Genomic DNA, 57,671 nt, shown 5'->3' with positions numbered 1-57,671 from the left:
CGAGGAGGTGTTTTTCGTTCAAGCTTTATTTGTTTTGGTCCACATGCGCGCTTTTTTTGATGACGGCCAGGTCTTTGTTCATTTTGGAGACCGGCGTGCCCGCCCGCATGGCGGTTTTCACGCGATGGATCGCCTGGATGGCTTTCGGGTCGTGTACCGTGTAGATCTTTACCTTTTTGCCGTATACGCCGGCCACTTCGGCACGGATCACGTTAAGATTGTGTTTCGTGTTGTCGCGTTGGCCGATGGTGTAGCCGTAGCCGCCTTTTTGGCTCATGTATCCTTTGCCGGACGACCCTTCGTTCGGGCTGAGCACTTTATGCGGCTGCGGTTCGGAGTTGCGGATATGGGTGTGGCCGTCCGGATCGCCGATGTAGACCGAGTCTCCGAGGGTCAGCACGCTGATCCCGGTGATGCCGGCCGATTCCAGGCGGTCTTCGAGCGTTTTGGATTCCGGCGTATTATGCAGGCTGGAGGTGCCGATGCGGCTGTAGACCCCCGAGCCCATTCCGCTGTAGGTCGTGCCGTTTTCGTTGGTCGTGCGCACCTTTTCGCCGTTGAACTTCGGAATCACTTTGATGCTGTTGAGATGCGGATGCCCTTCGGTATTCGTGCCGCCCCGAAGCCCGTCATTCGTCAACCGGTCCGACGCGTAGTTTTGGTTCGCGTTCGATTGAATCCGGACGGGGTTCGTCTGCGCATTTTGTTTGACGTTGCCGTTACAGCCGCTCAATGCCACGGCGGCGCAAATGGCCGGAACGGCTATTTTGGCGATGGGTCCTTTCATGGATGATCCCTCCCTGGATATGTTGAGCATATGAGTATGATTATCTTTCGGAGGATGTATTATTTGTGGGATATTTCGACAAAATAACAAAAAACTGATGCTGCCCCAAATTCATGGGCGTGCATCCACACAGTTGGAGGTTGACTTTTATGGCAAACGAAACTGAAGACAAAGAGTTGAAGGACCATAGAGAACCGGATCAGTCGCGCCGGAATTTCTTGAAAAATTCGGGTTATGCCGTCGGGGGCCTGATCGTCGGCGGCGTGGTCGGCAGCCTGCTGCGGACCCCGAAAAAAGCAACGACCAACAACAACGCCAATACCGGCAATGGAAACAACGGCGGGGCTCCCGCGGCCGAACCCGTCAATTTCAACCAAGCGCTGATGTATTTCACGCAGGAACAATTCCTGATTACGGAAGCCGCCACGGAGCGCCTTTTTCCTGCGGACGATAACGGACCCGGAGCCAAAGAGCTTGGCGTCGCTTATTACATCGACCACCAGCTTGCGGGCGAATGGGGGAACAACGGCAGGGAATACATGCAGGGTCCCTTTTATAAAGGGGAAACGACGCAGGGCTACCAGGGCCGCCTGAAACGCCGGGAAATTTTCGATATCGGCCTTCAGGAAATCCAGAACTACAGCAATAAAAAATATCAGAAAAAGTTCAAGGACCTGGCGCCGGAAGAGCAGGATGCCGTCCTTAAGGCTTTCGAAACCGACGAGGTGAAGCTGACGACCATTTCCGCAAGCGGATTTTTCAAGACGCTGTTCAGCGCAACGATGGAAGGCGTGTACGCCGACCCGCTCTACGGCGGCAACAACAACATGAACGGCTGGAAGCTGAAAAATTACCCCGGCAACCAAATGTCCTACGCGAAAATCATCGAGCAGGACCAATTTGCCAAAATGCCGCCGGTCAGCTTGAAAGAACATCTGCCACATTCCTAAAAACTAAACGAGAGGTGATTGATTCATGGCTACGAAACTGCCTAAAACGGATGTCGTCATCGTCGGCGTCGGCTGGGGCGGCGGCATCATTGCGTCGGAACTGACCAAGCAGGGGCTGTCCGTTGTCGGCCTTGAACGCGGCAAGGAAAGAAAAACCGAAGATTATTACATGGTTCACGACGAATTGCGTTACGCGTTGCGGTACGAGATGTTCCAGGATTTGTCCCGGGAGACGATCACGTTCCGCGGCAACGAAAAAATCCGAGCGCTGCCGATGCGCTCCTACGGTTCCTTTTTGCTCGGCGACGGGCTGGGAGGCTCCGGCGTCCACTGGAACGGGCAAACTTTCCGTTTCCTGCCGTACGATTTTGAAATCCGATCCAAAACGATCGAACGTTACGGGAAAAACAAAATTCCTGACGGGATGACGATCCAGGACTGGGGCATTACATATGAACAGCTGGAGCCGTATTTCGACAAATTCGAAAAAGTTGCCGGCATTTCCGGGGAAGAAAACCCGAAAGGCGGCAAACGTTCCGACAAATATCCGACGGGTCCGATGAAAACGACGCCGGGAATGAAATTGTTCGCCGACGCCTGCAAAGGGTTGAACTACCATCCGTACCACATGCCTTCCGCAAACCTGTCGGACCAATACACGAACCCGGACGGCATCGCCCGCGCGGCCTGCCAGTATTGCGGCTTCTGCGAACGCTTCGGATGCGAATACGGCGCGAAAGCCGATCCGGTCGTGACGGTCATCCCGGTGGCGAAAAACACGGGAAAATTCGAGCTGCGCACGCATTCCAACGTCAGACGGGTGCTGCACAAAGGCGGCAAAGCGACCGGCGTGCTGTACGTCGATACGACCACCGGGGAAGAATACGAACAGCCGGCCGACATCGTCGTCCTGACGAGTTACGTCTTCAACAACGTGCGCCTGCTGCTCATGTCCAACATCGGCAAGCCGTACGATCCGAAAACCGGAACGGGCGTCATCGGGAAAAACTATGCATACCAAGTGCTGAAAGGGGCCGCCGTCGGTTTTTACGAGGACAAGGAATTCAACCTTTTTGCGGGCGCGGGGGCGCTCGGCATGTGCATCGACGATTTCAACGGCGACAACTTCGATCATAAAGATTTGAATTTCATCCACGGGGCCAACATTTCCTACAGCCAAACCGGGGCGCGGCCGATCCAAAACAACGTGGTTCCGCCGGGAACGCCGACTTGGGGCAAGGATTTCAAGGCGGCGTCCATTAAATACGCGAACCGCCATCTCAACGTCGGCGCCCAAGGTTCCTGCATGCCGTTCCGCCATCACTACCTGGACCTGGATCCGACGTACAAGGACGAATTCGGCGATCCGCTCATGCGGATTACGTTCGACTTCGAAGACCAGGACCGGGAGCTGGTCAAATTCATGGGGGCCAAATGCGGCGAAATCCTGAAGGAAATGGGCGCGGACAAGGTCGTGGCCAACACGAAGCTGGCGCCGTACGAAATTACGACGTACCAATCGACGCACAACACCGGAGGCGTCATCATGGGAAGCAGTCCCGACACCTCCGCCGTCAACAATTACCTGCAGATGTGGGACGTCGACAACCTGTTCGTCATCGGCGCGTCCGCTTTCCCGCATAACAGCGGCTACAACCCTACGGGCACCGTGGGCGCGCTGGCGTACCGGGCCGCCGAAGGGATTATCAAATACCACAAAAAGCCGGGAAGTCTTGTATAACACCTTCAACAGCCGCCCCAGGGGATCATCCGGATCCGGGGGCGGTTTTTGTGTGCAAGGAACGCTTGTTTTTGGCCGAACGACCGCGCAATGGCCGATGTCAGGCAGCCCCCGCGGCTTGAAAATCTTTGCCGGAAACCGGCTGAAAATGATACAATGTTTTCATATTGGATTTGCAAAAGTCCTATAAAATGTTAGAGAAGAGGCGAATTAAATGGCAGACCAACAGCGCATGCTCGTATTCGTAGGTTCTTATGCCGAAGAATCTGCGGACGGCGTATATGTATATGCATTCGACGAAACGAGCGGAGAACTTACCCGGCTCGATCAGTTATCCGGCTTCAAAAACCCGACGTTCCTGAATGTGGACACGCCCCGGCGGCTTTTGTACGCGATCAGCGAAACGGCCGCGGCGGACGGGTCGAAGCTGAGCGACGCGGTGTCGTTTCAGATCGACGCGGAAGCAGGCAAGCTGAAGGAAACCAGCCGCGCCAATGCCTTGAACGGACCGTCCTGCCACATCCAGCGCAGCGCGGATAACCGCTATTTGACCTTGGCAAGCTATCATAAAGGCTCGATCAGCCTGGTTGAATTGAAGGAAGACGGCACCGTCGGCCAAGTGCTTGATATCCGCAACCATGAAGGGAGCAAGCCGGAGCAAAAATCACACGTCCACTCCTCCTTCTACAGCCCGGACCAGCGTTTCCTGTTCGTATGCGATTTGGGACTGGACACGATTTTTACATACCAAATCGACCGGGAGCAAGGGAAGCTTGTTCCGACGAGCGAAGCAAAAGTGAAGGAAGGCGCCGGTCCGCGTCACCTCGTGTTCCATCCGAACGGAAAATTCGCTTACGTCATCAACGAGCTGCAGTCGACGGTGACGGCATTCCGGTATAACGCGGATCAAGGAACGCTGACGGAAATCGAAACGGTATCGACGCTGCCGGAAGGCGTCAACGTCGAGAACGGCTGCGCGGAGATCACGATTTCGGAAGACGGACGTCACCTGTATGGCTCCAACCGCGGGCATGACAGCATCGTCGTGTACGCGGTGGACGCGGAAAACGGCAGATTGCAGGCGGTTCAGCATGCAGCGGCCGAAGGCAAGCATCCGCGCCATTTTTCGATCGTTCCCGGCGGACGTTACGTGCTTGTCGCGAACCGGGATACGAACAACCTGGCCGTCTTCACGCGCGACGAAACCAGCGGGAAGCTGGCTTTCACGGGTAAATCCGTTGAAATTTCGAAGCCGGTATGCGTTTGGGCCGACCGGTTTTAACACGGGCTTAAGGTTTGATCGAAGGATTGGACTTTGCCGAAAAACATCATATGATGAGCAAGAGCCCCGGGGGATCCGGGGCTTTTTTATAATATCAGAATGGACATTGCAAGAAAAACTTCATCTTAACGCGGTCTGTCTATTAAGAAAGTACGTCGATAGACGTTTTTTTATAAAGCGGGGGGAAAGGACCGCCGCCCGTCCGCGTTTTATGCACCGTATTGAAAAAGGAAGGCCGATTCGATAAGATCTAGACACAGAATCGCAGACGGATAAGGAGGTTATGGAAATGCGTTTTACGGACATCACGTTTAAGACCGCTGAAATGGGTGCGATAAAACATTTTTACAAAGACGTTTTAGGAGTGCCGGTCATCGCACAAGGGAGCGGCTTCGTCACGTTTGGCATCGGCGAAACGAAGCTGACCTTCGAGGAGACGGCGGAGGGGCGGCCGTTTTATCACTTTGCTTTCAACATCCCCGAAAATCAGTTCAAGGAGGCGAAGGCCTGGATTTCCGGAAAAACGGCGCTGAACCGGGAAAACGGCGAAGACGAAACGTATTCGGTCGATTGGGACGCCCACTCGTTGTATTTTGAGGACCCCGCCGGCAATATCGTGGAACTGATCGCAAGGCATAGCCTGAACGACGCATCCGACCGGCCTTTTGGAGCAGAAAGCCTGCTTTGCGTCAGCGAAATCGGCATCGTCAAGGAGGACGTGCCGCCGTTTGTGGATGAGCTTGTCGGCCGGGGGTTTCCGAAGTATCGGGAAGGCAGCGACCAATTCGCCCCGGTCGGAGATGAGCACGGGCTGCTGATCGTCGCAAAAAAGGGCCGGCGCTGGTTTTTTGCCGAAAAAAACGCCGATATCTTTCCGATCAGGGCGCATGTCCAAGGGGGCGGCGCCTTGGAATTTAGCTGATCAAGAGGAGGCCCGCTGCAGGCAGAACGTATGCAGCGGGCTTTTTGACCCCAAGAAGCGAATATAAGCCGGCAAATTTATACGGCGGAGGGCTGATTTTTAACGAGCTCCATCCACCGGCGGTATAACGCCCACGGCCTGCCGGATTCGAGCAGCGCTTTGCAGGCATAGATCCCTTCTTCAATGGAGTCCGCCCGTTCCGCCAGATGAAGCCGAACCGCGCCGTTCAGCAGCACCTGATGGATGAAGGCGATATGGCCCGCATTTTGCAGCGCCTGTTCGGTCGCGGCCGCCTGCTCGGCGGCGGTCCAGCTTCTTTCGGGCAGCGGGGTATCCAAGCCGTACGTTTCCGGGTCGATCATTTGGAGGCAGGTTTCGCCGTTTTCGATTCTGCAGATGCGCGTAGGGCGGTGAATGTACAGGTCATCCGAACCTTCGCTGCCCTGCACGACCATCCCTTTCCGGTAACCGAGCCTTGAGGTCAGGCGGCCGATGCGGTCAAACATCGTGCTGTGAAAAACGCCGAAAGTCAGGTAGGCGGAGCAGCCGTAATCGGCGAACTTCTCCGCCGTGTTCAGCACGGTTCGCATGCCCAGCTCCTCCCGGATCGGGCGGAGGCTCTTCAGCGGCGGACACCAGTCTTCGGCGTGGACGACCAACACGCCCGTTTCCCGCGCCGCGGCAATGCAGCGGCTCTTGGCGAGCGAAGCCCGCGGGATGCCCGCCGCGGCCAGCACGTCCGGCAGCGTGACGCCCCATTTGGGAGGCAGCGGATCCGCGCCGTGAAGCGTCGCCGGAAGGCCGGCTGCAGCGAGCACAAACGCGACGGCCAGACCGGACATAAACGATGTCCGGCGGCCGTCATACGGGGCGGCGCAGTCGATGCCCTGCTGCAGCGGCGCCCGTGCCGCATGCTTGCGGCACGCCTCGACGAAAGCCGCAAGCTCCTCCACGCTTTCCTCCTTGACCCGCTGGGCGATCAGGAAAGCGCCGATTTGCGCCGGGGTTGCTTTCATTTCTAAAATGGCTTCCGCGGCCTGCAGCGCTTCTTCATAGGCCAAATCCCGGGCTCCCCTTTTGCCGCGGGCGACTTCCTTTAACCATCGATTCATCATGTGTTGATCCCTCCGGAGTCGGATGGGCGAAGCAAAGGGTGAAGACGGACGATGGAAGTTGCCACGTCGACCATTCGTTTCCGCTCGTTCATGGCCTGCTTCCGCAGCAGGTCATATGCTTCGGCCTCCGATATGTTTTTCAGCTCGCATAAAATGCCTTTCGCTTTGTCGATCCATTTCCGTTCCTCGATCCGTGCCAGAAGCTGCTGCTTTTCGCTTTTCCATTGCTGCCTTTCGCTAAAATGCCTGAAGCTCAGGAAAAGCGTCCAGTGCAGCTCATGCGCCATCATGTCCAGAAACAGGATTCCGTCAATAATGACATCTTCCTTACATAAGTTGAGAGATTGGGCGGAAACGTCATCATTGCACCACCAGAGAATCGGCGCCGGCTTCCGCTGTTCCGGTCTGCAGCTCCACGACGGGATGTCGCCGATCGGCAAATGGAGCACCGTCCCGTCCGCCTCGGCGATTCCATTTACGGCCTGTTCCGGGTTTTTCGCAAGGCAGACTTGGTAGCCGCAGGAGCGAAGCAAGGATTCCGGTCGATGCGTTCCGATGGAATCGGATGCGTTTCGCTCCAAATCAGCGGACGGTTGATGGATCACGAGCAACGAACGCATGTATGGCACGCTCCCTTCTGAATTGCTAAATGCATATCTTGATGTTAATTTATATAACACAAAAACCTTGTAAATGTCGACTTTTTAATTATAAATGATGATTTTATGTTAAATATGTTGACAAGGGACGCTGGCATACGGTATATTTTTGCTCAAGAACAAATGGGAAGGATACAATGGCGTATCCTGAATGCGGCAATGGAGCCTGCTTTCGTAACCCGGATCGTGAAAGTGCGTTTGCGCTTTTTACCCGGATAACGAAAAGCAGGCTTTTTATGGTTTTATGGGCCGCAACATCTGGCTTCAAATAGAGAAAGGAGCGGGATATATGGATAGGAAGAAGCTTGTGCTGGTTGGCAATGGCATGGCAGGCATCCGGACGATCGAGCATGTGCTGAAGCTTGCGCCGGAGGCCTATGAGATTACGATTTTCGGGTCCGAGCCCCATCCGAACTACAACCGCATCATGTTGTCGTCCGTTCTCGCGGGCGGGTCCGACATGAGCGAAGTCATCCTGAACGATTGGAGCTGGTACGAGGAACATCGGATCCGTCTGCACGCGGGGCACACGGTCACGCAGATCGATCCGCTGGCGCGGAAAGTGTATTCGGACAAGGGGGCAGCCGCCGATTACGACGTGTTGATTCTGGCGACGGGTTCCGATCCGTTCATGCTTCCGCTGCCGGGTGCGGACAAGGAAGGAGTGATCGGTTTCCGCGATATCAAAGACTGCGAAACGATGCTCGAAGCGTCGCGGAAATACAAAAAAGCAGCGGTGATCGGCGGAGGCCTGCTCGGGCTGGAAGCGGCAAGGGGCCTGCTTCACCTGGGGATGGACGTCACGGTCGTGCACATCCATCCTTATCTCATGGAACGCCAGCTGGATGAAACGGCGTCAAAAATGCTGCAGAAGGAGCTGGAAGCGCAAGGAATGAAGTTTCTGTTCCGCAAGCATTCCGAGGAAATCGCAGGCCGGAAGAGGGCGAGGGAGCTTGTGTTTAGCGACCGTACCCGCCTGGAAGCGGATTTGATCGTCATGGCCGTCGGGATCAAGCCGAACGTGAAGCTTGCGCGCCAAGCCGGCATCGCCGTCAACCGCGGGATCGTGGTCAACGACCTGATGCAGACGAATATTCCGGGCATATACGCGGTCGGCGAATGCGCCGAACACCGGGGAATCACGTACGGGCTCGTTGCCCCGCTGTATGAACAGGGGGCCGTGCTGGCGAAACATTTGGCGGGCGCGGAGACGGAAGGTTATGCAGGTTCGGTCACGTCCACGAAATTGAAGGTGTCCGGCGTGGACGTCTTTTCCGCGGGACATTTTGCCGAAACGGAGGGCGCAAGATCGCTGCGCTACCAGGACGAAGTCGATCAAGTATACAAAAAAATCGTCATTTCCGGAGACCGCCTGATCGGCGCGGTGCTTTTCGGCGATACCAGCGACGGCTCGAAGCTGTTTTCGCTGATGAAAAAAGGGGAGTCCGTCAAAGGCAGGGAGAAGGAGCTGCTGCTGGGATTTTCGGCGCAAGGTTCGGGAACCGAAACGGCGGAGCAGCGCCTGGCGGCCATGGCCGACGATGAAATCATTTGCGGCTGCAACGGAGTGACCAAAGAAACGATCAAGGATGCCGTTTTGACGAAAAACTGCACGACCGTCGCCTCTGTGAAGGCCTGCACGAAAGCATCGGGCTCCTGCGGCGGCTGCAAACCGCTAGTTCAGGGTCTGGTTCAGCTCTATGCGGGCGATGCGGCAGGGGAACCGGCCAAAGAAGGCATATGCGGCTGCACGACGCTGACCCGCGACGAAATCGTGGCCGAAATGTCGCGGATGAAGCTGCAATCGGTTCAGGAAACGATGCATGTGCTCGGCTGGAACAACCCGGAGGGATGCTCCAAATGCCGGCCGTCGCTCAATTATTATTTGGGCATGCTGTTCCCGGAATCGTACGCGGATGAGAAGGAATCCCGATTCACGAACGAACGGTACCACGCCAATATCCAGAAGGACGGCACCTATTCGGTCGTCCCGCGGATTTACGGCGGCGTGACGTCCCCGTCCGAACTGAAAAAAATCGCCGAGGTGGCGGAAAAATACGACGTGCCGATGGTCAAAATTACGGGCGGGCAGCGGATCGACCTGCTGGGAGTCAAAAAAGAGGATCTTCCGAACATGTGGGCGGAACTCGACATGCCTTCGGGGTATGCGTACGGCAAAGCGCTCCGGACCGTCAAAACCTGCGTCGGCTCCACCTTCTGCCGTTTCGGCACGCAGGATTCCATCGGGATGGGGGTCCGGCTTGAAAAAGAATTCGAGCGCCTGAATACGCCGGCCAAAGTAAAACTTGCGGTGTCGGGATGTCCCCGCAACTGCGCGGAAGCGACGATCAAGGATTTTGGCGTCGTCGCCATCGACGGCGGCTGGGAGCTGCATGTCGGCGGCAACGGCGGCGTGCATGTCCGGGCCACGGAGCTGCTTTGCGTGGTCAAGACGGAAGACGAGGTCGTCGAATGGGCAGGCGCATTTTTGCAATACTACCGGGAAAATGCCCAATGGAACGAGCGTACCTCGGTATGGATCGAGCGGGTTGGGTTGGAGTCGGTCAAAAAGGCGCTGGAGAACAAGGAAGACCGGATAGCCCTCTTCGCGCGGGTGAAGCAGGCGCTCGGCAGGCTGAACGACCCGTGGAAGGAGATCGTGGCGGACGGCGCCCTGCGCAAAAACTTCGAGCCGCTTCCGGAAGCGGCATCGGCAAGAAACTAGGGAGGATCTGCTCATGGCCAAAATTCATATAGGCAACGTATCGGACATCGACCGCAAAGGGGCGCGGACCTTCCTGTTCGAAGGCACCGAGATCGCGCTGTTCCGTTTGGCGGACGGGAGCGTGCTGGCGGTGGAAAACAAATGTCCGCATAAAGGCGGCAAACTTTCCGAAGGAATGGTTTGCGGCCGCGCTGTCCATTGTCCGCTGCATGATTGGAAGATCGATCTTTCGAGCGGACGGGTATGCGAGCCGGATACCGGCAGCGTGGCCACGTACGCCGTGGAAGTGGATCCGATCAGCGGCGCGATGTATTTATGCGGACGGTCCGGACGCGGGGAAACCGCGCCTCCGGATCAGGCGGCGGGGTAAGGGCCCCCGTCCTTCGTCCCTTTACGAGTAACCCTTATTATTTCTCGGGGAGTGATGTCCATGGATTACGTGAAACCGGATCAGGTGCTTCACGACATGATCGAGGCCGGTGCCGGAAAAACGCGGCTAAGCCGGACGCAAATGCTCATTCGCGGCATGCTGTCGGGAGCGATATTGGCATGCGCCACGACGCTGGCATTCACCGCCACCGCGCAGACGAACGTCGGCATGGCGGGCGCGCTTGTATTTCCGGCGGGATTCGTGATCATCGTGCTGCTGGGGCTGGAGCTCGTCACGGGAAGTTTTGCGCTCTTTCCGCTGGCCGTGGCGCAAAGGAAAACCTCCGCCGCCGCGATGGCGAAAAACTTCGGATGGGTCATTTTCGGGCACGTGATCGGCTGTTTGGTTTATGCGGGATTGTATGCCTTGACCGCCTCCAAAATGGGGACGGATATGGGAAGCCCCCTCGTGCAGACGATCGTCAAAACCAGCGAAGCCAAGACGCTTGCTTACAAGGAGCTCGGCGCTGAAGGGCTCCTGCTTGTCGTGATCAAGGCCGCGCTGTGCAACTGGATGGTAACGCTTGGCGCCGTCATGGCGTTTACGTCTCATTCGACCATCGGAAAGGTGCTGGCGATGTGGCTGCCGATTCTGATCTTCTTCGGGCAAGGTTTCGAACACGCCGTCGTCAATATGTTCGTCATTCCGGCGGGCATGATGCTCGGGGCAAACGTGAGTTTGGCCGATTGGTGGCTGTGGAACCAAATCCCGGTGCTGATCGGCAATTTCTTGGGGGGCGCCTTGTTTACCGGGGCTATGGTTTATGGGTCCCAGCGCGGCTTCGGACGAAACAAGGGGCATCGTCAAGCGCGGCACGGCGCGCAGGATGCCGGCAAGCCGGGGACGGCCGTTCCCGCGGAGCGCAGCCTATGAAGCCGGGCAGCGTATCGATTGTCGGCGCAGGCCCCGGCGATCCCGAACTGATCACGCTGAAAGCGCTGCGGCGGATTCAGGAAGCGGACGTCATTTTATACGACCGATTGGCGAACAAAGAACTGCTGAAATATGCCAAAGAAGGGGCCATGCTTACGTATTGCGGCAAGGCCCCGGGCCGGCATGCGGTACCGCAGGAGCAAATCCATGAACTGCTCGCAGCGTATGCGAGGAAAGGGCTGCGCGTCGTGCGGCTCAAGGGCGGGGATCCGCTGGTGTTCGGGCGCGGCGGGGAAGAGGCGCAAGCGATGGCGGCCCTTGCCGTCCCCTGCGAAATCGTGCCGGGATTAACCTCGGCGCTCGGGGCCGCGGCTTCGGCAGGCATTCCATTGACCCATAGGGGCCTCAGCTCCTCGGTTGCTTTCGTCAGCGGTACCGGCGTTTCGGGCGAGGCGAGCGGGGTTCGCTGGGATTTGCTGGCGCGGGGCGTCGATACGCTTGTCGTATACATGGGCGTCGGCAGGATGGAGGAAATTTGCCGGGAGCTCATCGTGCACGGCAAGCCCGAATTCGCCCCGGCGGCGGTCATCGAACAAGGCACGTGCGCGGCGGAACGCATTTTTACGGGGACGGTCGGCACCATGTTTAACATCTGCCAACGGATGCAGGCCCGAAATCCGGCGCTGCTTATCGTCGGCGATGTCGTCCGCGTACGGGAGCAGCTGCTCCGGCTGGCCGAAGAAGCCCGGGAGCGGATCGGCTGATATAAGCGGCCTTGCCGTAAAACGGCCGGTAGCGTACGGCTGGAGATCGCAAAAAAGGTCCTGCCCAAAGCGCTGCATTCATGATAGAATAGGCTTTGATTTAAAGCGATAAAGCAAACAGGAGGAAGATTCATGGTTTCGTTGGCTACGTTGGGCGCTTTTGCAGTGATCGTCATCGGTCTTTTTGTTATCCCGGGCCCGGCGGTTCTCCTTGTCGGTTCCCGTGCGGTCCAGGGCGGCCGCAAAGCCGGCATGATCGCCGGCCTGGGCATTGCGGCGGGCGATTTGGTTCATACGTTGTTTGCGAGCATCGGGCTTTCGGCCATTTTAATGACATCTTCGATCGCGTTTAACGCCGTCAAATTCGCCGGAGCCGCCTACCTGCTCTATTTGGGCGTTCGCGCCATCATGGAAAAACCGTCGGACCCGCAGCTCCCGCAGGTCGCGCCGCAGACTTCCGCCAAGATTTTCGGCCAAGCCGTCGTCATCGAAGTGTTGAATCCGAAAACATCCCTGTTCTTTTTATCGTTTTTGCCGCAATTCGTCCATCCGGAGCAAGGTTCGACCCTGATCCAATTTTTGATCCTCGGCCTCGTCTTCGTCATGTTAAGCGTGATTTATACGTCGACCCTTGCCGCGGGCATACAGGCGATCGGGAGGGCGGCCAAGCGAATCTCCTGGTTGGGCCGCTGGAGCGGAAAAATCGTTGGGACGATTTACATCGCGCTGGGATTGAAAGTAGCTTTCCAGAACAAATAAGCCATCGTTTTGCAGCCGTCCGGGTGACACCGTTCGGCTTTTTTTCTTTTTTATCGCTGCTTATGTTGACGATGGCGTGCAAAAGGAAGCTCCGCATGCGGAACCCGTTTTTTCGCGCCGTACAGGCACAGATGGGTCATCGCCCACATAGAATGAACAGACCGCACTTGTGAGCCGCCGTGGTATTTTGACGAAGTCGCGGTGTCCTAAGCCATTCAGCAGGAGGTGTCATCTGTGCCCGGATTATTCAGCTTTATTGCCCTGTTTATCAAAGAACTGACGCTGCTGGTATCGTATGTCAAAAATAACGCTTTTCCTCAGCCCCTGACGGAAAAAGAGGAGAGCAAATACCTTCAATTGATGTCCGAAGGGGATGCTCATGCCCGCAACATGCTGATCGAACATAACTTGCGGCTGGTGGCTCATATCGTCAAAAAATTCGACAACACCGGCGAGGACTTGGAAGATTTGATCTCGATCGGCACGATCGGGCTGATCAAAGCGATCGAAAGCTTTCAGACGGGAAAAGGCACGAAACTCGCCACGTTTGCCGCGCGCTGCATCGAAAACGAAATACTTATGCATTTAAGATCCCTTAAAAAGACACGAAAAGACGTTTCCCTCCACGATCCGATCGGAACCGACAAAGAGGGAAATGAAATCACGCTTATCGATATCCTCGGCAGCGAAGCCGACGACGTCGCCGATACGGTGCAGCTGAAAATCGAAAAAAGCAAAATTTACCGCAACCTCGACATCCTGGACGAACGCGAGCAGGAAGTCATCAAGGGGCGCTTCGGGCTGGAGTTCGGAGGCGAGGAGCGGACCCAGCGGGAGATCGCCAAGGAGCTTGGCATCAGCCGCAGCTACGTGTCGCGGATCGAAAAAAGGGCGCTCATGAAGCTGTACCACGAGTTTTACAAGCAGAAACAATAAGAAGTGGCCGGGAGCTCGGCGAGCAGCCCGGCTTTTTTTGCGTTCGGATACAGGGGCAATCCTAGCTGGACTTCGATCATATTTAGGGTGAAATACATATATTTTGACAGGTATAAATCATCTGCGGCACCCGATAAGATTATCTTGAATTGATCTATTGTGCTAAGTGTGCTGAGGCCAAAATGCGCTTTAGCCGGGAATAAAGATGGCGAGAGGTGTGTAAGAATGGCGAATCAAGCCAGGAGTGCCATTATCGAGGTTTTAAAGAAAAGCAAAAAAGTTCTGTTTCTCATTTTATTTTTCAATATATCCGCTTCACTCGTTTCCATCCTGCAACCCGTCATTTTCAAAGAGTTGTTCGATGAGCTTTTGCCCAGAAAGGAAATCAATACCGCCATTTTTTATATTTTGCTCATCGTGCTCATTCCGGTTCTATTTGCCGCGCTCAATAGTTTTACCGCATATTACAATAATGAGCTGGGAAATAAACTTTCAAAAAACTTAAGAATGCGATTATTTTCGCATGTACTTCAAATTAGACCTAAACATATGGATCAGGTTGGACGAGGAGAAATGATGAACCGGCTAACTTCCCAAGTCGGGATGTTATGCGAGGTATTCGTTGTAGAGACCGTGATGTCGGTCGTCTCTAATCTCATTTTATTGTTTGCCACTTTGTGGATCATGTTTTCAATGAGCATCGAGCTTACGTCGGTTGCAATCGTTTCGTTTCCGGTCTTTATGTACATTTTCAAACGATTTAGAAAAAAAACCGAAACTCTCGACGAAAATTATTATTCGATCCTGGAAAAGGGCATGAGTTATTTAAATGATTTCTTTTCCAATCTTAAATCGGTTCAAATATTCAATGGACAAGAGGTGGAAAAAAAGAGATGGAATGATTGGAATGATCAAGCCTGGAACGTATCCAAAAAATCCTATGTTTTTCATCATATGGTCGTCAACTTGATCGCGGATACGGTGATCTCCTTAATTACGGGCATCATCTACGGCTACAGCCTCTATTTAATAGTATCTGGAAAAATCTCGCCGGGCACGTTACTTGCGTTTATTATATTGCTCCCGAGACTCTACAGTATTTTTAAGTCGTTGTTTACAGTCAATATCGATTTGACCAGAATGAAGGTCATTATGGGGAATATAAATGAAATTTTTCAATTGGATAAGTTGCCATATGGTAGTCTCACCCCTGATTTCAATAGAATCCCCAGGCTGGAATTGAAAAATGTCTCATACAGCCATGCAGGTGAAAACTCCCCCGGAATTTCAAATTTTGACCTCGATGTAGCACCAGGGAGTTTTGTCGGCATTGTAGGTTTAAGCGGCTCGGGAAAATCCACCTTGTTCGAATTAGTTCACCGGCATATTGAACCGGAGTCTGGAGAAATATTGCTTGACGGAATCCGCATTTCCGAATTCAACATCCATCAGTTCAGAAAGTATGTGGGCTATAACCCGCAAAAACCGATCCTTTGGAACCACAGCATTCTTGAGAATATTATTTATCCCATCCAAAAGGAAGAGCTGAATGAAGCATTACTCCAAAGGTTTGATCATGTGGTTGAACTTGCGCATGTGAAAGATTTTGTCGAGATTATGCCGAACAAATATGATACAAAGGTGGAGAGCAACGGAGAAAATTTATCGGGCGGGGAAATTCAAAGGATTTTATTGGCCAGAACTTTCATGCATGATCCCAAAATTCTCATGTTGGATGAATATACTTCGGCTTTAGATGCCATCACGGAAAGTCATTTAAATGATACGTTGTTAAAATTGAAAGGCCGTCAAACCATTTTGGTGATTGCGCATCGACTGTCGACGGTTAAAAATGCCGACTACATCATCGTGGTCGATCACGGCAAGATTGCGGAGAAAGGCAGCCCGGATGAATTGTTGTCCCAAAAAGGCATTTTTTACTCGATGCATGAAAAACAGAGGATATAAGTGTGATCTAAGCTGGCTTCCGATACGTTGACTTCGACTTGCGAAGTCTTTTTTTGCATTATTCTCCAAAATTAAAATATTGCTTTGTAAGACAAAGACGAAACCAAGGGAGTGAATCAACATTGATCAAAAAAGTCGGGAAATGAGTCTGAGCTATTGCCCGGATTCTCCTCGTTCCCGAACTTTTTTATAATATTGACTGGGCGAAAGTCCCTCATACTTCTTAAATACCTTGCTAAAGTAATACGGATCGTCCAGCCCGGACAAATAGCCAATTTCATTAAAGCTTAAATGGGTCGCTTCGATTAATTCCTTCGCATGATCGATTCGAATCCGGTTTACATAACGCATAATGCTCCGGCCAGTCCATTTGGTGAATACCCGGTTGATGTAATCATAATTGCATTCAAATTCTTGCTCGATGTCCGTGCTGGTTATTTTTTCGGTATAGTGCTCATGGATGTAGTCAAGCAAGGCGTGGACTTTAATGAACGATTTGGTATTGCCTCCCTCATGCGTTTGAAGCGTATCGATAAAGTATTTCCTGGAGACCTTGATCAGCCATTCGGTAAATTTTAGAGCGGTCAATCCGCGGTTGAAATATTTGCGCCTGTACAGCCCCAGTATTTCATTCATCGCAAGAAAGGAAAAAGACAGGTCTTTTTTCGACAAAGAATAGTTTTTTGGGAAATGACAAATAGAATTGTCCTGGCCGGCCTGATAGGCTTCTTCTTCCAGAATGACGTGTCTGGCTAAGGGAAGGATATCTTTCACCTCCACCGCTTTCATGTCCGAATGCTCAAAATGAACATAGTAATAGTCGCAAACGTGCTTATCTATGCCTTCGTGCTCCAAATTTGGCTCCAGGACAAGGAGATCCCCCTTCTTCAGGATATAGTCGACACCGTTTTCCCGGAGATGAAGCTCACCGCATTTGATGAAATAGAGAACCCATTCGTGCGTCGTTCTCTTAAAGTGAATCCAAGGCTGTTTATAGGAAACGAACCCCATCAATTTGATCTTCGGCATTACTTCCACATTAATAGCAAGCATGATTATCCTCCCAGATCAATTTATAAAAGTCGCTTTTGTACAAAAAGGGTATCTTTCCGCCATTTCCGTCCATTCTATCACACTCTATACTGGGGTTGTGATTAAAACGATGTTAACAGGGATGGGGCGATGAAATGGAAAAGCTGAAAATCGGTGTGATCGGCTTGGGCGGTATCGCGGACATGCATATTGGGGGCATATTGTCCAGCGAGGATGCCGACGTATGGTCGATTTGCGATTGCAATGAAGAAGCGCTGGCAAGAAGGGGCGAAGAACTCGGCATCCCGGAAACGCGAAGATATCTGAGTGTTACGGAATTGCTGGAGAATCCCGAACTCGACGCAGTGACGATCGGTACGCCAAATCACAATCATTATGCGATCGCCTGTGAGGCGATAAAGCGGCGTAAGCCTTTTGCCCTTGAAAAGCCGGTGTCGCTGGATACGCGGGAGGCGCGTATGCTGAGGGATATGCTGGCGAACGATTACCTGCCGCATATGGTTTGCTTCAGTTACCGTTACAAAGCGGCGGTGAGATATGCAAAATGGATGATTGACCAGGGCAAATTAGGCGATATTAAACACGTGTACAGCCAATACCTGCAAAGCTGGGGACTGGACGAAAGCATTCCGCTGGTCTGGAGATTCCGCAAAGAGCTGTCGGGATCGGGGGCGCTGGGAGACTTGGGCTCGCATATTCTCGATCTTCAGCGTTTTCTCATCGGCGATGCAGAACGGGTGATTGCCGATGCGGATACGATTATCAAGGAACGCGGCCTCATTTCCGGAGACGGTAAGGGGGAGGTCGACGTCGACGACTTCTGTCATGTGCTGATGCGCCTTAAGGGAGGTGCTTCGGGAGCCATGTCCATTTCAAGATTCGCTTACGGGCGGGGGAACTACCAACAGCTGGAGATTTACGGTACCCGCGGAGCACTTGTGTACAATCTCGAAGAGGAAGACACTCTTTACGTCCATTTTTCCGAAGAGGGAGACCGCGGATTCCGGAAAGCGGAAATTCCTGAATCCTTCCGAACTGATCAGATGCAGTCTTTTATCAACCTTGTCCAAGGAAAAGGGGATGGGTGTGACGCCGATATGGAAGACGGTTATATGAATCAGCTTACCCTTGACTCTATTATCGAATCATTTACGGAACAACGATGGATTCATATCAAACAGGAGGTGTTTCATCATGTCTAACATCAATGTAACCGTATGGAACGAATACCGACATGAAAAACAAAGTGAACAAGTGAAAGCGATTTATCCGGAGGGCATTCATAGGGCCATTGCGAACTATCTGAACGGCCAGGACGGATTGGAGGCAGGAACCGCCGTGCTCGATGAGCCGGAACACGGACTGACCGATGAGGTGTTGGATAGAACCGACGTGCTGATTTGGTGGGGGCATTTGGCTCACGACGAGGTGAGCGATGAGATCGTAGAAAAAGTGCGCCAACGAGTGCTGTGCGGAATGGGTCTGATCGTCCTTCACTCGGGACACGGTTCAAAAATATTCCAAGCTCTTATGGGCACGAACACGGGAGCGCTGAAATGGCGGGATGACGGAGAAAAGGAAAGAATCTGGATTATCGAGCCCGGCCATCCAATCGCGAAGGGCCTTGGCGAGTATATCGAAATTCCGAAGGAAGAAATGTACGGGGAACGTTTTGAGATCCCGGCCCCGGACGAATTGATCTTTATTTCGTGGTTCGAAGGCGGTGAAGTGTTCCGCAGCGGTTGTTGTTACAAAAGAGGGCAGGGTCATATTTTCTACTTCAGGCCGGGACATGAAACATTCCCCGTATACCACCACCCCGAGGTGCTTCAGGTGATTGCCAACAGCGTGCGCTGGGCGGCGAAGAGTGAACTTGCCAAATTCTCTTACGGGCGCGTGGCGCCTCTGGAGACAGTTCGTTAATTTAAAGGCAGTTATCACAGGAGGGCGAATATGTCAACGCTCTCCTTTTTGATGTTTTGGAGATTATAGAATGTTGTACATGAAAGAGAGATTTTTTAAGATGAATTTGAAACGTTTATTTATATGCGGTATTGGGAGGAATTTAGGTGAAAATGGGCGCTTTTTGGCAAGAAGAAGTCGTTTATCAGATTTATCCCCGTAGCTTCATGGACAGCAACGGAGACGGGATCGGAGATTTGCGGGGGATCATCAGCAAATTAGATTATTTGAAGGAGCTCGGAGTAGGCATCGTGTGGTTGAGTCCGGTCTATAAATCTCCGAACGACGATAATGGATACGACATCAGCGATTATCAGGATATTATGGATGAATTCGGCACAATGGACGATTGGGAGGAGCTGCTCCACGGCCTTCATGAACGCGGTATTCGGTTGATTATGGACCTCGTAGTCAATCATTCCTCTGACGAGCATTCCTGGTTTCAGGAATCCAAAAAATCCAAAGATAATCCTTACCGTGATTTTTATATTTGGAAACCCGGGAAAGGGGACGGTTCCGAACCGAACAATTGGGTATCTTTCTTCGGCGGCTCAGCATGGCAATATGACGAGGTGACGGATGAATACTACCTGCATCTGTTTTCGAAGAAGCAGCCGGATTTGAATTGGGAAAATCCAAGGCTTCGGCGTGCGGTATACGATATGATGACTTTCTGGTTAGAGAAGGGGATCGACGGATTCCGCATGGACGTGATCAATTGTATTTCAAAAGCGGAAGGTCTGCCGAGCGCTGGGGATGACAAATATGCTTGGGGAGGCGAGTTTTTCCTCTGCGGGCCGAGGTTGGAGCAATATCTGAAAGAAATGAACGAAGAGGTATTGTCCAAATACGACGTCATGACCGTCGGGGAGATGCCGGGAGTGACGCCGGAGCTGGCTGCGCGCTATACGGATCCGGCTAACAAGGAATTAAACATGGTATTTCATTTCGAGACGATGGATATCGACGCCGGGGAAGGCGGGAAGTGGAACTTCACCAAGTGGAAGCTGGCCGACTTGAAAGCCGTTACGAACAAATGGCAGTACGGACTGAACGGCAGAGGCTGGAACAGCCTTTATCTGAACAACCACGACCAACCTCGTATGGTGTCCCGTTTTGGCGACGACACGGTATACCGGAAAGAGTCGGCCAAGCTTCTGGCCACGTTCCTTCACACCCTTCAGGGCACGCCTTACATTTTTCAGGGCGAGGAAATTGGCATGACGAACGTGAAATTCGATAATATCGACCAATACCGGGATATCGAGACGCTAAATTTCTTTAAAGAGGCGGTTCATGACGGGGGCATGCCGGTGGAGCAAGCGATGGCCGCGATCTATGCAAAATCCCGGGATAACGCAAGAACTCCGATGCAATGGAACGAAAGCAAACACGCCGGATTCACGACAGGAGAGCCTTGGATCGGAGTAAATCCCAACTTTAAGGAGATTAATGTCGAGGATGCGCTTCGGGATAAGGATTCCATTTTTCATTACTACAAAAAATTGATCCAATTGCGCAAGCAGCATCCGATTATGATCTATGGCGATTATGACATCGTGGCTGAAGAGCATGAGCAAATTTATGCTTATACCCGAACTTGGCGAAACGAAAAATGGATCGTGATTCTCAATTTCTCTGACAGGGAGGCGGAATTCACGCTTCCGGAAAAGCTGGAGGAATATCGTAGTGGAAGTCAATTAATCATTTCCAATTACGAAAACGTGACTGAAAGACCGATCAGTGAGTGGAACCTCAGACCTTATGAAGCGAGAGTATATAGATTGGTATAAAAGAAGGGGCTGCCCCTTCTGTCGTCCAATCAGATCTACCGCACACGCGAGAATCAGGCTTTCTGTAATTAGCATGGCATCCGGCTCAGCGGAACGGCATTGGGAGCGCAGGCTACGTGATCTTTTTTGCTTCATTTTACGATACTATCTCGCGGGCGCCTATTTCCGAATCCCTGTTAAAGAAGCGTTCAGCAAGCCCTAAGTAGTTGGTAAATAAAAGTTGCTAAAGGTGCATTATTTTGAGATTCCATCAAAATATAATGCACCTTTTTTGAATTGGGTATATTTGGAAACTCTAACTTCGCAATATTGTTCACCTTGAGCTAAATGTAAACGGTTACTCGCCATGGAGTTCCGCCTCATAATAAAAGAGTAAGTTAAATTGCACAAGGGGGTTTCATAGTAATGAAGTTGCACAAAAAGATATCTTTTGGTGTTATGGCGGCTGTTTTGGCAATATCATTGTCAGCTTGTGGCGGAAGTAACGGCGGCTCGGCTTCGAACAGTAAATCAGACAAGACGGGCTCCGGAAACAGCGGCCAAAAGCAAGTAACAATCGAATACTGGCATACCTACGGGGAACAGGAAGAAAAAGTGCTGATGGAAGAGGTAGTTCCGAAATTCGAAGAAGAGCATCCTGAGATCAAGGTGAATTTGACCCGAATGCCTTATGAAGGGTTGAAAGAGCAAGTTATTGCGGGTGTGGCCGGTGATGCCGCGCCGGATCTGATGAGAATGGATATTATCTGGGTTCCTGAATTCGCGAAAATGGGCGCACTGCAAGACGTCAGCAAAATGGAAGGGTTTGAGGAAGTGAAGTCCAGCGTATTTGATGCGCCGATGGAAACAAACCATTTTGACAGCGGTTACTATGGTGTTCCTTTGAATACGAACACAAAGATCGCGATTTATAATAAGACGCTTTTGGAGAAAATAGGGCTTACAGAAGCGCCAAAAACGATGGATGAGTTTGTTTCGGCTTCCAAAAAGGCGATGGAGAAAGGAGCCAAAGGCGCAATTGGTATCTCGGGAGCGCATGTATGGGGAGTGTCGCCTTACTTTTGGAGCCTTGGCGGGGTTTTGACAAACGAGGATTATACCAAAGTTGAAGGCTATTTAAATGGCCCTGAAAGCGTGAAGGCACTTGAGACAATTGTACAGTGGGGCAAAGAAGGGTTGATTATCCCTACCATGCTTGGCGGCGAACCGGGAGTATGGGACGGATTGAAAAACAATGAATATTTCATGATTGATGATGGTCCCTGGTTCTTTAGCACATTGATGAATGAAGAGAATGCAAACTTTAACATCGAGGATACGATATGGACGCAAATTCCTGAAGGCCCTGGGGGCAGTCGTTCGGTTGTCGGTGGTGAGAACTTAGTTATTTTCGCAAATTCTAAACACCCGGCAGAAGCTTGGACATTTGCCAAGTGGTTGACTACGGAAGAACCCCAAAAAATGTTGGCCAAAGCCGGATTGATTCCGACAAATCAAAAGGCTGCAAACGATCCATCTGTTTTGAAAGAACCATACGTGGCGGAATACGTGAAGCAGTTGGAAAAGGCTCTCCCACGGCCACCGATTCCGCAGTATGGTGAAATGGAGACGATCGTAAACCTGGCGATCGAAAAAGCGGTACGCGGCGAATCGGAACCGAAAGCCGCCCTGGATGAAGCTGCAAAAAATATCGAGGCTATTCTTAATAAATAATTGAAACAAGAGTTATAAGGGAGCTTCGCCTGATGATATCATCAGGCGACGCATCTTTAACCGGAAGGAAAAGGAGTGGTGAAGATGTCAATTCCATTGGCCAGCCAACCGCAAACTGGAAATAAACCGCCAGCGGCAACTCGGATGAAAAAAGGCTTTAAACAATGGATGGCGGTTTTGCCTTTTATTTTTTTGGGGGTGCTCGGAACGGCGGTATTTGTCGTTTACCCTATGATCCGAAATATCATTATCAGCTTTCAGGACTACAGTATCATGCCAAATGCGGAGAATCCCTTTGTCGGATTCGAAAATTATATTTCGGCTTTTACTGACCCCAACAACAAGGTATTGATGGCAATTCGCAACACCATTCTGAACGTGATCGTTACCGTGCCGATTAATTGGCTGTTGGCGATCGTATTTGCTGTATTGATCAATCTTCACTTTGTAAAATACAAACTTGTGTTCAGAACCGTGTATTATTTACCAATTATTACGTCCTGGATTGTCGTTGCATTTTTGTTCAGATTTTTGTTTGCAGGCGGGGAGTACGGCCTTATCAACTTCATTTTTTATAAGGTTCTCGGCATTTTCCCGGAGCCGGTCAATTTTTTGTCAAATTACTGGACGGCCATGATCGTTATTTGGCTGTTCCATATCTGGAAGACTGTTGGTTGGGGGGTTGTCATATATTTGGCGGGTCTTCAGGGGATATCGAAAGAATATTATGAGGCCGCCCAAATCGACGGTGCGAGCGGAATCAAACAGTTTTGGAGCATTACGGTGCCCATGCTCGCGCCGGTAACCGCGTTTGTGATCATAAATCTGGTTAACGGGGCCTTTAACTTCTTCCCGCAGGTGTATTTCATCACCAGAGGAGGGCCGATGGACCAGACCCAGACGCTTCCAAGCTTGATGTACATGCAGGCGTTCAAAAATTTTAACTTCGGATATGCTTCCGCTGTTGCCGTCATGATGGGAATCACCGTATTTTTGGTGACGTACACCCAGATGAAGAAATTCGGCAATCAGAAAATGTTGTAGGAGGGGCGGACGATGAAAACAAAATGGTATCTTCAACTCCTCGTATATGCCGTCATTATTATGGGGGCGCTAGCGTTTCTGTTTCCCTTTGTATATATGATCTTGACTAGTTTTATCAAGAGTGCGTATTCACTGCCACGACCGAAAGAAATTTTCTCGGTGGTCCCCAATCTGGACAACTATTTTCTTGTTTGGAACAAAAATAATTTTGCCCGTTACTTCCTGAACAGTTCGCTTGTGACGGTCGTATCCATGGTCGGCAGTATGCTGCTGGGATGCTTAACGGCCTACGGATTCGCCAGATTTCAGTTTCCGGGCAAGGAACTGCTTTTCCGCGTATTCTTGTTGACGACGATGATCCCGGGTGTCATTAATATTATCCCGCAGTTTCTTATTATCAAAAACCTTGGACTGGTAAGCACCTACTGGGGGCTATGGCTGATTTATATTGGGGGCGGAGTAGTCGGGAGTACGTTCTTCCTCCGAGGTTTTTTCCAAAGCATCCCCAAGGAATATGAGGAGTCCGTCCTCATAGACGGGGGCGGTAATTGGCGGATTTTCTGGAATATTTATTTGCCGCAATCCCTTCCGGCGATCGGAACTTTAGCGGTATTGTCCTTCCAAGGCACGTGGGAGGAATATTTTACGGCACTTGTCATTATTAAAGACGAGGCGATGAGAACACTGCCGATCGCTTTGCTTATGTTTAACGATAAATACGCAACCAACTACGGCTGGGTGTTTGCGGCTTCAATCATTGCGCTGATTCCAACCGTGTTTCTTTACGTTGTTTTCCAGAAGAAGTTCGTACAAGGCGGATTTAATGAAGGCGGTGTAAAAGGTTAGTTCATTAACGAAGATGGGAGAAGTAGCGATATGGTAAAGAAATTTTGGGAGTTGGGGAGAACTTCACTTGTAATATTAAGTTGTTTGACGGTCTTGATTGCAGGCTGCAATAAAAAGCAATTGTTAAAAGCGGAAGAGGTGACGGGTGAGTCAATGATGGACCGAGTCGCAACGGATAAGGCGGCCTATGAGCCTGGAGAACAAGTAAACTTTACGCTTTATTTTAAGGAAAGCGTTAGTGATGCGGAGGTTAGAGTCCAGTACCGCCATCTGGAGAAAGTGATCGAAGAACAGGTATTGAAAGGTTCTGGCGAAAAGCTGGATTGGACTTGGACTCCTCCGAAAGAGGACGGAAAGGGCTATATGGCCGAGATTTTCTCGATCCAAAATGGAGAGGCAAAGGATCATCTTAATATCGCAGTGGATGTTTCCTCCGATTGGACTAAATTCCCTCGGTACGGGTATTTGGCGGATTTTCATGAAATGAGCCAAGATGAGATGGCAGCGGTCATTGAACGTCTGAACCGATTCCATATCAACGGGGTGCAATTTTATGATTGGCAATATAAGCATCAGACGCCGATTAAGATGGATGGAGGCCAACCGGCAAAAAGCTGGGAGGATATCGCAAACCGCCCGGTTGCTTTCAATACGGTGAAAGGTTATATCGATCTGGTCCACGCCCGCAACATGAAAGCAATGAATTACAACCTGATCTTCGGAGCATATGAAGACGCGGAGAAGGACGGAGTCAAACGGGAGTGGGGGCTCTTTAAAGATCCAAGCGCGACAAATCAGGATAAACATCCACTTCCGGAAGGATGGGCCAGTGACATTATGCTATATGATCCATCGAACACGGAATGGCAGAATTATTTGATCTCGAAGGAAGCCGAAGTTTTTGAGCATCTGCCCTTTGACGGGTGGCATGTAGACCAGTTAGGGGACCGTGGAGGTCTTTGGAATGCGCAGGGAGAAAGTGTCAAACTGCCTGAAGGATACGTTTCCTTTTTGAAAAAAGCTAAGGAACAATTAGATGTATACTACGTCATGAATGCGGTCGGGCAGTACGGTCAAGCCTTTTTGGCCCCTAACGCACCTCTGGATTTTCTGTATACGGAAGTATGGGATGGTCATCCGAAGTATAAAAACCTGAAAGAAATTATCGATCAGAACACGAAATATAGCAAACAACGGTTAAATACGGTATTGGCCGCCTATATGAATTATGATCTGGCCAACGCTCCGGGGGAGTTTAATACTCCGGGGGTCCTACTGACCGATGCGGTTATTTTTGCTTCCGGCGGATCCCACCTCGAGCTTGGGGAGAACATGTTGGCTAAAGAATATTTTCCAAACAAGAATTTGAAAATTCCGGTTGAGCTTGAGAAGCAATTAATTCATTATTACGATTTCCTTGTAGCTTATCAGAATATTCTGCGAGGCGGATTGGAGGAATCCAAGACCACAGTTGAGGGAACAGGCGACGTACAAATTTCTGCATCTGCCGATCAAGGTAAAGTATGGTCCTTTGCCAAGCAGAGGGATGGCGATGATATTATTCATTTCATTAACTTCACAGATGCGGCAACGATGGATTGGAATGATTCCGCCGGAGAACAGACCGAACCTACCGAGCGCCAAAATGTGAAAGTTGCAGTTCGAACAAGCGGAGAAGTGGATCGGATTATGTTTGCTTCCCCGGACTACTATGGAGGGTCGCCTGTTGAATTGGCGTTTGAACAAAAGGACGGCCAAGTCGCTATTGAGCTGCCAAAGTTAAAATACTGGGATTTAATCAAAATATCGTATAAATAACACGCTAGAAAAGATACCAAAATGAGGCGGGATTCTAAGCTCGCTCGTTTTGGTTTTCCGTACTATATGAAAGCGTTTGCTGAATATACGACATAACAATAGACAGTACAGGTGTGAGCGCCTATGAAATTTCGCTCGTTTCACTTTCGTACGATTAATTTTTACTCCATGAAATGGAAGCGTCGGGAGATTCGGTTACCCGAAGCCCCCCGTCAGGAAATGGCAATGATTGTTGAGCGGATTGGTATTATAATCAATAATGGAGAAATGTGGTGCAATCCGATTGGGTTGCGTCACTTAAAGCATTGATTATATATGTCTATGAAACAAACTAGGGAGATGAGCAGCAAATGTCATTTTTTAATCGAATGAAGAACCGATTCGCTACCAAAATGATATTGGCGTTTTTGTTCATCATCCTTATTCCGACTATTTTATCTGGATTTTCCTTTTATCTGGAATCATCCGCCTTGGTAAAGAAAAATGTTCGGGCTTCGGCTATACAATTGACTAAGCAAACGGCTGATTCCTTATCGTCGATTCTTAATGTGGGTAGCGATACATCGGATTTGATCTATAGCGACTTAAATATCCAACAATCCGTCAACCACTTTAAAAGCAGCTCTCTCGGTACCCAAGTAGATTTGAGTCGGGACATGGCGGCTCGACTAAATAATGTCGTGTTCTCGAGTTCCTTTGTGAGAAGCATAAATATCGTGAAAGACGGCAGTCTTGGTTGGGGTAGCGGTACATTCTCATCCGTAAAACTAAAGCGAATGGATTTTAGCAGCTTGGAGTGGGTGAAGGAATCTAGAGAGAAGGACGGGGAACTGGTTTGGTTGGGCTTACGTAGAGACCCCTTTAGTGGCGGGGGAGAAAACACCGACCTGGTTCTTCCGATCAGCCGAGCCATGAAAGATTTTCAATCTTTGGATCAAATCGGAATATTACTAGTGAATTTAAACGGGAAGTCAATCATTGATACGATCAGTCAAGTGAAATTAGGTGAGACGGGAAGCTTTATGGTCGTTAATCGGCATGGGAAAATCGTGATTGATCCCGATTTGTCCAAAGTCGGACAAGTTGTTTCTAGCCGGGAGCTTTACGAACAAATTGTGTTAAAAGATGCTGCGGAATTTGAAATAACAATGAAGAATACTCATTATTACGGAGTCAAGCAGTTGTTAAGCAACGGGTGGATATTGGTGGGTACAGTTCCGGCATCAGAAATTACCGGGGCGCTGGACAAACTTCATAGTCGCATTTTATTAACATCCTCGGGTTTTGCCTTGATTGCCGTCATCATTGGTTTAATCATCGCGAAATGGGTAACCAATCCGATTAAACAATTGACCATCGGAATGAGAAAAGTTCAACAAGGGGATTTGAAGGTTCGCACCCAAGTGAAAGCTACTGATGAATTTGGACTTATGAGCAGGCACTTCAACAAAATGCTTGATGAAATAGAGCTATTGATGACGAGGGTAGGAGAGGAAGAAAGACAAAAAATGGAGGCTGAAATTAAAGCCGTCACCTACCGGATTCATCCTCATTTTCTTTATAATACGTTAAGTACATTACGTTGGCTGATCCGTTCCGGGGAAAATAACCGGGCCGATGAAGGCCTGGCTGCATTAACCCGTCTCTTGCAAGCCAATATGGGCAAAAACGGCCAACTGATCACCCTTTCGGAAGAGTTGGAGATCATCGAGAAGTACTTGGTCATTTTAGAGATGCGTTATGATTGTAAATATGAACTGGTTTTGAACATAGAGCCTGAATCCAAACATTTCAAAATTCCACGTATGCTGCTACAACCACTTGTGGAAAATGCGGTTTTCCATGGATTCGTTCCTTTGAACCGAGGGGGAAACATTAAGATTTCCTCTATCGTAAAGCCAGGGGAATTATGGATAACGATTGAAGACAATGGAGCTGGTATGAGTCGAGATCAGTTAAAACAACTGACATCGGCTAGCGGACAAAAGAGAATGGGAATCGGACTGATGCATATTTCGGACACTTTGCGGCTGTATTATGATGACGGCTCAACAATGACCGTTGACAGCGAAGTGGGGAAAGGAACGAAAATCTTGATTTTGATTCGTTTCCCGAAGGAGGTTGGAAAATGACAGATCGTGTGCTGATCGTTGATGATGAACCCATAATCCGAAAAGGACTGAAAGGTTTTATCGATTGGGAACTGCATGGACTTCAGTTGGAAGGGGATTGTGCAAACGGGGTGGAAGCGCTGGAGTTGATTCAAACAAAGCCGATCGATATTTTGATTACGGATATTAAAATGCCTCTCATGGATGGTCTTCAGCTTACACAGAAGGCATTGCAGGTAAATCCGGATATGAAAGTCGTTCTGATCAGCAGCTATAACGAGTTTGATTATGTCAGAGAAGGCATGAAATATGGAGCGGTAGACTATTTACTAAAACCTTCGTTGGAAGCCGGAGAACTGATCATAGTGCTGGACCGTTGTAAGGTGATGCTTCAAAAGCAGAGGCAACAAGTCGTAGAGCGGCAAATATATTCGGAACATGTGCATAAATTGGAGAGAAAACGGCTGGAACAGGAAATTATCCGATGGCTCGTTACGGAGCAGGCGAAAATGAGGTTTACTGATATTTTTGGAGAAACAACAGAAGCTTATGTATGTGCCTTCGGAGTATTGGACGGACTTGAAGAATGGCAAGAGCTGTACGGAAAGCTTCATATCAGTATCATTTATGAAGAAATACAGGCTTGTTTTTATGACCAAATCCCGCAGGGGAGCGCTCCCATTCTTGCAGGTGAGGGAATATTTATGATCTTTCCGCAAGAAGGAGATACAGAACTTATCCTTGAACAACTAAAATCTCGCATCGAGAGTGACCTTCACGTCAGTATCACGTTGGGATTTTGCGTGGAACAAGCAGATGAATGGCTTGAAAGAGGGCTCAAAAAAAGCCGGGAAGCCAGCGTCCGGCGGTTTTATGAAGGGGCGGGAAAATCGTTCAAGTGGAAGGATTCGACTTCTTATACTTTTAAACCCTCTCCGGAATCCATTCCACTGCACCGTATTTTGGATATGATCCGTGAAGCAAGGGATACAGCCACCGTATTGGAGTGCTTCGTTTCCCGCTGGAAAAAGAGCAAGAATCCACCCGACCAAGTGAAGAATGAAGCTTACGAGTTGTTGTGCGCTCTAGCTTATTCCTTCGGAGACGCAAAACTGCTGGCGGATACCCGGGATCGCATTTTACATTCGGAAACCTTGGATGGATTAATCGAGACGATCAACGGGCTGGTCGACGAAATGAAACATCCGGGTTTTCTTGTTTCCACTGATCGTGGACAAGGCGGGCAATTAATTAATAATGCTATTGATTATATTAAATCCCGTTTTACAGATGAATTAACATTGCAGGAAGTTGCCGATTTTATTCATGTCAGCAAAAGCTATTTTTCAAATTTATTCAAGAAACACACGGGACAAAATTTCATTGACTATGTCATCGACCTGCGATTACATGAAGCGAAACGATTGCTTTTGATGAAGGAGTATAAAATCTACGAAGTAGCTGAGAAATCGGGATTCAATGACGTGAAGTATTTTAGCAGACTGTTTAAGAAAATAACGCAAATGACGCCTGTGGAATACAGGGATAAGCATGATCGGAAAGTATAAAAAGGGAGTGGTTTGGGGATGAAGCGGTTCCTTTGTTTTTTTGTCATCATCGTGATGTTGACTGCTTGCAACCGAAATTCGATCATCACGGACCCTGAAGCTGTCGAAAAGCTAAACAATCCTCAGACCCGTACCATTGAGTTTTGGCACACTTACAGTGATGAAGAAACTCATCTCCTTGAACAAGAGCTCATTCCTGCCTTTGAGAAACAAAATCCGGGGATACGGGTACATCCGGTAAGACATGCAAATAACATTGAACTCAAATACACTCTAATCGCCAAGGCCTCCGCCAACCGCTCTCCTGATGTGGTACGTATGGATGTCGCGTGGGTCCCGGAGTTTTCCCAAAGCGGTTTGCTCACCCCATTGAACGGTTTCCATGATTTTGAATCCGTAGTAAGCCTGCTTCAATCGAGCGCAGGTTTGGTGGGATATTATGAGGGGTTCAATTATTCGCTTCCGGTTAACATTAATACTAAAGTCGCAATATATAACCGTTCTCTTTTGACACAAGCTGGTTTGTCTTCTCCTCCGGAAAGGTTTGAAGAAGTTATTAAGCTGGCAAGGAAAGAACGGTATATGATCGGTCTCGGCGGTTTGGATACATGGAAGACCCTCCCTTGTATTTATGCGCTGGGCGGCAAAATGACTGATGACCAATATAAGCAGGCTACAGGCTACCTTAACAGTAAAGCAACCGTTCATGCGGTTGAGGAGTTAGTCTCTTTGTATCAAGAGCAACTAATCGATAGAACTGTTGTCAATGGCGGCGGCGATAACTGGGAAGGAGTCAAATCAGGAAATATTCTCGTCACTGATGAAGGTCCATGGTTTTATAGTGTTTTTCAGGGGGATGAACTGAGTAGGGCCTTAAATTCAACGATAGCAGTTCCTTTTCCACATGAATTTGGTCCGTCCTCAATCGTCGGTGGTGAAGATTTAGTCATTCCTAAGGGGGCTAAACAACCTGAAGAGGCTTGGGAGTTCATGAAATTTATGACGAGTAAACCATCTCAGGAAATCATGGCGCAAACCGGGCTAATTCCAACAAACCGAGAGGCGAAAGTAAAAAACGCAGCGCTGGGATCCATCATTCGTCCTTATGAAGAGGCATTGAACAATAGTTTTTTAAGACCGCCCGTTAAAGCTTGGAGCCAAATTGATGAAATTTATACTTCTTATATGACCCGCATTTTTCAAGGAGAATTATCGGCAGAAGAAGGACTGACTAAAGCTGCGTCTGAAATAGATATCGTTCTGGAGCGATAAGCAATCTTCATTGGAAGTTTACACAAAACTCTAAAAGGTTAGCCAAATATCTGCCTCAAGCGATTTGAGGCAGATATTTTTTGGGGAAATGATCTTCCACTGTCCCGCCGCTGCTTGGACCCGGAGTTACCCTGCCGGCCGGCGAGGCGTTCGACACGTTCCGGACGTTTGAGCTGGTTCATGACAGCACGGACCTTGAGCGCAAGGGGCTTGCTCAAAAAAAGGATGTACCGCGTTTTGGCCCCTTGGGTCGAAGACAATCCGATTTTCATGCACGTCATGAGCGACAGGGCGGAGGAAGTGCGGGCGGCCATCGACCAATGCGCCGAGGTCGGCTTCGAAATTGATCTTGTCTTTCGGAAGCTGGCTTTGACAGGGCGATCACCGATTTTTACAAATGGTGCAGGGGAAGCGGCGTGTACCTTAACGTGCCGGATTGGTATTTTCTGAACGGCTCGAACAAAACGGGCATGGGATACCGCGAAGTCAACTGGGACTTGCCGAGGGAAAGGCAGCTGATCTTGGCCCGGCAGAATATTTTTGACGGAACATGGAAAAAACGCCGAGTATGGGCTGGATGTTCGTCCCTCTGATGCCTTATCATGGAGGTGGCGCCGAAGCGATTTTGGAGCCGCTTTCCGAACCGATCTCCAGACCGTCTGCCGCAGCAATATACCGGATGAACGGATGCTGCTTTGATCCGCGAGCACGAAGGCGCGGCCGTCCTTGATCGGCTGGAAAGCACCGATATGAAGAAACGAAGGCAAGGCGCAACCGGCATAAAACATGCCGCATAAATCCATAGCAGGAACGGAGGCTGGCCGCAAGATGGACAAAAACTTGAAATTCCGCGAGGACGGCACGTTTGTCATCGTGCAATTTACGGACGTCGAGTTTATCGACGAATATGACGTCGATCCCGATTCCCCCAAACTGGATGCGGAAACAAAAAGCTTGATGGAGATGGTCATCCGGGAGGAGCAGCCCGATTTGATCGTGTTCACCGGAGACGTCATCGCGAGCGCAAGGACGAAAGACCCGATGGCGTCGTTCCGCAAAGCCGTAGCCGTCGCCGAAAACAGCGGCATTCCGTGGGCCGCGGTATTCGGCAACCATGATTCGGAAGGGATCGTCGCCCGGGCCGAGATGCACCGGCTGCAGCTGGAGCACCAATACTGCGTCGCCAAGGAAGATCCGCCGGGGATCAACGGGGCGGGAAACTTTACGTTAACCGTCATGAACGACCGCGGCGAAGCGGGAGCTGCGCTTTATTTTCTCGACAGCGGCGATTATTCCCCGTTCGGCGGGTACGATTGGATCCGCAGGGACCAGATCGATTGGTACGTATCGGAATCGAAGGCGTTAACCGGGCAAAACGGCGGGAAGCCGCTGCCTGCGCTCGCATTTTTCCATATTCCGCTGCCTGAGTACAACGAGGTATGGGAAACGGAAGTATGCTACGGGCATCGTTTGGACGGCACCTGCTCCGCCCCGCGGTTCAATTCGGGGATGTTTGCGGCGATGCTCGAAATGGGCGACGTGATGGGCACTTTCGTCGGGCATGACCATGCCAACGATTTTTGCGGCACGCTGCACGGCATCCGGCTTTGTTACGGCAGGGCGACCAAATACGTCAGCTACGTGGGCGGCGAACGGAAGGACCATTTCCCGACGGGGGCCCGGGTCATTCAATTGAAAGCGGGGGAAAGGGATTTTGCGACCTGGATCCGCCAAAACGACGGGACCGTCGTATACGAGCAGCCGGAGCATCAACCCGAAGGAAAAGAGGTTAAATCGTCGTAATAACGGACTTTATGGATGCCGTTTTTTAGTTGCCTGCTCCGAGTCCCCGGAGGGTAAGCACATCAAAAAAAGGCGCGCGGAATTTGAATGTCCGCCGCCTTTTGTCGCGCATCCGACTGCTGACCCGACTTACTCCGGTCACGCAGCCGCTGCCGCAAAAGCCGCCGGTTTCTGCAGAACTTTGTCTTTAGGTTTGCGTGATCTTGGTGTATCCTACTAATATGTGGAAGTTGATAGAGTGACTTTTCAGAGGAAAGGAGCTTGAAGGCACCCCGTATGTGGAAGTACATCCTTTTTCGGACGGCGCAATCCGTTGTCGTGCTGTTTGCCGTTTCATCGGTTGCGTTCGTCCTCATGCATCTCATGCCGGGAAATCCCTGGGCGAGCATCGGCATGACCGAAGAGCAATATAAGTGGGTGGATGAGCAGAAGCATCTTCATGGGCTGGACCTGCCGCTTTACGAGCAGTATTTTCGCTGGTTGAAGGGACTTGCAAAAGGGTATCTGGGCGTCGACTATAACTTTGTTCCGATCGGCGATTACATTTGGTGGAATGCCAAAAACAGCTTTTTCCTTTTGGGCATCGCATGGCTCCTTACGCTTTTGGTCGCCATCCCGTGGGGAATACATAACAGCACCAAACCATACGGAGTTTCGGACAGAACGGCATTGTTTTTAAGCGTGATCGGATTCAGCGTTCCCGGCTTCGTGCTCGGTTATTGGCTGCAGCAGATTTTTTCGATGCAGCTTTTATGGCTGCCCCCGAGCGGCATGCACACGCCTTCCAAAGAGGGAGAGTTATGGGATTTGATCCAGCACATGATTCTTCCCGTGGCTACCTTGGCGATCGGCATGCTCGCTTATTATTTGAAGTTTGTCCGCGACGGCATGATGGAGGTGTTGGATGACGGTTTTCTGATGACGGCGCGGGCGAAAGGAGCCTCGGAGCGAAGAGTCATCTACGTCCATGCGCTCAAAAATGCGCTCATACCCGTCATCACGCTCATTGCGCTTGATATTCCCGTCCTGATCAGCGGATCGGCCATCGTCGAGAACGTGTTCAATTGGCCGGGCCTGGGCACGTTGATGGTCACCTCCGCCTTGAAGCGCAACTTCCCCGTTTTGATCGCGATCATCATGATCGTTTCGGGGGTTGTCGTTTTAGCCAACTGGGCGGCGGACATGCTGTATACGTTGGTGGATCCGCGAGTGCGGGCGACGGGCAAAAAAAGCATGGCAAAATAAAGGAAAAGCCGGTTTGGGCGGCGGGAGGCTCGCCCGGACCGGCTTTTCGCCCGCCTTGAATTCGATGAAATATCCAGGTTTGACTTTTTCTTCTTCATGCGTTTTGATCAGTATAGAGCATCCTTGGATCACGCTAACGTGTATTCTAAACATCGGTCTTGATATTGAAGCACGAGAAGGAGGCGTAAATCATGGAGCATCACGATCAGGCAAAGACGGCCAAAAAAACGGCCCTCGTTACGGGGGGCAGCCGGGGCATCGGGCGCGGCATCGCGCTTGCTTTGGCGCAAGCGGGATACGAAATCATGATCACCCATTACCGGGATGACGCCATGGCCGAACAGACCGCGGAGGAAATCGAAAAATTATCCGGCCGGGCGTGCATCGTGCGCGAAGGCGATTTGACGGAAGCGGACGAAGCGGTGGAAACGGCGGCGGAAGCGGTGCGCACGATGGGGCAAATCGACTGCCTGATCAATAACGCGGGCGTCGGGATGTACGCTTCGATTACGGAACTGCCGCTGGAACATCTGGATTATACGATGCGGCTGAACTTCCGTGCCCCGATGCTGCTTATGCGGGAAGTTTCGAAGCATATGATCGCGGCCGGACGCGGAGGAAACATCGTCAACATCCTATCGACGCACGCCGAACGGGCGTATCCCGGAGACGCCGTATACGGAGGGATCAAAGCGGCGCTCAAGCGGGCGACCGAATCCGTCGCGCTGGATCTGTCGCCGTACCGCATCCGGGTCAATTGCATTGCTCCCGGCGGCATCCTCGTTCGGGACCCGGAACCTTCCGTAGACCAAATGGGCTCCCTCGTTCCGCTCGGCCGGATCGGCATGCCGGAGGATATCGGCCAGGCGGCGCTTTGGCTTGAACTCCGAGCAGGCTTCCTATATTACGGGAATCACGATCCGGATCGACGGGGGACTGATCCTGCCGGGTATGCCGGAGGACGGAAAAAGCTCGTGGGGATATCGGAAAGTGGAACCTTTCCGGGTCAATTGACATCATCCGTTCATGAAAAAACGGCAGTCTCCCGGTTGGGGGGGCTGCCGTTTGGCGCTTCACGAAACCGGACCCGGGTTCATTGCTTGGGCAACGCGATGTCGGGAGCGCTTGGCATGCGGCGTTTGATTTGGTCCAAAATCCGCCGGGAAACCGTAATCGTGCGCGGGTAGGCGAATTCGTCCCGGAAATGCAGCGTAGTGCCGTCGATATTTGTAATTTTGTTCACATTGACGTAGAGGTTTGAGGCGGCGCGGACGAAATTGGGCTGGGATTTGAGCGAAGCGAGTTCTGCGGAGGACAGTCTTTTTTTTATGATGTAGTTCCTGCCGTGGAAAATAACCTGCTCCTGTGCGCCGGTTTTGAAGAAAAAGGCGTCGGTGACCGGATCGAAATCGTAATATTCGGTAATCACCTTATCGTTTTGGTTCATCTTGCAAAAGCCCCCTTTAGAAGATGATAGCTGTTAGCGCTTTCATTTTATCATATTTTTGGGCGGTGTATGCTATTTTTTTGTGAATTTTATGATTTTTTTTGTAAGCTTGGACAAAATCGGCCGATGCCAAACAAAAAACCGTCCTTCGTTCGTAACGAATCGATCGGACGGTTTCTTTGGCGATACTACGCGTTTTCCAAAATCGTATTTAACGTCGTGCGGTCAAGGCCCTTCACCAGTTTGATCAAAAGCTCCTTCGCCGCGTCGTAATCGTCGGTGTGGATGATCGAGGACGACGTATGGATGTACCGGGAGCAGATGCCGATGACGGTCGACGGCACGCCGATGCCGCTCAAATGGACCTGCCCGGCGTCGGTGCCCCCCTGCGACACGAAATACTGGTATTTGATCTTATGGGTGTCGGCGGTATCCTGGACGTATTCGACCAGGCCGCGGTGCGTCAGCATCGACGGGTCGAAAATGCGAAGAAGCACACCTTGCCCGATGTGGCCGAAGGCGCTTTTGTCCCCTGTCATGTCATTGGCGGCGCTTGCGTCAAGAGCGAAAAAGATGTCGGGCTGGATCAGGTTGGCGGACGTCCGCGCACCGCGCAGTCCAAGCTCTTCCTGTACCGTCGCGCCGCAATATAGCGTGTTCGGAAGCTTTTCCTTGTGCAGCGCCTCCAGCAGCTCGACGGCAAGGCCTACGCCGTAACGGTTATCCCACGCTTTGGCCATGATTTTTTTCGGATTGGAAAGCGGGGTGAATTCGCAAATCGGCACGATTTGCTGCCCGGGACGGATGCCGAACGATTCCGCATCCTCGCGGTTGTCCGCGCCCACGTCGATGTACATCGCTTTGATGTCCACCGGCTTGCTGCGCTGCGATTCGTCCAGCAGATGCGTCGGAATCGAGCCGACGACGCCGATCACGGGTCCGTTTGGCGTCATGATCTGCAGACGCTGGGCCAATACGGCCTGGCTCCACCATCCCCCCAGCGGCTGGAAACGGATCATCCCGGCGTCGGTAATGCCCGTTACCATGAAGCCGACTTCGTCAAAATGGCCTGCCACCATCACCTTCGGTCCCTGCTCGTCGCCGCGGAGCACGCCGAACAAGCTGCCGAGACGGTCTTGAACGAATTCCTGCGTATACGGGGCCATCAAATCCTTGATGTATGCCCGAAGTTCTTTTTCGAAGCCCGAAGCGGCCGGAAATTCCGTCAGCTTGCGGAATAAGTCCATCGTTTTTTGGTCCATGCTTTTGATCTCCTTTGCGCTTTGCTATCCGGATGGATGCCATCCTCATTTCTTATGTACTTCCCATTTTTATAGTATGAACTCCGCGAAGCGGATTGTCCATGTTGCCGCGGTGAAGCACCTCCCGCTTTTTCCCGAATACGATAGATATAGATGAACGCCCTGATCAGGTGCAGAAGGGAGCATCGTGCCATGGAGTTCATACAGATGAACAAAGCGGTCATCCTTGTTTGCGTACTTCTTATTTTGCTTGTCATCGTTTTGATGTGTTTCTGATTGCCGCTTTGGCGGAATGAAGCTTTTGGCGTAAACGGCTGCCCGTGAAGCTTGCGAGGCGGCTGTTCGCCGTCAGGAAGCATTTGCGCAAAATACATAACTATCCTTCGCATGACAAATAATAAGCCACATCGAGGGCATTCCGACACAGCCGGACCGCGTATTTTTCCGTGAGCCCGAAAAAGAGGAAGAGGGGGTATCGCATTTGCCTGCGAGCACTAAAAAAGGCGCCAAATTTTCGCTGGACAACCTTTCGAGCCAAGATTACAAAAGCATAGCGCAAAAACACGAGCCGAAGCGGAGCATATTCAAAAATTGCATTTTGGCTTTTCTGATCGGCGGGGGCATCTGTTTGCTCGGACAAGCGATTCAGCAGGCTTTTATGGCTTTGTTCGACATGTCGACGAAGGAAGCGGCAAGTCCGACGGTCGCGGTGCTGATCATAATTTCCGTGATCCTGACGAGCTGCGGGGTGTATGACAAAATCGCCCAGGTCGCCGGGGCGGGGACCGCGGTTCCCGTTACGGGATTCGCCAACTCGATGTGCTCCGCCGCCTTGGAACACAAAGCCGAAGGATACGTCCTCGGCGTAGGCGCCAATATGTTCAAGCTGGCCGGATCCGTCATCGTGTTCGGCACCGTCGCCGCATTTTTTGTGGGGCTGGTATACGCCATTTTCGGGCTGGAGGGAGTGCATCACCAATGAAGCTCAAGGGTCAGACTTGGGAGTTTCAGGCGAAACCCCGCATCCTTGCAAGCGCGACGGTGGTAGGCCCCGAAGAAGGCCAGGGACCGCTGGCCTCCGATTTTGACTATATTTACGATAATCTCGAAATCAACGAAAAAACGTGGGAAAAAGCCGAACGAAAGCTGCTGGAGCAGGCCTCCCAGCTGGCCGTCGTCAAGGCGGGGCTGACGAAGGAGCAAATCCAGTTTTTCATCGGCGGCGACCTGATGAACCAGATCATCAGCAGCACGTTTGCGGCAAGGACGCTCGGAGCTCCTTATTTGGGCGTGTTCGGAGCCTGCTCCACCTCGATGGAAAGTTTGGCGCTTGCGGCGCTGCTCGTCGATTCCGGGGCTGCCGAACGGGTGCTGGCCGGAACGACAAGCCATAACTGCACGGCGGAGAAACAGTTCCGCTACCCCACGGAATACGGGTCGCAAAAACCGCCCACCGCGCAATATACCGTGACGGGCTCCGGCTGCGGCATCGTCGGCAAAAGCGGGAACGGACCGGTCATCGCCAGGGCAACCATCGGCAGGGTCATGGATTTGGGAGTCAAAGACCCGTTCAACATGGGGGCGGCGATGGCGCCGGCGGCAGCGGACACGATCGAAGCCCATTTTCGGGATACCGGATTGACGCCGGGACATTACGACCTGATCGTTACCGGGGACCTTGCATCCGTAGGCCTGCCGATCGCCAAGGAGCTTTTGCAAAAAGCGGGCGTCCCCATGGATGAGACGGAGTTCGGCGATTGCGGCCTGATGGTATACGACCGTCAAAACCAGACTTACGTGAGGGCCGGGGGCAGCGGCTGCGGCTGTTCCGCCGTCGTCGCTTACGGACATCTGCTGAAAAAAATGGCCAATAAAGAACTTAAAAAGGTGCTCGTCGTGGCGACGGGAGCGCTGCTGTCCCCGCTGTCCTACCAGCAGGGAGAAAGCATTCCTTGCATCGCCCATGCCGTGGCGCTGGAAATGGAGGATTGACATGCAATTTTTATGGGCATTTATCATCGGGGGATTAATTTGCGTCATCGGGCAAATCATGATGGACGCGTTCAAGCTGACGCCGGCGCACACGATGAGCACGCTGGTGGTGGCCGGGGCGGTCGCGGACGGGTTCGGCCTGTACGACCCTCTGGTCAAATTCGCCGGCGCCGGAGCGTCGGTTCCGATTACGAGCTTTGGAAGCTCGCTTGTGCACGGCGCGCTGTCGGAGCTGCAAAGGGACGGCTGGGTCGGGATCGTGACCGGGATTTTCGAGGTGACAAGCGCCGGGATATCGGCCGCGATCATTTTCTCGTTTTTGGCAGCCTTGATCGTCCGTCCGCGCGGATAACCGCCGTGTTTTTCAAAACTCAACAGCAACGGCAAAGGGCTCTCCCTAGCAGCGTTCGAACTGCAGGGCGAGCCTTTCTTGTGTTGCGCGATAGGAGCAGGGGAGCGATTTGGGCGAGCCGGGATTTTTTGTTTCTTGATGCGTTCTTAGGCCCGGGGGAAGGGGAATGTCGAGGTATACGACGAATTTAGGAGTCCTGCACAATATACATTTCGGGAAAGGATCATGTACAATGTAAGATATATGCTTCTTATCTCAAGATTTAGCAATATTCGATGAACGATCATTCCCTTAATCCAACGATAACGAACGAAATAAGGAGGCACGGATCTATGCCCGTAAGCAGCGAATCCCTGCAAACCATTGCAGCCTTAAGAACGAACCTTGAATCCTGCATCTTAGGCAAAGCCTTTGAAATCCAGCTCTTGCTTACTGCTCTCCTGGCAGAAGGGCATATCCTGATTGAAGACGTCCCGGGAACGGGCAAAACCCAAATGATCAAGGCGCTGGCCAGATCCATGAGCGGCGATTACCGACGGGTGCAGTGCAATCCCGATATTCTCCCGAGCGACATTACCGGCGTATCGGTATTCCATCCCCGCGAAGAGAGGTTCTTTTTCCGTCCGGGGCCGGTCATGACGAACATTTTGCTCGCCGACGAAATCAACCGCGCGACGACAAAAACGCAGTCGGCCCTGCTTGAAGTCATGGAAGAACGGAACGTGACGGTGGACGGAGAAACGTACGAACTTCCCAAACCGTTTATGCTGTGCGCGACCCAAAACCCGATCGATTTTGAAGGAACATACATGCTGCCGGAGGCGCAGCTCGACCGGTTCATGATGAAAATCAGCCTGGGCTACCCGGATGCGGCGACAGAGCGAAACCTTCTCCTGAAGCATAAGCAGGGGCAGCCCGTCGACCAATTGCAGCCGGTAACCCGCATGGACGCCATCGCGGAGCTTCAGAAGGAAGTCCGGAACGTGTTCATCGACGAAGCCGTTGCCGACTATCTCCTGAACATCGTCCGCGCGACCCGCAAGCATCCTTCCGTCATGCTGGGCGCCAGCCCGCGCGCTTCGTTGTCCCTGATGATGGCGGGCAAAGCCTATGCATTCATCCAGCAAAGGGATTTCGTGCTGCCCGATGACATCAAGGTGCTTTCGCCTTTCGTCCTTTCCCACCGCATCATCCTGCGTCCGGAATCCCGCCTCGATCACGTCAGCGCGGAATCGGTCGTGAAACAGATTTTGCAGCAGGTTCATGTGCCTGTGGCTTTGGAGCGCTGATCGGAATGAAGGCGCTGCTGACGACCTTAAGACCGATTTTGCGGAATGTCCGTTTCTGGATCGTGCTTGCGGTATGGGCTGCCAGCCTGCTGTTCGTGCTGTTTCAAGGCGGGAAAACGTCGCTGATGCTCCTTGTCATGATCTCCGTCCTTGTCGCGTATTTGATCGCCGGCGGACTTGGCGGCATCCGGCGGGTGCACGGGCGGCGGACCCTCTCCGCCGGGCTCGAGCAGGACCACACGCTGCAGGCGGGCGAGCAGGTGAAGGTAAGCCTGAACTTTGCCGTGCCGGGATTTTTGCCGATGCCGTACGTGGTGATCCGCGAAGTGATGAAAAGGCACAACGGGGAAACGTGGTCGTTCGAGGAAAGCGTCATCCCCGATTTTCGCGGCGGCGGCGAGCTGGTATTCCAAACGCCGCCGCTGGAGCGGGGGAGGTACTATTTCACCGAAACCCAGTGCGTGACCGAGGATATCTTCGGCTTCGTCGAACATAAAGGCACGTTCCATGTGCCCGGACAATTTCGGGTGTTTCCGCGCACGGTGCCCATCCCGGGCTGGCAGATGATCGACCGGAATTCCAGGCTTGCCGGGCCGCAGCGGTCGATCGCTTCCCGCCGGGAAACGACGCAGATCAACGGCGTCAGGGACTATGTCTACGGGGACCGGATTTCGCGGATCCATTGGAATGCCACGGCCAAAACCGGATCCTGGAAATCGAAGGAATTCGAATACGATTCGGTGCCCAAAATCATGATCGCGCTGGACGCGATCTCCGGGCATTACGCTTCGGACAAGCAGTTTGAGCTCGCCGTGTCGACCGCGGCCTCGCTCATTCATTACGCCATGCAAAAGAGGCTGTGCCTCGGGCTGCTGACGGCGGGAGAGCCGACGAAAATGTTCGTTCCGAGCGAAAATCCGGGCGAACTTCAGCGGATGATGCATCATCTGGTGGACGTGACGCCGGACGGTTTCGGCGAACTTCAGCCCAAGCTGGAGAAACATGCGCGGCTCATCCCGTCCGGATGCCTGCTCGTCCTGATCAGCCCGGCAAGCGGCGGCAAAACGCTGGAAACGCTGCGTTGGGCCGGAACGCGCGGGTTTACCCCTTCCCATATCCTGGTCGGTTCGTCCGGCGATGCCGGCAAGGAAAACGGCTGGGTTTCGATGCTTAAAGCGGCGGGAACGTTCGGCTGCGCCGTTGCCGACTTAAAGGATCTGCCCGCGGCATTGGGAGGAGGAGTGGCATGAGCGACTGGCTGTCTTTTGCGAAAAAATCGCTGTTTTATTCCTTGTCCATGTTTTGGATTTGGATCATAGGCCAGCAATGGATCTTTTTTATGGATTTTACGTGGTTCGAGGAAACCAAATCGATCGTATGGCTGACGATCACGTTCGTTGCCGTCGCGGAAATGCTGCTTCCTATTAAAAGGATATACCGCGTTGTGCTTGAAGCCGTCGTCATTTTATACCTCATTCACCGGGAGCTTGTCCGGTATTGGGTGTACACGCCTTCCGGCTCTTTGGCGGACAGGATCCGGCAGTACATCGAACATATGTCGCCTTACGTCTGGATTGCGCTCGGAGCTTGGCTGCTGATGGTGCTCAGCGCATCGCTTGTCGGCACGAAGCGCAGGATCCTTCTTTTTTCGGGGATGAACGTGATCGCGTTTTGCATTTTGGATTCCTTCACGCCCGTTAACCTATGGCAAGAGGTGGCATGGACGGTTTTCGCTTCGCTCGGCTGGCTCGTCAGCGAGCATTTCCGCCGGTTCCAGGCCCGTTTTCCGGCCGGATGGCGGCGCCTGCGGAAGTACCCGGCCAAAATCCTGATCCATGCGGCCGTTTTGTTTTCCGTCATGTTCATCGCCGGCGTCAGCATGCCGAACGTTCCTCCGACGTTGACCGACCCGTATACCGCTTGGATCGATACTTCGGGCGGAGCGGGGGGCGCGTCCGATGTCAGCGGCGAGCTCGATTCCGCCAAAGAGAGCAGTTCCTCGGGCTACAGCCGAAACGACAGCCGTTTGGGCGGAGGATTTAATTTCGACTATTCCCCCGTCATGCTGGTTCAATCCGACAAACGCGGCTATTGGCGCGGCGAGACGAGGCAGATTTACACGGGCAACGGCTGGTCGGACCAGGGCGGCAAAGGCGGCTACGAGGAAGTGGAAGCGGGAGAGCCGCTTCCGAGCGAAACCCCGCAAGCCCCCGAAACCGAAAAGCTGGAGCAGACGGTGACGATGCTTAGCGATCAGGTTTATCCCGTGCTGTTCGGCGCTTACCATGTGTCCCAGCTCAAAAGCGTCGACAACGCGGATGGGGGAAAATTGCTGTGGGACCCGCAGCAGTCGGCCCTGCACTGGACCACCTCGACCAAACAGCCGGAATATCCGAAAACGTATACGGTCGTTTCGGAGATCCCGGTCGTTCCGGAGGATGAAATCCGCCGCAAAACGTTTAAGCAGCTCTACGGCGACCATGGCGTCGACGACAGCTACCTGCAGATTCCGAGGGACTTTCCGGAACGGACGCGCAAGCTTGCGGAGCAGGTGACGGCTTCGGCGGATACGCCGTATGAAAAAATCGGTTTGCTGCAAAACTACCTGATAAACAATTTCCGGTATACGAACCAGCCCGATTTGTCCGCCAAAACGAGCAAGGATTTCGTGGACGGCTTTTTGTTCGAAGTGAAGGAAGGGTACTGCGATTACTTCTCCACTTCCATGGTGATGATGGCCCGTTCGCTTCACATTCCCGCTCGCTGGGTCAAAGGGTATGCTCCCGGCATGCAGCAAGCGGATTCGGACATGATGAACCGCCAGGGCGGCGATTTTCCGGACGGCGGGACCTATACCGTAACCAATGCCGATGCCCACTCCTGGGCGGAAATTTATTTCGGCCCTTACGGCTGGATTCCGGTCGAAGCGACGCCCGGCTTTAATATGCCGCTGCTTACGCATGCGGAAGACAGCAAGCCCGTCACCGTTCCGGAGGCCGTCGAGGAGCAGGAGCCCGAGGTGCAGAAGGACGTGCAACCCGCGGAAACCGCACCGCAGCCGTCCGGCATTTCCGGCGCGGTCGTTCTCTGGACCACGATTCTGATCGTCGCCTTGTTTGCCGCATATTCCGCATGGCTGCTGCGGATTCCGCTCCGCTTCCTGCTCGTGGGCTTCCGGACGGGCCGGAAACTGACGCCGGACCAGAAGGTCGTCGTTTTGACGGAGCGGTGGCTCCGGAAACTGAAGCGCAAAGGAATCCGCAGGGATTCGCACGAAACGCTGCGGGAATCGGTCAAAAGATGGAACAAGGACATGCCTGCATTGGCTCCTTCCCTGAACCGGCTGCTGGCGCTGTTCGAGAAGGCAAGATACAGCCCCGCGGCCGTCACCGAAGACGAATGGAAACAAGTGCACATGGTCAGCCGGGAGCTTTGGGATGCGTTCAAAAAGACGCAGGATTTTGCGGCATGACACGCGGGTTTATACCTGGCGCCCTCGCGGGCGCTTTCTTTTTGGAAAAGCCCGGAAACGGGCGATTTGCTTTCATCGGATTATTTTGCTAACTACGCGGATTATGGTATAGTTTGTCCTATGAAACTGAGGTGACAACAACTTGTTTGAAATGTTTATCCCTAAACTAAGGGTGGATACCGTATTTGATATCGATTTGGAGGACCTATACGCCAAAGGTTACCGGGGAATCATCACCGATCTGGACAACACGCTCGTCGGGGCCAAGGAACCGCTTGCGACTCCGGAGCTGGTCGCCTGGTTCGACCAGGTGAAAAAGATCGGGTTCAAGCTCGTCATCGTATCGAACAACCGCATGGAGCGCGTGTCGGCGTTTGCCGCGCCGCTGAACATCGAATTCGTCCATGAGGCGCGCAAGCCCAGCAATGCGCCGTTCCGCAAAGCGATGACCATGATGGGGCTGACCGGTCAGGAAACGATCGTCGTCGGCGACCAGATGATGACCGACGTGTACGGCGGCAACCGCTTGGGACTTTTTACGGTATTGGTGCTTCCGATATCGATCGGCGACGAGGGCTGGGGGACGAGGATCAACCGCCGCCTGGAGAAAATCGCCTTGAGGCGCTTGCGTAAAAAAGGACTATGGCTTGAGGAGGAAAAACGTTAATGAAAGGTCCGATCGAAGGACAAAGCGTCCAAAAATGCAGCGGCTGCGGCATTGGGCTGCAGACGCTGAATCCCGAATTGCCGGGGTACATTCCGGAGAAGTCGCTGGGCAGGGAACCCGTCGTTTGCCAGCGCTGCTTCCGCATCAAAAATTACAACGAAGCGTCTTCCGTAACGGTGGATCAGGATGAATTCCTGCGGCTTTTGAGCCAAATCGGCGGCAAGAACGCGCTCGTCATCCATATCGTCGATTTGTTCGATTTCGACGGCAGCCTGATCTCGGGCCTTCAAAGGTTCGTGGGCAACAATCCCGTCATTCTCGCCGTGAACAAAATCGACCTGCTGCCAAAAGTGACAAACTGGAATAAAATCATTAATTGGGTCCAGAAGCAATGCAAGGAACAGGGGCTTAAAACCGAAGAGATCATCCTTTGCAGCGCCAAAAAGAATCAAGGCTTCGACCGGCTGCTCGATGCGGTAGCCGAACGCCGGGGCGACCGCGACGTCTACGTCGTGGGAGGCACCAACGTCGGCAAATCGACGCTGATCAACCGGTTGATCCGCGATTATAGCGACCTTGATCAGGAACTGACGGTATCGCGTTATCCGGGAACGACGCTGGACATGGTCAGCATCCCGCTGGATGACGGACATTTCATTATCGATACGCCGGGGATCGTATATCCATGGCGGTACAGCGAGCTTGTCAACCGCAAGGATTTGGGAACGATCATGCCGGAGAATCCGCTGAAACCGATGGTATATCAGCTGAACGAGGGACAAACGCTCTTTTTTGGCGGCATGGCCCGTTTTGACTTTATCCAGGGTGCCCGGCAGTCGTTCACCTGTTATGTCAGCGGCCGGCTGAACATTCACAGAACGAAGCTGGAGAAGGCGGACGCCCTCTACAAGGAGCATGCGGGAGAGCTTTTGTCTCCGCCGGATGCCGATCATCTCGGCGAACTGCCGGAATGGACAAGGCATGAAATCCGCGTGCCTAAAGGCAGCAAGCTCGATCTGTTCGTTTCCGGCCTGGGCTGGATTAAAGTCAACGGCGATCAAGGTGCCTTGACGGCCATTCATGCGCCGAAAGGCGTCAAGGTGGTTGCCAGACCGTCTTTGATTTAAGCGTAAGCTTTCGGAAAGATTACGGAGAGGCAGGATGAAGACATGGTAATCGAAACGGATTTGCTTGCAGGCACCGGCTCGCTGCTGCTCGGCGTGATCGGGGACCCGATCTCCCACTCCAAATCGCCGGCCATGCATCAGGCCGCGCTGGAGGCGCTCGGGGTGCCCGGGTCCTACGTTCCGATGCACGTCAAAAGCGGACAGGTGGGTGACGCGATCGCCGGGATCAAAGCCCTCGGCTTTAGGGGGATCAACGTCACGATCCCGCATAAGCTTGAGGTGATCCCGCACTTGGACCATCTCGACGAGACGGCTCTCCGGATCGGCGCGGTCAATACGATCGTGAACGACAAGGGCGTCCTCACCGGATACAACACGGACGGGATCGGCTACGTTCGCTCGCTGAAAGAAGAGGCCGCGCCCGATCTCAAAGGAAAAAAAATCATGGTGATCGGCGCGGGCGGCGCGGCCCGGGGCATCATCTACGCTTTGTCGCTGGAAGGCCCGGACCGGATCTGCGTGGCCAACCGGACGGCCGACAAGGCGGAAGCGGTAGCCGCCGAGTGGAAGGACCTTGCGGATATCCGCGGGATATCCATGGAGCAGCTGCCTGCGTACTTGCGGGATGCCGATATTTTAATCAATACGACTTCGGTCGGGATGCACCCGAACGTGTCGGACACGCCGGTGGAGGCGGACCTCGTACCGGACGGAATCGTTGTCAGCGACCTCATCTACAACCCGCTGAAAACGAGGCTGCTTGCGGAAGCCGAACAAAAAGGCTGCATCGTGCACGGCGGGCTCGGCATGTTCGTCAATCAGGGCGCGTACGCGCTCGAATACTGGACCGGGCTGCCGGCTCCGGTGGCCGCGATGCGAAACGCGGTGCTGAAGAGTATGTCGGAATAGACCCTTTTCGGGGAACAATAGAAGTACAGTCGAATATTAAGGAGTTATGATCATACATGCTAACGGGTAAGCAAAAACGTTATCTCCGGTCCCTTGCGCACCACTTGGAGCCGATCTTTCAAGTCGGAAAGGGAGGAACCAACGAACAGCTGGTGCGCCATATCAACGAAGCGATCGAGAAACGGGAATTGATGAAAATCAGCGTGCTGAACAACTGCATCGAAGACAAACACGATATCGCCGCGGAACTGGCGGAAAGCACCGGGTCCGAACTGGTGCAGGTCATCGGAAGCACGATTATTTTGTACAAAGAATCCAAAGACCACAAAACGATCGAATTGCCATAAAAGCGGGAGGGTTTCACCATGAAGGTAGGCATCATGGGCGGCACCTTTGATCCGATTCATATCGGCCATTTGCTGGCCGCCGAAGCGGCAAGGGATTCGTTCGGGCTTGACCAGGTCTGGTTCATGCCAAGCCACATCCCGCCCCACAAGGAACAGGCCGGAGCATCGGGAGAGGACCGGCTCGGCATGGTGGCCGAAGCGATCTCGGACCACCCCTGTTTCCGCACGTTGGACATCGAAATCAGGAGGGGCGGCGTTTCCTACACCATCGACACGGTGAAGGAAATCCGCAGCTCTTTTGAAGGCATAGAATTTCATTTCATTATCGGCGCCGACATGGTCAACTATTTGCCGAAATGGGAGGGCATCGAGGAGCTGGTGAACCTGATGACCTTCATCGGCGTGGGCCGGCCGGGGTCGACGCTGGACCTGGATGCGCTGCCCGGTTATTTGCAGGGCAAAGTGCATCTGGCAGACATGCCCCAGGTCGATATTTCGTCGACCGAAATCCGGGAAAAGCTGGCTACGGGACATTCGATCCGCTATATGGTAACGGACAGCGTCTACGACTATATCAGGAGGAGAGGATTGTATGGAATTCAGCCGCGAAGAACTGATTAAATCGGTTTCGGAGCAAATGCCCGCCATGCGCTGGAAACATACCCAAGGCGTCATGGAAACGGCCGTGAAGCTTGCGGAGCAATACGGGGCCGATCCGGTCAAAGCCGAACGCGCCGCGATATTGCATGACGTCGCCAAATATTGGCCCGTCAAGCAGATGGAGGCCGTGATCCGGGAAAACGATTTGTCCAAGGATCTGTTGTTTTACGACAAATCGTTATGGCACGCCGAGGTCGGGGCGTTTGTCGCCAAGCGCGATTACGGCGTGGACGATCCGGAAATCCTGGACGCCATCAAATATCATACATCGGGGCGAATCGGCATGACGCTGATGGACAAGGTGGTTTGCCTTGCCGACTATATCGAGCCCGGAAGGGATTTTCCCGGCGTGAATAATATCCGGCAACTGGCCCAACATAGCCTTGAAGAGGGATTGGTCGCCGGGTTCGATTCCACGATCAGCCTGCTCGTGTCGCGGCGGCAAATCATCTATCCGCTGACGGTTTTTGCCCGCAATGATCTTATTAAACAGTTGGAGGCGAATTCATGACCCTTACATCGGAACAATTGTTAAACCTGGCAGTCCAAGCTGCTGAAGATAAAAAAGCAATGAATATCGTGGCGCTCGATTTGAAAGGCGTATCGCTGATCGCGGACTATTTCGTCATTTGCCACGGGAACTCGGATACGCAGGTCCAGTCGATCACCACGGAAATCCGCAAACGCGTTCAGGAAGCCGGCTCGGAAATCCGGGGGATCGAAGGGATGAATTCCGCGCGTTGGGTGCTGATCGACCTTGGGGACGTGATCGTTCATGTCTTCCACCGGGACGAGCGCGACTACTATAACATCGAACGCCTGTGGTCGGACGCCAAGGTCGTGGAAACGGTATGAGCCCGATTGCAGGAACGATCCAAACCTATGAGGTAATGCGCGAGGTTTCGCCGTACGGGTACTTTTTGGATGCGGACGGACAGGACGTGCTGCTGCACTATTCGGAGCTGACGCGAGAGATCAAGCCGGGCGACCGGGTCGAGGTGTTCATTTTTTACGATACCGAAGACCGTCTGGCCGCGACGATGAAAAAGCCGTATTTGACCCTTGGGGAAATGGCGAAGCTGGTCGTGGCCGACGTCCACCCCCGGCTCGGCTGTTTTCTCGAAATGGGGCTTGGCCGCCAGCTTCTGCTGCCGGTTCGCGAGCTGCCCGAAATGAAGGAGCTTCGCCCGCAGGTCGGCGACTCGGTATTCGTCATCATGGAGCATGACAAGCAGGGGCGCCTCCGCGCCAAACTGGCGGGAGAGCAGGAACTGTCGCAGCACGCCTTCAGGGCGCCGGGCTCCTGGCTGAACCAATGGTTCAAAGCCACCGTATACCGGCCGCTGCAGATGGGCACCTTCGTGATCGTCGACGGCGGCGTGCTCGGTCTCGGCGTCATCGGCATGATCCATTCCTCGGAGCGGGTCAGGCTGCTTCGACTGGGCGAGGAAGTGGACGTTCGCGTAAGCCATATCCGCGAGGACGGCCGCGTCAACCTCTCCATGGCCCAGCGCAAGGAGATCGGCCGCGACGTCGATTCGGAGCGGATTTTGTCTTTTCTGAAGGAACGCCCTTCGGGAGGGATGCCCTATTCCGACGCAACGCCTCCCGACATTATCAAACAGCGCTTCGGGATCAGCAAGTCGGCCTTTAAGCGGGCCCTCGGCAAGCTGATGAAAGAAGGGCTGGTCACGCAAAAGGAAAGTTGGACGTATTTGGCGAAGCCGGATCAGGATCGGCAAGGCGAATAGCCTTCCCCTGTTTCCGGCGCGAAAGTGAAAAGAAAGTGCGGTGGCATCATGTCTTCTTACCGGAAATTTGCATATGTCTATGATCAGTTGATGGAGGACATGCCTTACCCCGATTGGCTCCGATTTGCCCGGGAGGCTTGGGAGAAGCATGGAAGCATGCCCAAAAGCGTCGTGGAGCTGGGATGCGGCACGGGCAGCATCACGATACCGCTCGTCAATTCGGGCTTCGAGGTCATCGGGATCGACTTGTCGGCGGACATGCTGTCCGTGGCCAGAAGGAAAATGGAAGGCACGTCCCAAGGCAGCAGGCTTTACCGCGAAGGCTCCATCCGTTGGGTCCAGCAGGACATGCGGGAATGGGAAGTCCCGGAGCCGGTGGACGCGGTGATTTCTTTTTGCGACTGCTTCAGCTATTTGCTGGAGGAGCGGGACGTCGTTTCGGCATTTGCCCATACGTATCAGGGGTTGAAGCCGGGAGGCATCTTCCTGTTCGACGTGCATCATCCGAACACGATCATCCGCTATGCCGAGGAGCAGCCTTTCGTGTGGGACGACCGGTCGGTATCGTACATCTGGACATGCGAGCTGGACGCTTCCCGCTGCGAGATCGAGCACCATCTAAGCATTTTCGCCAAGGAGGACCAGAGCGATTTGTATCGCCGGTTCGAAGAAACGCATGTGCAGCGCGCTTACGATCCGGAATGGATGAAAACGGAGCTGGTGAAGGCGGGTTTCCGGGACGTCAAATGTTATGCGGATTTTAAGTGGGTGGAGCCCGGAGACGATGCCCAAAGGCTGTTTTACGTCGCGGTCAAATAGATTGGCTTCGAAAGGATAGCGCAGGACGGCCGTCGGAAATGAATTTCCGGCGGGTCGTCCTTTTTGTTTTTAACGTTCCTCATGACGCACGGCGTTTGATTTTAAGGGAAGGAAGCTCGAAAAAGCGAGCGGATTGACTAGAATTCGGGTTTTATATATAATATGACTTAATGTTTGACAACAATTTCATGACATGATGGCAATGATGAGGGGTAGTAGTTTCGGCGGTGTCACCCAGAGAGCCGGCGGTCGGTGCAAGCCGGTTGACGAAGCGGAATGAACTCGCCTCGGAGTCATGGTTTGAACGGGGGACGGATGAACCCTCCTTTCGTGAAAAACCATCGCCTCACCTCCGTTAAGGGTGCAAAGGGAGCGGAAGCAAAGCATGTTTTCCGCTAACTAGGGTGGTACCACGGGAATCAAACCTCTCGTCCCTAGCGCTAATACGCTATGGATTGCAGAGGTTTTTTTAATGAGATTCACGCGAATGATGCGGCCGCGCAAGGCGTCCGCCTGACTGTATGAGGGGGCATTAGTAAATGAGTGACAATCAGCAGGCTCAGGGGTATCATCCCCAGTCGATCGAGCCGAAGTGGCAAAAGTATTGGGATGAGCACCATACGTTCAAAACGGGCGAAGATCCCGGCAAACCGAAGTTCTATGCGCTGGACATGTTTCCGTACCCGTCCGGCGCCGGCCTTCACGTAGGCCATCCGGAAGGATATACGGCGACCGACATCGTATCCCGCTATAAAAGAATGCGCGGCTACAATGTGCTTCATCCGATGGGATGGGACGCGTTCGGCCTGCCGGCCGAGCAGCACGCGCTCGATACGGGCGAACATCCGCGCGACATCACGGTCAAAAACATCAACAATTTCCGCCGCCAGATCAAATCCCTCGGGTTCTCCTACGACTGGGACCGCGAGATCAGCACGACGGATCCGGAATATTACAAATGGACGCAGTGGATTTTCATCCAGCTGTACAAAAAAGGCCTCGCTTACGTAGCGGAACTTCCCGTGAACTGGTGCCCGGCTTTGGGCACGGTGCTGGCGAACGAAGAAGTCATCGACGGCAAAAGCGAACGCGGCGGCCATCCGGTCATCCGCAAGCCGATGCGGCAATGGGTGCTGAAAATCACCGAATACGCCGAGCGCCTGCTTGAAGATTTGGAGGAGCTCGACTGGTCCGAAAGCATCAAGGACATGCAGCGCAACTGGATCGGCAAATCCAAAGGGGCCGAAGTGAATTTCGCCATCGAAGGCCATAGCGGCCAATTGACGGTATTTACGACGCGTCCGGACACGCTGTTCGGCGCCAGCTACTGCGTGCTGGCTCCCGAGCATGAGCTCGTGGCCGAAATCACGACGCCGGAGCAGCAGGAAGCGGTCAAAGCGTACCAGGACCTTGCGGCCCGCAAAAGCGATCTGGAGCGCACGGATCTGGCGAAGGACAAAACCGGCGTATTCACGGGCGCCTATGCCGTCAATCCGGTCAACGGCGCGAAACTGCCGATTTGGATCGCCGATTACGTCCTCGCGGGTTATGGAACGGGCGCCATCATGGCGGTGCCGGGCCACGACACGCGCGACTGGGAATTCGCGAAGCAATTCGGCCTGGACATCATTGAGGTCGTCAAAGGCGGCAACGTGCAGGAAGAGGCTTACACCGGTGACGGCGAACACGTCAATTCCGGATTCCTGGACGGGCTGGGCACCGAAGAAGCGATCGCCAAAATGATCGCATGGCTCGAAGAAAACGGCAAAGGCCAAGGCAAAACGACCTACCGCCTGCGCGACTGGCTGTTCAGCCGCCAGCGTTATTGGGGCGAACCGATTCCGATCCTGCACCTCGAAGACGGAACGATGAAAACCGTGCCGGAAGACCAGCTTCCGCTGATGCTGCCGGACATCGACCAGATCAAGCCGTCGGGAACCGGGGAATCCCCGCTTGCGAACGTGACCGAATGGGTGGAGACGGTGGATCCGGAAACCGGCATGAAAGCGCGCCGCGAAACCAACACGATGCCGCAATGGGCCGGAAGCTGCTGGTATTACCTGCGGTTTATCGATCCGCACAACAAGGAAGCGCTCGTTTCGAAGGAAAAAGAGCGCGAGTGGATGCCGGTCGACCTCTACATCGGCGGCGTCGAGCACGCGGTGCTTCACCTGCTGTACGCCCGTTTCTGGCATAAAGTGCTTTACGACCTGGGCGTGGTCAGCACGAAGGAGCCGTTCCAAAAGCTGGTCAACCAAGGCATGATCCTGGGCACGAACAACGAAAAAATGAGCAAATCCCGCGGCAACGTCATCAACCCGGACGAAATCGTCGAAACCTACGGCGCGGATACGCTCCGCATCTATGAGATGTTCATGGGGCCGCTGGAGGCGACGAAACCTTGGAACGAAAACGGCGTGGAAGGCGCCCATCGCTTCCTGTCGCGCGTATGGCGCCTCGTCGTCAACGACGACGGCAGCCTGAATCCGAAACTGACGGACGGCGAAGGCAGCGACGACTTCAAACGCGTATGGCATAAAACGATCAAAAAAGTGACCGAAGACATGGAGCATATGCGTTTTAACACGGCCATCAGCCAGCTGATGATTTTCATTAACGACGCGTACAAAGCCGACTCGCTTCCGCGCAAAGCGATCGAGGACTTCACGCAGCTGCTGTCTCCGTTTGCGCCGCATATCGCCGAAGAGCTGTGGGAGCGCCTCGGGCACGAGGAATCGATCACGTACGAACCATGGCCTGTTTTCGACGAAGCTTGGACCGTGGATGCCGAAGTGGAAATCGTGATCCAGGTGAACGGCAAAATCGTACAACGCGCCAAAATCGCCAAAGACATGAGCCAGGAGGCTATGCAGGAGTTCAGCCTGTCCCAGGAGAACGTGCAGGCAGCCATCGCCGGGAAGACCGTGCGCAAGGTGATCGCGGTTCCGGGCAAGCTCGTCAATATCGTAGCGAACTAAATGCATATCTTGAGGATACCGCGAAATCCCGAGCTTGTCCGAAGCTTGGCATAAACGCTGCGGCATCCGAAACAGGGTTTAAAAGCATTAAATCCCCGTACAATCGTACGGGGATTTTTGTTTCCCAAGCCCTTTTGGACAAGGCCGAGCCTGATCACGGCTCGCGAATCGTGGTATCGGGAGGAGCATGCGCGGCTATGTTTTGGTATCGCTTATGAGTCCGTCGCATTTTTTCAAATCCTCTTCGTATTTGGCATGGGTGGTGGCGATCAATTGATGAAACACGCCGTTCAAGCTTTGCCTGAGCAGCGCAAGCGCTTCGGCGGTGATGCCGCCGGGCACGGCGACCCTTTCCTGAAGGTCCAGAGGATGGAAGCCGCCTTCCGTGAGCAGCTTGCCCGTTCCAAGCAGCATTTCCCCGGCCAGGGAGGTGGCTTGTTCGCGCCCGATCCCGGTCACTTCTACGGCGGCTTCGACCCATTGGTCGAGGAAAAAGCTGATAAATGCAGGGCCGCAGCTGGAGAAATCCGAGGAAATACGGACATGCGACTCCGGGATTTCAAGCGGTTTGCTGATCGCGCCGAGCAGCTGTTCAAGCACGAGCCTGTCTTCCGGAGCGATGCGGGTGCCGTACATGCATAAGGAAGCCCCGCTTAAGGTCAAATGCGTGATGCTCGGGATTACTTTGGCGATTTTGCAGGCAAGAGCTTGTTCCAGATGACGAATTTGCACCGGGCTCGTAATGGACACCAGCATCTGGTCCTGCTTGACTTCGTCTTTGATCTCTTCCACTAACGCTTTATACTGAAGCGGTTTTACGCATATGAATACGATATCGCTGTTTTTTACGGTTTCCGCGTTGCTGCTGCATACGTTTAGACCGGGGTGGCGCTGAGCGAGCAAAGCGACTTTTTCTGCCGTACGGTTGCTGGCGAAAACTTGATTTGGCATAAGCGCACCGGAAGTCATGAAGGCGTCGATCAACACGCTTCCCATACTGCCGGTTCCGATGAATCCCACCTTCATATGCTTTCCCTCCTTTCGTGCTTTACGGTAACGGCGCAGTCCTTCTTCTTAATGTATGCAGGTGGGCCTGTACGTCATGACGGTTTTCGGCAGGAAGAGGCTTTTGCCGGACGCCTTTATTGGCAGCGCAGGATCATCCCTAGTCTAGCGGCAGGATCGAAACGGGGTCGGCCGCAGTTTATTAAAAAAAATGAGGTGATCGTATGAAAAAATGGACGCTGGCGATCAGCGCGTGCTGCGCGATATTGGGAAGCGCCGCCATCTTGCTTTCAGGCCTCAAAACCGAAAAGGGCATCGAGGGCTGGGAGCCGTTAAACAACAATCTCGCAAGCGCTTTGGATGGGGAGCGAATGCCGGAATCGAAGAGCGGCGGCGGGCAAGACCCTTCCGGGGCCGCAAAAACCGGGAAGGAAAACATCGGCGCGGAAAACGCCGCAAGTGCGGCCCAAACCCGGCAGCCCAAGCAGTCCGTGCAAACGGAGCTTCAGACCGGCCAGGAAACAGCTTCGGCACCGGAACCGCAAGCGGACAGCAACGTCGCCACCAAAACGGGCACGGGCAGCCCTGCCGGAGAAGCTGCGCCGCCCGGATCCGGGAGTTCGCCTGTACATGCCGCGCCCGACAAGGCTGCCGGAGACCTGGAAACGAAATCTCCGGAAGGCCCATCGGGTCCCAAGGTGAATATTAACACCGCCCAGGCTGCCGAACTGATGACCATTCCGGGCATCGGCGCCAAAAAGGCGCAGGCGATCATCGATTACAGGAACGAACGCGGGCCGTTCAAGAGGGTCGCGGATTTGGACAAGGTAAAAGGGATCGGCCCGAAGATGCTTGAAAAAATAAAGCCCTACATAGAGCTTTAGCCCGGAGATGTGCTACAATAAGACAAACATTCTATGACAAACAAGGTGATAACAGGTGAACGTCGAAACACGAAAAGACTGGGATACATACTTTATGGACATTGCTTACATGGTGTCGACGCGTTCCCGCTGTCCCCGCAGGCATGTCGGGGCCGTGCTCGTTCAGGGCAAAAAGCTGCTCGGTACGGCATACAACGGCGCGCCGATGGGCGTTCCCGATTGTTCGGAGGCCGGCTGCATGATCGCGGAGGAGATCGAAATGATCGAGCAGGACGGCAGGCAGGAAATGGTTAAAAAGCAGCGCTGCGTGCGCACGATCCATGCCGAGCAGAATCTGCTGCTGTTTACGGACCGGATCGACCGGGAGGGCAGTTCGGTATACGTGACGGACGAGCCGTGCTGGACTTGCGCCAACATGCTCGCGAACAGCGGCGTGACGGAAATCGTGTTTCACCGTGCCTATCCGAAGGATTCGGACAAGGTGACGGAGATGATGAAGCAGAAAGGGATCGTTTTCCGCAAACTGTCATCCTACGAACCACCGCGCGAAACGGTCATGACCGTTTGCAATTAACGAAAATATCGATTGTCCATGAGATGCTTTTCGAGGAAGGACCTCTGCCAAAGCGGCGATTGACCGCAGGCAGGGGTTTTTGTTTTTTACTTGCGATGAGCCGGATAGGAGTGAATGAACGTGAAGGGAAGGCCTTTAATCGTCGGAACGGCCGGTTGGCTGGCCGGGAGCAGCCTTGCTTGCGCTTTTTCGGACGCGCGGCTGCTTTTCATCTGGATGGGACTGACGCTTCTGCTCGCCGCTGCCGTGCAGCTGCGCCGGAAGCTGCTGCGGAGCATGCTGATCGCCTGGATCGCGGTAACGCTGTCGGGCGCATACTGGCTGTGGCATGACGCGCGGAACGTCACGTTCCTGCCGGAGGCGCTGGCTGCGGCTGCGGACGAATTAAACGGGATGCCGCTGCATGCCGAGGGGGTCATCGTCTCTTCCGTCGACGTGGACGGGGATCGGGCGGACTTCCAGGCCGAATTGCGGAAGGCGAGCCGAAGCCCGGAGGGTCATGGGAGCAGGGGGGTGCCATCGTCCGAAGGGTTTCGGGAACGGGTCATGGTTCAAGTCAAACTTCTAAGCAAGGAGCAGCAGGACGAAGCCCGCAAGTGGCAGCGGGGAGACCGGATCAAGCTGGACGGAACGCTGGAGCTTCCCGGAAACGCCCGCAATTTCGGCGCTTTCGATTACGCGGCTTATCTGCGGACGCAGCACATCCACTGGCTTTTTAAAACGAAAGGGAGCGAACAAGTTCGGGTTTCCCCGCCGGTTTCGCCTTGGAGCGCGGTGACGATTTTCCGGTGGAACGATCATGCCCGCAGCGGGCTTGGGGATAAACTCGGCCAAATTTTTCGGGAGCCTCACGCCGGATATATGAAAGGCCTGCTGATCGGCATGCAGGACGATATCGACCCCGTGACGTACACGCAGTTTTCGCAGCTGGGCCTGACGCATATTTTGGCGATCTCCGGGATGCATGTCGCGGTATTCGTCGCCAGCTTGCTGTATATTTTTTCCTTATTCAAAATAACCCGCGAAAAGGCCCTTCTGATGGCTATGCTGCTGATTCCCTTGTACGTCCTTTTGTCGGGGGTGAGCCCATCGGTCGTTCGGGCGGGCATCATGGGCATGATCGGGCTTTATGCCGCGAGAAAAGGATGGCTGAAGGACGGACTGAACGTGTTGGCGGCAGCGGCGCTTGCGATGATGCTGTGGAATCCGTATTACCTGCTGAGCGTCAGCTTCCAGCTGTCATTCCTGGTGACGGCCGGGCTGATGGTGTACGTTCCGCTGATGAGCCCGCTCCTTCGCTTTTTGCCGAAACGCATCGCCGGCGCCGTCAATGTGACGCTGGTCGCCCAGCTGGTCTCATTCCCGCTGACCATTTATTACTTTAACCAGTTTTCCCTGCTGTCGTTTGCCGCCAACTTCGTGCTGGTGCCGTTTATTACCTTCCTTACGCTCCCGCTTGGCGCTGCCGCGCTGCTGTTTGGGTGGATCTGGCTGCCGGCGGGCAGGGCATTGGGGCGGGTCGCGGAGCTGACGAGCGATTGGACGTTCCGTCTTGTCCGTTGGCTGAACGGTTTCCCGCAGTTCGTCACGATTTGGAAATCGCCGTCTTTCATGTGGATTGCGGCTTATTTTGTATTGATGTACCTGTTTTTATTTATAGCGAACCGGCAGACGGGAAGGCGCGAAGCCCGGCAGGCGGAAAACGCCGATGACGAAACGGCGGAGCTTGAAGGGAAGGGGAGTTCCTTGGATCCGGATGATGCTGCGCCTAATAAGAGGAAAACGAGAGCCGCGCTTGCCGGAATTATGCTTGCTTTTCTGTTTCTGATATATTGGGAGTATCGGCCTACATCTTTGCACGGGGCGGGGCTCGTACAGTTTCTGGACGTGGGGCAAGGCGACAGCATCCTGATCACGACTCCGGAGGGACGGAACATTCTCGTGGACGGGGGCGGCACGGTCAGCTTCCGCAAGCCCGAAGACGGCTGGAAGGATCG

Annotated in this window: 51 protein-coding genes and 1 other annotated feature (1 of these 52 cut by a window edge); of the genes, 44 read left to right on the top strand and 7 right to left on the bottom strand. The window is 53.0% G+C overall.

Features of this window, described 5'->3' with window-relative positions:
- Positions 1–25 precede the first annotated feature (25 nt).
- Complete coding sequence (locus tag KI367_RS02545; protein ID WP_036712467.1) at positions 26–787, bottom strand: hypothetical protein; 762 nt, start codon at positions 785–787, stop codon at positions 26–28.
- 149 nt (positions 788–936) lie between these two features.
- On the opposite strand from KI367_RS02545, the gene KI367_RS02540 reads away from it, so the two are divergent.
- The 4 genes from KI367_RS02540 to KI367_RS02525 all read left to right on the top strand — a co-directional run bounded on the left by KI367_RS02540 (position 937) and on the right by KI367_RS02525 (position 5,682).
- Complete coding sequence (locus KI367_RS02540) at positions 937–1,737, top strand: gluconate 2-dehydrogenase subunit 3 family protein (RefSeq protein ID WP_212947320.1); 801 nt, start codon at positions 937–939, stop codon at positions 1,735–1,737.
- A 25-nt stretch (positions 1,738–1,762) separates the two neighbouring features.
- Positions 1,763–3,478, top strand: coding sequence for a GMC family oxidoreductase (locus tag KI367_RS02535; protein WP_212947319.1), 1,716 nt, complete (start codon positions 1,763–1,765; stop codon positions 3,476–3,478).
- Positions 3,479–3,692: 214 nt separating this feature from the next.
- Positions 3,693–4,760, top strand: coding sequence for a lactonase family protein (locus tag KI367_RS02530; RefSeq protein WP_212947318.1), 1,068 nt, complete (start codon positions 3,693–3,695; stop codon positions 4,758–4,760).
- Between the two features lie 289 nt (positions 4,761–5,049).
- Positions 5,050–5,682, top strand: coding sequence for a VOC family protein (locus KI367_RS02525; RefSeq protein ID WP_052147136.1), 633 nt, complete (start codon positions 5,050–5,052; stop codon positions 5,680–5,682).
- A 77-nt stretch (positions 5,683–5,759) separates the two neighbouring features.
- Here the strand turns inward: KI367_RS02525 and KI367_RS02520 are convergent, their stop codons facing one another.
- Both KI367_RS02520 and KI367_RS02515 read right to left on the bottom strand, forming a co-directional pair.
- On the bottom strand, positions 5,760–6,797 hold the full coding sequence (locus KI367_RS02520) for an anthranilate phosphoribosyltransferase (protein WP_306433212.1): 1,038 nt from the start codon (positions 6,795–6,797) through the stop codon (positions 5,760–5,762).
- On the bottom strand, positions 6,794–7,417 hold the full coding sequence (locus KI367_RS02515; RefSeq protein WP_212947317.1) for an ANTAR domain-containing response regulator: 624 nt from the start codon (positions 7,415–7,417) through the stop codon (positions 6,794–6,796). Before KI367_RS02515 ends, KI367_RS02520 begins: the two co-directional genes overlap by 4 nt.
- Positions 7,418–7,745: 328 nt before the next feature.
- Here KI367_RS02515 and nirB point away from each other — a divergent pair, with 328 nt between their 5' ends.
- The 7 genes from nirB to KI367_RS02480 all read left to right on the top strand — a co-directional run bounded on the left by nirB (position 7,746) and on the right by KI367_RS02480 (position 15,911).
- On the top strand, positions 7,746–10,181 hold the full coding sequence (nirB, locus tag KI367_RS02510; protein WP_212947311.1) for a nitrite reductase large subunit NirB: 2,436 nt from the start codon (positions 7,746–7,748) through the stop codon (positions 10,179–10,181).
- Between the two features lie 13 nt (positions 10,182–10,194).
- The gene (gene nirD, locus KI367_RS02505; RefSeq protein ID WP_212947309.1) at positions 10,195–10,551 is read left to right on the top strand and encodes a nitrite reductase small subunit NirD; all 357 of its coding nucleotides are present in this window, start codon (positions 10,195–10,197) and stop codon (positions 10,549–10,551) included.
- Between the two features lie 60 nt (positions 10,552–10,611).
- A complete protein-coding gene (locus KI367_RS02500) occupies positions 10,612–11,484 on the top strand; it encodes a formate/nitrite transporter family protein (protein WP_212947307.1) in 873 nt (290 codons plus the stop codon).
- Positions 11,481–12,248, top strand: coding sequence for a uroporphyrinogen-III C-methyltransferase (gene cobA / locus KI367_RS02495; RefSeq protein WP_212947306.1), 768 nt, complete (start codon positions 11,481–11,483; stop codon positions 12,246–12,248). The genes KI367_RS02500 and cobA overlap by 4 nt, the downstream gene beginning before the upstream one ends.
- A gap of 132 nt (positions 12,249–12,380) precedes the next feature.
- On the top strand, positions 12,381–13,007 hold the full coding sequence (locus KI367_RS02490; RefSeq protein ID WP_212947304.1) for a LysE family translocator: 627 nt from the start codon (positions 12,381–12,383) through the stop codon (positions 13,005–13,007).
- Positions 13,008–13,241: 234 nt separating this feature from the next.
- Positions 13,242–13,943 carry an RNA polymerase sporulation sigma factor SigK gene (sigK, locus tag KI367_RS02485; RefSeq protein ID WP_036712481.1) on the top strand — a complete coding sequence of 234 codons (702 nt, stop codon included), beginning with the start codon at positions 13,242–13,244 and terminating at the stop codon, positions 13,941–13,943.
- A gap of 225 nt (positions 13,944–14,168) precedes the next feature.
- On the top strand, positions 14,169–15,911 hold the full coding sequence (locus KI367_RS02480) for an ABC transporter ATP-binding protein (RefSeq protein ID WP_212947302.1): 1,743 nt from the start codon (positions 14,169–14,171) through the stop codon (positions 15,909–15,911).
- Positions 15,912–16,064: 153 nt separating this feature from the next.
- On the opposite strand, the gene KI367_RS02475 is transcribed toward KI367_RS02480, so the two are convergent.
- Positions 16,065–16,922, bottom strand: a complete 858-nt coding sequence (locus tag KI367_RS02475; protein WP_246536541.1) for an AraC family transcriptional regulator — start codon at positions 16,920–16,922, stop codon at positions 16,065–16,067.
- A gap of 176 nt (positions 16,923–17,098) precedes the next feature.
- Between KI367_RS02475 and KI367_RS02470 the strand changes: the two genes are divergently transcribed.
- From KI367_RS02470 to KI367_RS02405, 14 genes are all read left to right on the top strand, one after another.
- Complete coding sequence (locus tag KI367_RS02470; RefSeq protein WP_055107213.1) at positions 17,099–18,166, top strand: Gfo/Idh/MocA family protein; 1,068 nt, start codon at positions 17,099–17,101, stop codon at positions 18,164–18,166.
- Positions 18,159–18,887, top strand: coding sequence for a ThuA domain-containing protein (locus tag KI367_RS02465; RefSeq protein ID WP_036715286.1), 729 nt, complete (start codon positions 18,159–18,161; stop codon positions 18,885–18,887). The genes KI367_RS02470 and KI367_RS02465 overlap by 8 nt, the downstream gene beginning before the upstream one ends.
- 152 nt (positions 18,888–19,039) lie before the next feature.
- Positions 19,040–20,719, top strand: a complete 1,680-nt coding sequence (locus KI367_RS02460; protein ID WP_036715302.1) for a glycoside hydrolase family 13 protein — start codon at positions 19,040–19,042, stop codon at positions 20,717–20,719.
- A 405-nt stretch (positions 20,720–21,124) separates the two neighbouring features.
- Positions 21,125–22,432 carry an extracellular solute-binding protein gene (locus tag KI367_RS02455; RefSeq protein ID WP_212947300.1) on the top strand — a complete coding sequence of 436 codons (1,308 nt, stop codon included), beginning with the start codon at positions 21,125–21,127 and terminating at the stop codon, positions 22,430–22,432.
- Between the two features lie 84 nt (positions 22,433–22,516).
- Positions 22,517–23,476, top strand: coding sequence for a carbohydrate ABC transporter permease (locus KI367_RS02450; protein WP_081992821.1), 960 nt, complete (start codon positions 22,517–22,519; stop codon positions 23,474–23,476).
- A 12-nt stretch (positions 23,477–23,488) separates the two neighbouring features.
- Positions 23,489–24,322 carry a carbohydrate ABC transporter permease gene (locus KI367_RS02445; RefSeq protein WP_036715280.1) on the top strand — a complete coding sequence of 278 codons (834 nt, stop codon included), beginning with the start codon at positions 23,489–23,491 and terminating at the stop codon, positions 24,320–24,322.
- 30 nt (positions 24,323–24,352) lie between these two features.
- Positions 24,353–26,140, top strand: a complete 1,788-nt coding sequence (locus tag KI367_RS02440; protein ID WP_212947298.1) for a glycoside hydrolase family 66 protein — start codon at positions 24,353–24,355, stop codon at positions 26,138–26,140.
- A 350-nt stretch (positions 26,141–26,490) separates the two neighbouring features.
- Entirely contained in the window at positions 26,491–28,272 is a 1,782-nt protein-coding gene (locus tag KI367_RS02435; RefSeq protein WP_212947296.1) for a cache domain-containing sensor histidine kinase, read from the top strand.
- Positions 28,269–29,819 (top strand): response regulator transcription factor, encoded by a 1,551-nt coding sequence (locus tag KI367_RS02430; protein WP_212947295.1) that lies wholly within the window; start codon positions 28,269–28,271, stop codon positions 29,817–29,819. The genes KI367_RS02435 and KI367_RS02430 overlap by 4 nt, the downstream gene beginning before the upstream one ends.
- An 18-nt stretch (positions 29,820–29,837) precedes the next feature.
- Positions 29,838–31,091: an extracellular solute-binding protein gene (locus tag KI367_RS02425; RefSeq protein WP_052147424.1), complete on the top strand. Its 1,254-nt coding sequence runs from the start codon at positions 29,838–29,840 to the stop codon at positions 31,089–31,091.
- A gap of 416 nt (positions 31,092–31,507) precedes the next feature.
- The gene (locus KI367_RS02420; protein ID WP_212947291.1) at positions 31,508–31,684 is read left to right on the top strand and encodes a hypothetical protein; all 177 of its coding nucleotides are present in this window, start codon (positions 31,508–31,510) and stop codon (positions 31,682–31,684) included.
- Between the two features lie 235 nt (positions 31,685–31,919).
- Positions 31,920–32,894, top strand: coding sequence for a metallophosphoesterase family protein (locus KI367_RS02415; RefSeq protein ID WP_212947289.1), 975 nt, complete (start codon positions 31,920–31,922; stop codon positions 32,892–32,894).
- A gap of 276 nt (positions 32,895–33,170) precedes the next feature.
- Positions 33,171–34,139, top strand: coding sequence for an ABC transporter permease (locus KI367_RS02410; protein ID WP_212947287.1), 969 nt, complete (start codon positions 33,171–33,173; stop codon positions 34,137–34,139).
- Positions 34,140–34,330: 191 nt separating this feature from the next.
- Positions 34,331–35,326, top strand: a complete 996-nt coding sequence (locus KI367_RS02405; RefSeq protein WP_246536517.1) for an SDR family NAD(P)-dependent oxidoreductase — start codon at positions 34,331–34,333, stop codon at positions 35,324–35,326.
- Here the strand turns inward: KI367_RS02405 and KI367_RS02400 are convergent.
- Both KI367_RS02400 and KI367_RS02395 read right to left on the bottom strand, forming a co-directional pair.
- A complete protein-coding gene (locus KI367_RS02400; RefSeq protein WP_036715185.1) occupies positions 35,233–35,586 on the bottom strand; it encodes a LytTR family transcriptional regulator DNA-binding domain-containing protein in 354 nt (117 codons plus the stop codon). The two genes, KI367_RS02405 and KI367_RS02400, sit on opposite strands and share 94 nt — an antisense overlap.
- Positions 35,587–35,774: 188 nt before the next feature.
- Positions 35,775–36,848 (bottom strand): M42 family metallopeptidase, encoded by a 1,074-nt coding sequence (locus KI367_RS02395; protein WP_212947285.1) that lies wholly within the window; start codon positions 36,846–36,848, stop codon positions 35,775–35,777.
- 481 nt (positions 36,849–37,329) lie between these two features.
- On the opposite strand from KI367_RS02395, the gene spoVAC reads away from it, so the two are divergent.
- The 16 genes from spoVAC to leuS all read left to right on the top strand — a co-directional run bounded on the left by spoVAC (position 37,330) and on the right by leuS (position 53,211).
- Positions 37,330–37,830 (top strand): stage V sporulation protein AC, encoded by a 501-nt coding sequence (gene spoVAC / locus KI367_RS02390; RefSeq protein ID WP_036715183.1) that lies wholly within the window; start codon positions 37,330–37,332, stop codon positions 37,828–37,830.
- Entirely contained in the window at positions 37,827–38,840 is a 1,014-nt protein-coding gene (spoVAD, locus tag KI367_RS02385; protein ID WP_212947284.1) for a stage V sporulation protein AD, read from the top strand. The genes spoVAC and spoVAD overlap by 4 nt, the downstream gene beginning before the upstream one ends.
- A gap of 1 nt (position 38,841) precedes the next feature.
- Positions 38,842–39,192, top strand: coding sequence for a stage V sporulation protein AE (gene spoVAE, locus KI367_RS02380; RefSeq protein WP_036715182.1), 351 nt, complete (start codon positions 38,842–38,844; stop codon positions 39,190–39,192).
- A gap of 332 nt (positions 39,193–39,524) precedes the next feature.
- A complete protein-coding gene (locus tag KI367_RS02375) occupies positions 39,525–40,481 on the top strand; it encodes an AAA family ATPase (RefSeq protein ID WP_036715180.1) in 957 nt (318 codons plus the stop codon).
- A 5-nt stretch (positions 40,482–40,486) separates the two neighbouring features.
- Positions 40,487–41,731: a DUF58 domain-containing protein gene (locus tag KI367_RS02370; protein WP_212947283.1), complete on the top strand. Its 1,245-nt coding sequence runs from the start codon at positions 40,487–40,489 to the stop codon at positions 41,729–41,731.
- The gene (locus KI367_RS02365; protein WP_212947282.1) at positions 41,728–43,953 is read left to right on the top strand and encodes a transglutaminase TgpA family protein; all 2,226 of its coding nucleotides are present in this window, start codon (positions 41,728–41,730) and stop codon (positions 43,951–43,953) included. Before KI367_RS02370 ends, KI367_RS02365 begins: the two co-directional genes overlap by 4 nt.
- Before the next feature lie 142 nt (positions 43,954–44,095).
- Positions 44,096–44,620, top strand: a complete 525-nt coding sequence (locus KI367_RS02360) for a YqeG family HAD IIIA-type phosphatase (protein ID WP_212947281.1) — start codon at positions 44,096–44,098, stop codon at positions 44,618–44,620.
- Positions 44,620–45,747 (top strand): ribosome biogenesis GTPase YqeH, encoded by a 1,128-nt coding sequence (gene yqeH / locus KI367_RS02355; RefSeq protein ID WP_212947279.1) that lies wholly within the window; start codon positions 44,620–44,622, stop codon positions 45,745–45,747. The genes KI367_RS02360 and yqeH overlap by 1 nt, the downstream gene beginning before the upstream one ends.
- A gap of 42 nt (positions 45,748–45,789) precedes the next feature.
- Positions 45,790–46,656 carry a shikimate dehydrogenase gene (locus tag KI367_RS02350; RefSeq protein ID WP_212947277.1) on the top strand — a complete coding sequence of 289 codons (867 nt, stop codon included), beginning with the start codon at positions 45,790–45,792 and terminating at the stop codon, positions 46,654–46,656.
- Positions 46,657–46,712: 56 nt separating this feature from the next.
- Positions 46,713–47,003 carry a ribosome assembly RNA-binding protein YhbY gene (gene yhbY, locus KI367_RS02345; RefSeq protein WP_036715175.1) on the top strand — a complete coding sequence of 97 codons (291 nt, stop codon included), beginning with the start codon at positions 46,713–46,715 and terminating at the stop codon, positions 47,001–47,003.
- A gap of 18 nt (positions 47,004–47,021) precedes the next feature.
- On the top strand, positions 47,022–47,624 hold the full coding sequence (gene nadD / locus KI367_RS02340) for a nicotinate-nucleotide adenylyltransferase (protein ID WP_036715174.1): 603 nt from the start codon (positions 47,022–47,024) through the stop codon (positions 47,622–47,624).
- Positions 47,596–48,174 (top strand): bis(5'-nucleosyl)-tetraphosphatase (symmetrical) YqeK, encoded by a 579-nt coding sequence (gene yqeK / locus KI367_RS02335; RefSeq protein ID WP_036715173.1) that lies wholly within the window; start codon positions 47,596–47,598, stop codon positions 48,172–48,174. Before nadD ends, yqeK begins: the two co-directional genes overlap by 29 nt.
- Positions 48,171–48,518, top strand: coding sequence for a ribosome silencing factor (gene rsfS / locus KI367_RS02330; protein WP_036715172.1), 348 nt, complete (start codon positions 48,171–48,173; stop codon positions 48,516–48,518). Before yqeK ends, rsfS begins: the two co-directional genes overlap by 4 nt.
- Positions 48,515–49,414: a CvfB family protein gene (locus KI367_RS02325; RefSeq protein ID WP_212947275.1), complete on the top strand. Its 900-nt coding sequence runs from the start codon at positions 48,515–48,517 to the stop codon at positions 49,412–49,414. The genes rsfS and KI367_RS02325 overlap by 4 nt, the downstream gene beginning before the upstream one ends.
- 48 nt (positions 49,415–49,462) lie before the next feature.
- Positions 49,463–50,233 (top strand): class I SAM-dependent DNA methyltransferase, encoded by a 771-nt coding sequence (locus tag KI367_RS02320; RefSeq protein ID WP_036715171.1) that lies wholly within the window; start codon positions 49,463–49,465, stop codon positions 50,231–50,233.
- Between the two features lie 193 nt (positions 50,234–50,426).
- Positions 50,427–50,672 (top strand) — a binding site (T-box leader).
- Positions 50,673–50,772: 100 nt separating this feature from the next.
- Positions 50,773–53,211 (top strand): leucine--tRNA ligase, encoded by a 2,439-nt coding sequence (leuS, locus tag KI367_RS02315; RefSeq protein ID WP_212947273.1) that lies wholly within the window; start codon positions 50,773–50,775, stop codon positions 53,209–53,211.
- A 195-nt stretch (positions 53,212–53,406) separates the two neighbouring features.
- On the opposite strand, the gene comER is transcribed toward leuS, so the two are convergent.
- Positions 53,407–54,237: a late competence protein ComER gene (gene comER, locus KI367_RS02310; RefSeq protein WP_212947271.1), complete on the bottom strand. Its 831-nt coding sequence runs from the start codon at positions 54,235–54,237 to the stop codon at positions 53,407–53,409.
- A gap of 203 nt (positions 54,238–54,440) precedes the next feature.
- Here comER and KI367_RS02305 point away from each other — a divergent pair, with 203 nt between their 5' ends.
- The 3 genes from KI367_RS02305 to KI367_RS02295 all read left to right on the top strand — a co-directional run.
- Complete coding sequence (locus KI367_RS02305) at positions 54,441–55,100, top strand: helix-hairpin-helix domain-containing protein (RefSeq protein WP_212947269.1); 660 nt, start codon at positions 54,441–54,443, stop codon at positions 55,098–55,100.
- Between the two features lie 55 nt (positions 55,101–55,155).
- Positions 55,156–55,674 carry a deoxycytidylate deaminase gene (locus tag KI367_RS02300; RefSeq protein WP_036715243.1) on the top strand — a complete coding sequence of 173 codons (519 nt, stop codon included), beginning with the start codon at positions 55,156–55,158 and terminating at the stop codon, positions 55,672–55,674.
- A 114-nt stretch (positions 55,675–55,788) separates the two neighbouring features.
- Positions 55,789–57,671: the 5' portion of a ComEC/Rec2 family competence protein gene (locus KI367_RS02295; RefSeq protein ID WP_212947267.1), read on the top strand. The gene runs 781 nt beyond the window's last position; only the first 1,883 of its 2,664 coding nucleotides appear in the window; its start codon is at positions 55,789–55,791; its stop codon lies beyond the right edge, outside the window.

Source organism: Paenibacillus cookii (assembly GCF_018333375.1).
Classification (GTDB): Bacteria; Bacillota; Bacilli; order Paenibacillales; family Paenibacillaceae; genus Paenibacillus_AQ; species Paenibacillus_AQ cookii.
This window is presented reverse-complemented; position numbering and strand designations above follow the sequence as displayed.

Excerpts from the sequence above, each read along its gene's own strand:
- KI367_RS02475 (WP_246536541.1), bottom strand. The coding sequence starts at position 16,922 with ATGGGGTTCGTTTCCTATAAACAGCCTTGGATTCACTTTAAGAGAACG.
- KI367_RS02520 (WP_306433212.1), bottom strand. The coding sequence starts at position 6,797 with ATGATGAATCGATGGTTAAAGGAAGTCGCCCGCGGCAAAAGGGGAGCC.
- KI367_RS02530 (WP_212947318.1), top strand. The coding sequence starts at position 3,693 with ATGGCAGACCAACAGCGCATGCTCGTATTCGTAGGTTCTTATGCCGAA.
- yhbY (WP_036715175.1), top strand. The coding sequence starts at position 46,713 with ATGCTAACGGGTAAGCAAAAACGTTATCTCCGGTCCCTTGCGCACCAC.
- KI367_RS02535 (WP_212947319.1), top strand. The coding sequence starts at position 1,763 with ATGGCTACGAAACTGCCTAAAACGGATGTCGTCATCGTCGGCGTCGGC.
- KI367_RS02500 (WP_212947307.1), top strand. The coding sequence starts at position 10,612 with ATGGATTACGTGAAACCGGATCAGGTGCTTCACGACATGATCGAGGCC.
- KI367_RS02445 (WP_036715280.1), top strand. The coding sequence starts at position 23,489 with ATGAAAACAAAATGGTATCTTCAACTCCTCGTATATGCCGTCATTATT.
- KI367_RS02455 (WP_212947300.1), top strand. The coding sequence starts at position 21,125 with ATGAAGTTGCACAAAAAGATATCTTTTGGTGTTATGGCGGCTGTTTTG.
- KI367_RS02470 (WP_055107213.1), top strand. The coding sequence starts at position 17,099 with ATGGAAAAGCTGAAAATCGGTGTGATCGGCTTGGGCGGTATCGCGGAC.
- KI367_RS02305 (WP_212947269.1), top strand. The coding sequence starts at position 54,441 with ATGAAAAAATGGACGCTGGCGATCAGCGCGTGCTGCGCGATATTGGGA.
- KI367_RS02525 (WP_052147136.1), top strand. The coding sequence starts at position 5,050 with ATGCGTTTTACGGACATCACGTTTAAGACCGCTGAAATGGGTGCGATA.
- leuS (WP_212947273.1), top strand. The coding sequence starts at position 50,773 with ATGAGTGACAATCAGCAGGCTCAGGGGTATCATCCCCAGTCGATCGAG.
- KI367_RS02320 (WP_036715171.1), top strand. The coding sequence starts at position 49,463 with ATGTCTTCTTACCGGAAATTTGCATATGTCTATGATCAGTTGATGGAG.
- KI367_RS02375 (WP_036715180.1), top strand. The coding sequence starts at position 39,525 with ATGCCCGTAAGCAGCGAATCCCTGCAAACCATTGCAGCCTTAAGAACG.
- KI367_RS02405 (WP_246536517.1), top strand. The coding sequence starts at position 34,331 with ATGGAGCATCACGATCAGGCAAAGACGGCCAAAAAAACGGCCCTCGTT.
- KI367_RS02515 (WP_212947317.1), bottom strand. The coding sequence starts at position 7,417 with ATGCGTTCGTTGCTCGTGATCCATCAACCGTCCGCTGATTTGGAGCGA.
- yqeH (WP_212947279.1), top strand. The coding sequence starts at position 44,620 with ATGAAAGGTCCGATCGAAGGACAAAGCGTCCAAAAATGCAGCGGCTGC.
- rsfS (WP_036715172.1), top strand. The coding sequence starts at position 48,171 with ATGACCCTTACATCGGAACAATTGTTAAACCTGGCAGTCCAAGCTGCT.
- KI367_RS02450 (WP_081992821.1), top strand. The coding sequence starts at position 22,517 with ATGTCAATTCCATTGGCCAGCCAACCGCAAACTGGAAATAAACCGCCA.
- nirB (WP_212947311.1), top strand. The coding sequence starts at position 7,746 with ATGGATAGGAAGAAGCTTGTGCTGGTTGGCAATGGCATGGCAGGCATC.
- nadD (WP_036715174.1), top strand. The coding sequence starts at position 47,022 with ATGAAGGTAGGCATCATGGGCGGCACCTTTGATCCGATTCATATCGGC.
- KI367_RS02425 (WP_052147424.1), top strand. The coding sequence starts at position 29,838 with ATGAAGCGGTTCCTTTGTTTTTTTGTCATCATCGTGATGTTGACTGCT.
- nirD (WP_212947309.1), top strand. The coding sequence starts at position 10,195 with ATGGCCAAAATTCATATAGGCAACGTATCGGACATCGACCGCAAAGGG.
- KI367_RS02365 (WP_212947282.1), top strand. The coding sequence starts at position 41,728 with ATGAGCGACTGGCTGTCTTTTGCGAAAAAATCGCTGTTTTATTCCTTG.
- KI367_RS02480 (WP_212947302.1), top strand. The coding sequence starts at position 14,169 with ATGGCGAATCAAGCCAGGAGTGCCATTATCGAGGTTTTAAAGAAAAGC.
- KI367_RS02465 (WP_036715286.1), top strand. The coding sequence starts at position 18,159 with ATGTCTAACATCAATGTAACCGTATGGAACGAATACCGACATGAAAAA.
- KI367_RS02395 (WP_212947285.1), bottom strand. The coding sequence starts at position 36,848 with ATGGACCAAAAAACGATGGACTTATTCCGCAAGCTGACGGAATTTCCG.
- spoVAD (WP_212947284.1), top strand. The coding sequence starts at position 37,827 with ATGAAGCTCAAGGGTCAGACTTGGGAGTTTCAGGCGAAACCCCGCATC.
- KI367_RS02400 (WP_036715185.1), bottom strand. The coding sequence starts at position 35,586 with ATGAACCAAAACGATAAGGTGATTACCGAATATTACGATTTCGATCCG.
- KI367_RS02435 (WP_212947296.1), top strand. The coding sequence starts at position 26,491 with ATGTCATTTTTTAATCGAATGAAGAACCGATTCGCTACCAAAATGATA.
- KI367_RS02540 (WP_212947320.1), top strand. The coding sequence starts at position 937 with ATGGCAAACGAAACTGAAGACAAAGAGTTGAAGGACCATAGAGAACCG.
- comER (WP_212947271.1), bottom strand. The coding sequence starts at position 54,237 with ATGAAGGTGGGATTCATCGGAACCGGCAGTATGGGAAGCGTGTTGATC.
- KI367_RS02350 (WP_212947277.1), top strand. The coding sequence starts at position 45,790 with ATGGTAATCGAAACGGATTTGCTTGCAGGCACCGGCTCGCTGCTGCTC.
- KI367_RS02545 (WP_036712467.1), bottom strand. The coding sequence starts at position 787 with ATGAAAGGACCCATCGCCAAAATAGCCGTTCCGGCCATTTGCGCCGCC.
- KI367_RS02460 (WP_036715302.1), top strand. The coding sequence starts at position 19,040 with ATGGGCGCTTTTTGGCAAGAAGAAGTCGTTTATCAGATTTATCCCCGT.
- KI367_RS02440 (WP_212947298.1), top strand. The coding sequence starts at position 24,353 with ATGGTAAAGAAATTTTGGGAGTTGGGGAGAACTTCACTTGTAATATTA.
- spoVAE (WP_036715182.1), top strand. The coding sequence starts at position 38,842 with ATGCAATTTTTATGGGCATTTATCATCGGGGGATTAATTTGCGTCATC.
- KI367_RS02415 (WP_212947289.1), top strand. The coding sequence starts at position 31,920 with ATGGACAAAAACTTGAAATTCCGCGAGGACGGCACGTTTGTCATCGTG.
- KI367_RS02370 (WP_212947283.1), top strand. The coding sequence starts at position 40,487 with ATGAAGGCGCTGCTGACGACCTTAAGACCGATTTTGCGGAATGTCCGT.
- KI367_RS02410 (WP_212947287.1), top strand. The coding sequence starts at position 33,171 with ATGTGGAAGTACATCCTTTTTCGGACGGCGCAATCCGTTGTCGTGCTG.
- yqeK (WP_036715173.1), top strand. The coding sequence starts at position 47,596 with ATGGAATTCAGCCGCGAAGAACTGATTAAATCGGTTTCGGAGCAAATG.
- KI367_RS02430 (WP_212947295.1), top strand. The coding sequence starts at position 28,269 with ATGACAGATCGTGTGCTGATCGTTGATGATGAACCCATAATCCGAAAA.
- KI367_RS02325 (WP_212947275.1), top strand. The coding sequence starts at position 48,515 with ATGAGCCCGATTGCAGGAACGATCCAAACCTATGAGGTAATGCGCGAG.
- KI367_RS02490 (WP_212947304.1), top strand. The coding sequence starts at position 12,381 with ATGGTTTCGTTGGCTACGTTGGGCGCTTTTGCAGTGATCGTCATCGGT.
- cobA (WP_212947306.1), top strand. The coding sequence starts at position 11,481 with ATGAAGCCGGGCAGCGTATCGATTGTCGGCGCAGGCCCCGGCGATCCC.